Consider the following 53,845-nt stretch of genomic DNA (forward strand, 5'->3'; position numbering starts at 1 on the left):
GGGGGGGGCGGGGGGGGGGGGGGATGCGTCGCGGGGGGGGGGCGCGCGCCCCCCCCCCCCCCCCCCCCCCCCCCCCCCCCACCCCCCTGCCCCCTCCCAGGAAGGTTCTTCCGGCGATGTCCCCACGCTTGATCACAGTGCTGCTGGCCGGGCTGCTGGCCCTGCTCGGGCTGGCCACCCCCGCGGTGGCGGCGCCGGTCCAGACCCTGACCTGGACGGGCGGCAACAGCACCACCGAATACGCGTCCGCGCCCACCGGCGCGCTGCCCGGCGAGACCACGATCGTCTTCGAGAACAGCGAAGCCACCGGCAACACGACAGGGATGTCGCACACCCTGACGTTCGACACCTCGACGCCGGGCTACAACCACGACGTCTCGCTCAACATCCTGGCCAACCCCTTCGACCCGCAGAACGGCCGCCACGAGGCGACCGTGACGCTCACGCCGGGCAAGTACCGGTACTTCTGCACGATCCCCGGCCACACCGCGATGGTGGGCGAGTTCGTCGTCTCCGACGGCACCGGCGACACCACGGCGCCGACCGTGACCGCCGCGGTGGCGGGGGACAAGGACCCGGCCGGCAACTACATCGAGTCGGCGACGGTGTCCCTGACCGCGACGGACGCGGGTTCCGGCGTCGCCTCGGTCGAGTACCAGCTGGACGGCGGCACCTGGACCGCGTACTCGGCGCCGGTGGTGGTGTCCGCCGTGGGCATGCACATGCTCCACTACCGCGCCACCGACGTCGCCGGGAACACCTCCGAGGAAGGCATGGAGCACTTCACGATCGTCGAAGGGCAGGGGGACACGACCCCGCCCACGGTGACCGCGGCGATCACCGGACAGCAGGACTCCTCGGGCAACTACGTCGACGTCGCCACGGTCAAGCTGACCGCGACCGACGCCGACTCGACGGTGGCTTCGGTGGAGTACCAGCTGGACGGCGGGGCGTGGACCGCCTACACCGCACCGGTCGCGGTGACCGGCGCGGGTGAGCACATGGTCCACTTCCGGGCGACCGACGCCGCCGGGAACACCTCACCGGAAGGCATGTCCCACTTCACCGTCGTGAAGAGCGACACCACCCCGCCGATCGTGACGGCGTCCGTGGCCGGCACGCGCGACGACGCCGGGAACTACGTCGGCAAGGCGACCGTGACGGTGGTGGCTTCGGACACCGGGTCCGGGGTCGGCGCGGTGGAGTACCGGGTGGACGGTGGCGCGTGGACCGCTTATGCCGCACCGGTCCCGGTTTCCGCGCCGGGCGCGCACACCTTCGACTTCCGGGCCCGTGACGTCGCCGGCAACACTTCCACGGTCGGGACGGTGTCCTTCACGGTGGTCGCCGGGGGTGACACGACCGCGCCTTCGGTGTCGATCGCTTTGAGCGGCAAGCAGAACGGTGACTGGTCGTACGTCGGCCAGGCGTCGGTGACGCTGACCGCGACCGACACCGGGTCCGGTGTGGACCTCGTCGAGTACAAAGTGGACAGTGGAGGGTGGACGCGGTACACGACGCCGGTCGTGGTGTCCGCGCTCGGCGCGCACACGGTCCGGTCGCGGGCCACGGACGTCGCCGGGAACGTCTCGGACGAGGTGAGCGGCACGTTCACAGTGGTCGCGGCGGTGCCGCCGCCGGACGCCTGCCCGAACTCGGACGTCCGCGACACCGTGGTGATCGGCGGGATCGACAGCCAGGTCGAGAACACCGACATCGGCAACGGCTGCACGCTCAACGACGTCATCGACGAAAACGCGGAGTACGCGTCGCACGACCGGTTCGTGAAGCACGTGAAAGCGGTGACCCAGGAACTGGTGACCAGCGGCGTGCTGTCGTCAGGCGACCGCAACCGCATCGTGACGGCGGCGATCGAGTCCGCGGTCGGCGGCCCGCCGGCGACCGCCCGCACGCCGGAGGTGAAGAAGCGGGTGTAGCGGTTCAGGAGAAGGTCTTCCGGAGCAGGGCGACGTCCTCGCTCAGGACGGCGAGCTCCAGGCGGTGGCCGTCGGCGTCGAGCACGGCCACCGTCATCGCCGTCGCGAGGGGCAGGCCCCGGCCCGGTTCGGCGGGATGGGTGTCCAGCAGGGAGACGGTCCGCGAGGCCAGGGTGACGGGCTCGCCGCGGTTCAGGCGGGCCTGCCAGGTCGCGCCCTCCGGCGTCAGGCGCAGGGTGCCGTGGGTCCAGCTGCCGGGCGGCCGGCGCAGCGAGCAGGGCAGCTTGTCCGCCGTCCCCGTCACGACGTCGGTCGGCCGCCGGTCGGCCTTCATCCGGGCTCTTCGGCGCAGGGTCACGCTGTCGACCAGCCCGCCGAGCAGGCCGTCGATGAGGAGATCCAGCATGATCGCAGGATAGTGCGGTTCAGCTCACCAGGCCGGTGCGATAGGCGTAGACGACCGCCTGCACGCGGTCGCGCAGGTCCAGCTTGGTCAGGATGCGGGACACGTAGGTCTTCACCGTCTCCTGGCTGAGCACCAGCGTCGCGGCGATCTCGCTGTTGGACAGCCCGTTCGCGATCAGCCGCAGCACCTCGAGCTCCCGGGGCGCCAGCGCGACGCCGGCGGGCGCGCCGGCCGCCGGGCGGATGCGGGCGGCGTACCGGCCGACCAGCTGGCGCGTCACCTCGGGGTCCAGCAGCGCGGCGCCCGCCGCGACCGTGCGGATGCCCTGCAGCAGCTGCGCCGGGGGCGCGTCCTTCAGCAGGAACCCGCTCGCCCCGGCGCGCAGGGCCTCGTAGACGTACTCGTCGAGGTTGAACGTCGTCACCACGAGCACCTTGACCGGGTGCGCCACCCCGGCGCCGGCGAGCCGCCGGGTGGCTTCGATGCCGTCGAGGACCGGCATCCGGACGTCCATCACCACGACGTCCGGCCGCAGCCGGGCGGCCAGTTCGACGGCGGCCTGCCCGTCGCCGCACTCGCCGGCCACCTCGAGGTCGGGCTGGGCGTCGATGATCGTCGCGAACCCCGTGCGGATCAGCGCCTGGTCGTCGCAGACCAGGACCCGGACCGGCGCCGTCACGACGGGATCCTCGCCCGCACGACAAAACCGGCACCTTCCGGACCCGCGGTCAGCGAGCCGCCGAGAACGCCGACGCGGTCGCGCAGCCCGGCCAGGCCGCGCCCGCTGTCGCCGGGGGACGCGGCGGCCGGCCCCGCGCCTTCGGTGCTGACCTCCACCGTGATCTCCTTCTCGCCGTGGCGCACCCGGACGTCGGTGCGACGGCCGTGGGCGTGCTTGAGCGCGTTCGTCAGGGCTTCCTGCACCACGCGGTAGGCCGCGGCCTCGGCGCTCCCCTTTTCCCCGGCCGGCCCGCCCACTTCGGTGAACTCGACCGGCTGGCCGGCTTGCCGGGTCTGGTCGACGAGCGCGCGGATCTCGCCGTGGGGCGGCGGTTCGGCGTTGTGGCCGGGGTTGAGCAGGCCGAGCAGGTGCCGCAGGTCGGTGATGGCCCGCCGCCCGGTGTCGGTGATCGTGGTGAGAGTCCGGTCGAGGCGCTCGGGGGCGGCGGTGAGGTAACGCGCCGCCTCGGCCTGCACGACCATCGCCGTCACGTGGTGGGTGACGACGTCGTGGAGCTCGCGGGCGATGCGCGTGCGTTCGGCGGTGAGGGTGGTCTCGGCGACGTGGCGACGGCGTTCCGCTTCGGCGGCGCGGGACTGGCGCACCCAGCTCCCGACCCCCCAGGCGAGGGCGAGCGCGAGGTAGAACGTGACGAACCCGGTGACCCCCTCGGCCGACCCGTGCCGCGCGAGGCCGAGGGCCAGCGGCACGTACGCCAGGGAAGCCACGATGGCAGTGGCCCACCGGCGCCGGTCCAGGTGCGTGCCCGTGCTGATCAGCGCGAGAGGCAGCGCGGTGCCCGAAAGCGTGTGATAACCCCGAAGCTGGTCGACGGCGAAACCGAGCACCACGAGCGCGAGGCAGACGGCGGGCCACCGCCGGCGGACGGTCAGCGGGAGGCACTCGGCGGCGACCACCACGAAGGCGAGCGCGTCCATCGGCCGGGTCGCTACGTCGCCGACCCGCGTCCCGTACCCGTGCAGCGCCGGCACCAGCGCGAGGGCGGCGAGCAGCAGCGCGAACGGGAGGTCCCGGACCGTGACGTCGAGCCGCCGCCACCGGTCCGGGAGGGAGCCGGGCTCGATCACGGCACGACAGTAGCGGCCGGCGTCGGCGTGGCGCGCCGCCGCCGGGGCACGATGTGGCCGCGCCGCCGGGCGAGCGTCATGAACACGGCCGTGGTGATGACACCGGCGGCCACGGAGTACACACTCGCCTCGGGTCCGAACTCACCGCCGGTCAGCGCGGCCGGGCCGGAGGTGACGCCGTCCAGGAGTCCCCGGGGCGCGTCCGTGCCGGAGACCCCGGTGCCGAAGAGGCCGCCCTCGGCGAAGTTCCAGGCGAAGTGCAGGCCGATCGGCACCCAGAGGGTGCGGGTGGCGGCGTAGGCGGCGGCGAGCATCCCACCGGCCTCGACGGCGATGGCGAGCGCGCCCCAGACGGTCGCGTGGGCGTTGAACAGGTGCGAGAGCCCGAAGAGCAGGCCGGTCAGCGCCAGCGCGGTCCAGGTGCCGGTCCACCGTTCGACGAACCGGAAGAGGATGCCCCGGAAGACGAGCTCTTCGGTCACGGCCGCGGCGGCCGAGAACCCGAGCAGGGCCACCGCACCGCCGACCGAGCCCCACCCGAGCACGTCGTACCCGCCGACGAGGGCGATGTTCGCGATGACACAGCCGAACAACCCGAGCCCGACGAGCATCCCCCGCCCGAGCGCGCGCCCGTCCCAGGTGATCTCGTCCGGCGTCCGGCGTTCGGTCCGCCGCACGACCCAGGCGTAGGTGAGCACCGCGAGGACCGCGCTGAGCAGCCCGAGAACCAGGGTGAGCGGCGCGTTCCAGCGCACGGCGCCGACCACGAGGCTGCCACCGAGCGCAACCACCGCGACGGCCACGAACTGCGTCAACAGTCGCATGGGGGACTCCTTCGTGAGATTCCGCGACGGGCGCCGCGGCCAGGAGGAACGCTAGGGATTTGCCGGGCCGGGGACGTCACCGTGGGGTGGACAGTCCCGGGTAGCTCGCACGGGGGACAAGGCTCAGACGTGATCCGGGTCATGCGGTGTCACAGGATCGGGGAGCGCGGTGTCTTGAGGCCGAACCTGGGACAAAGGGAGAACCTGATGAACCTCGCACTGTGGATCGCCGCCGGACTGCTTGCCGTGGTCGCGCTGACCGGCGGGGTCAGCAAAGCCTTCGTGCCGAAGGAGAAACTGGCCGCGGCGCCGGGAGGGGAGTGGACCGCGAGCGCCGGCGCGGGGTTCGTCCGGAGCCTCGGGGTGCTCGAGCTGCTCGCCGCGGTGGGGCTGGTGCTGCCCGCCATCCTCGGGATCGTGCCGGTGCTCGTGCCGGTGACCGCCGCCTGCTGGGTTCTGCTGATGGTCGGTGCGATGATCACCCACGTCCGGCACGGCGGGTACCGGTTCGTGGCGCTGAACCTGGCCTACCTCGCGGTCGCGGTGTTCGTCGCCTGGGGGCGGTTCGGGCCCGCGTCCTTCACCGCCTGACCGGCGAACACAGGGAAGGGAAGACCATGAGCGACCCCACCGGCGCCTTCGTCGCCCACCGCAACCTGCTCTTCACGGTCGCCTACGAGATGCTCGGCTCGGCGGCCGACGCCGAGGACGTGCTGCAGGAAACCTGGCTGCGGTGGGTGAAGGTCGACCCGGAGCAGGTGCGCGACGAGCGCGCCTACCTGGTCCGGATCACGACCCGGATGGCGCTGAACCGGCTGCGCACGATGAAGCGCCGCAAGGAGTCCTACGTCGGGCCCTGGCTGCCGGAACCGCTGCTCACCGCGCCGGACGTCGCCGAAGACGTCGAGCTCGCCGAGAGCGTGTCGATGGCCCTGATGCTCGTGCTGGAGACGCTGTCGCCGACCGAACGCGCCGTCTTCGTGCTGCGCGAGGTCTTCGAGGTCGGCTACGACGAGATCGCGGACGCCGTCGGCAAGACCCCCGCCGCCGTCCGGCAGATCGCGCACCGCGCGCGCCGCCACGTCGACGCCCGGCGGCCCCGCGAAGCGGTGTCCGCGAGCGAGACGCGGGCGGTGCTCGCGTCGTTCCAGCGGGCGCTGGAAGGGCGTGACCTGCAGGGCCTGCTCGACGTCCTCGCGCCCGACGTCGTCCTGCTCAGCGACGGCGGCGGGGTCAAGCAGGCCGCGCTGCGCCCGGTCGCCGGCGCGGACAAGCTGGTCCGGTTCGTCCTCGGCGGCATCGGCCGGGCCGGCGCCGTGCTCACCACCGAGCCGGCCGTCGTCAACGGCAACCCGGCCCTCGTCCTGCGCCTGGACGGCGAGATCGACGGGGTGATGGCCATCCGGCTCGAGGATGCGCGCATCACCGGCGTCTACTACGTCCGCAACCCGGAGAAGCTGACCCGCGTCGGTTCGGAGACGCGGCTGACCTTGCGCTGAGCGCGCACAGTGCGCACTCCGGCGCGCCGCGTGAACGAGGACAGGTATGGAGTCGGGTACTTGTACGGGTGCGGTGGCGGGCGGCCCGGGTCAGGCTTGACCGGCCGTCGTTGACCGTGGGAGGTCGGAGAACACATGGTGCAAGGCCGGTCGCGTCCCCTCCTCCGGGTCGTCTCCCCCGCGGACGTCCCGGAGCCGCGACCGGCCCCCTCGGGGGGCCGCGATCGTTACGCCGACCTCGAAGACCGCCGGCTGGCCGCCATCCTGGCCGCCGAGGACACCGCCGAAGAGCACGGCCTGAGCCCGCACGTCCGCAGCACCTGCCACGTCCACCGCAGCTGGGTCCACCGGTGCGTCGCCGACGTGCTGCACGTCCTCGTCGTCACCGGGCACCGCTGGTGCCGCCGCTGCGAGTGCCCGGTCGACGTCGCCGTCGACGAGACGCCGCCGGGCGCGGTGCACCTGTTCTGCCCGCGGTGCGGCCAGGCGGATTCGGCGGCGAACCGGCAGGTCCGCAAGGCCTGCCGCGCCAGCCTCGCCGCGATGCACGGCGGGGTCACCCCGACGTTGTACCGGCTCCCGGACGCGTGAGGGCCATCCGAGGGACGCCCGCGCGGTCGCATTGACCCGTCCGCCCGGACGTCCCTACGGTTCACCCGTGGGCAAGGCGGGGGCGACGTGCGGGAAGGGCAACCTGCCCGCGGACACGACGAGCTTCGTGGGCCGCAAGCCCGACGTCGCCGAGGTGAAGCACCTGCTGACGCGGGCGCGGCTGGTCACCCTCACCGGGGTCGGCGGCGTCGGCAAGACCCGGCTGGCCGTGCAGACCGCCGCCGGGCTGTCGCGGGCGTTCCCGGACGGCGTCTGGCTGGTCGAGCTCGCCGGGCTCCAGGACCCGGCGCTGGTCGCCCACACCGCGCTGGAGGCGCTGGGGGTCCACGACGAAACCGGCCGGCGTCCCGCGGCCGTGCTGGCCGAGCACCTGCGCGACCGCCGGCTGCTGGTCATCCTGGACAACTGCGAGCACCTCATGGACGCCTGCGCCGCGCTCGCGCACGACCTGCTGCGCGCCGCGCCCGGGCTGCGGCTGCTCGCGACCAGCCGGGAGCGGCTGGCGCTGGCCGGGGAGCACCTCTGGCCGGTTTCCCCGCTGCCGCTGCCTGAAGCCGGCCGTCCGCTGCCCGAAGGCGCGTGGCTGCAGTACCCGGCGTTGACGCTGTTCGCCGAGCGCGCGGCCGCGGTCGACCCGGGGTTCGCGATCACGCCGGGGAACCAGGAGCGCGTCGCGCAGGTGTGCCGCCTGCTGGCCGGCATCCCGCTGGCGATCGAGCTCGCCGCCGTCCGGCTGCGGGTGCTGACGCTGGCCGAGCTGGAGGCGGGGCTGGCCGACTGCTTCCGGTTGCCCGGCACGGTGAAGCGCGGCGGCGAGCCCCGCCACCAGACCCTGCTGGCGGCCGTCGACTGGAGCCACACCCTGTGCGGCCCGGCCGAGCGTCACCTGTGGGCGCGGGCGTCGGTGTTCCCCGGCGGGTTCGACGTGGCGGCGGCGCGCCGCGTCTGCGCCGGGGACGGGCTGCCGGCCGAGGAGCTGCCGGAGCGGCTCGCCGGGCTCGTCGAGAAGTCGGTGCTGCTCCGGGAGTCCGACGGCGACGGGCAGCGGTTCCGGCTGCTCGAGCCGCTGCGGCAGTTCGGCCGGGACAAGCTGGCCGGGTCCGGGGAGGCCGAGGAGGTCCGGCGCCGGATGCGCGACCACTTCCTCGACGTCGTCGTGCGCAGCGAAAGCGCGTGGTTCGGCCCGGAGCAGGCGGAGATCTTCCGGCGCACCCGCCTGGAGCACGCCAACCTGCGGGCCGCGCTGGACTACAGCCTGACCGTGCCGGGCGAGCTCGAAACGGGCCTGCGGCTCGCGTCGACGTTGTGGTTCTACTGGGCGGGCTGCGGGGTGTTCGGCGAAGGCCGGCACTGGCTCGACCGCGCGCTCGCGCTCGCCCCCGAGCCGGGCGAGGAACGCGCAAAAGCGTTGTGGGTCAACGGTTACGTCGCGACGCTGCAGGGAGACCACGCCGGCGCGGTCACGATGCTGGAGGAGTGCCGCGCCTACGCGACGCGCGCCGGCGACGAGGTCGCGCTGGCGTACGCGACGCACCGGCTCGGCTGCAACCTGCTCGTCGGGGACGACGTCGGCGACGCGAAGACGCTCTTCGAGGAAGCCCAGGCCCGCTACCGGCGGCTGGGGGAGCTCAACAGCAACGTGATGCTGGCGGGCATCGAACTGGCCGTCGCCTCGATCTTCCTCGGTGACCTCGACCGGGCGGCGGAGCTGTGCGAAGAGGCGTGCGAGACCGGGGTCGCCCACGGTGAGCAGTGGGCGAGCGCGTACGCGATCTACGTCCAGGCGCTGGTCGCGCTGAGCCGCGGCGACCTCGACCGCGCGGCCGAGCACGGGCGGCACTGCCTGCGGGTCAAGAGCACGTTCCACGACCTGCTGGGCATCGTGCTGGCGATCGAGGTGCTGGCGTGGAACGAAGCCGCTCGCGGCCGGTTCGAAGCGGCGGCCACAATGCTCGGGTCGGCCCAGCCGATCTGGCAGGCGGTCGGCTTCCCGATGTTCGGCTCCCGCTACTTCGGCGCCCCGCACGGCGACTGCGAAGCCGCGGTGCGCCAGGCCCTCGGCGACGGCCCGTTCGAAGCGGCGTTCCGCCGGGGCGGCGAGTTCGGCCTGCCGGAGGCGATCGCCTACGCCCTCGGCGACACCACCCCGTCGGCCGCGGCCGAGCCGAGCCGGCCGACACTGCTGAGCGACCGCGAAAACGAGGTGGCCGCGCTCATCGCGGACGGCCGCTCCAACCAGGAGATCGCGGACCGCCTGGTGATCTCCCGCCGGACGGCGGAAGGCCACGTCAACCGGATTCTGCGGAAGCTGGGGTTCGATTCGCGGTCGCAGGTGGCCGCCTGGGCCGCGCGGGCGTCGCAGGTGCCGGCGCCTTAACGCTCACTCGTCCGGCTCGATGGCGACGCGCCAGACCGCCTCGAAGCCGGTGCCCTTCGTCTCGAACGTCCAGCCGCGCTCGGAACTCTGCGCGCGCCAGACCTCGTCGACACCCGGGTCCGTGGCGGCCTCCTCGGCCTTTCCCGGCGCGCTTTCGCCGCGCGGACCGAGGTACTTCTCGCCCGTGTGGATCAGCAGCTCGCCCGGGAGCGCCTGCACGTAGTACTGCTTGCGGAACACGACGTTGTCGGAGAACCCGATGCCGTAGGAGTCGCGCTCGGCGACGTAGATGTCGAGGCGGAAGACCAGGTCACGCTGGTCGCTGTCCGGTTTGGCGCGCGTGTCGACCCAGCCTTCCCAGACGAGCCGGCCGGGCCCGGCCCACACCGTCGCCGGGCCCTTCTCCTCGGCCAGCGAATCGCTGAGCAGCTCCGCCAGCGGCGTCACGTCGTCCGTGAGGTCGGCCTTGCGGAACGGGCCGTAGCAGTTCTCGGCTTCGGCGCTCTGGTGGAACAGCTCGAAGTCGACGTAGCGAGGTTTGATCGAGACGCCGAGGTAGAACTCGCTGTGGCTGAACAGGTCCTGGCCGCGCAGCACCTCGGCCGTGTCGAGCCACAGGCGCACCCGGTGCGTGCCGTGGAAGAAGCGCATCGCGATTTCGTAGGCCTCGCGCGAAGTCACCAGGGAGTCGCTGCCGCCGTGGCACTTGTGGACGAACGTGCGCGGCGCGCCCGGCAGCTGCGCGGAAGTCTGCTTGACCAGGCCGTCACTGTGGTTGTAGCTCAGCGTTCCCTCGGCGAAGAGCGTCGAAAGCCGGTTGCCCGCCGAAGCGATCTTGACGCCGTAGCTGCGGTAGTCGGTGCCGACGACGGTCAGGATCCGCCGCGGGTCGAAGTACGACGGGACGTCGAGGAACTTCTTCTGCGCCGGGTCGAACGCGGCGACCTCGTCGGCGGCGTTCGCCACCCCGGGGAGCCCGTCGACGAGCCAGCGCGGCAGCACCTGGAAGGCGATGCCGCGGTGGGGCGTGCCGAGCGTGACGATCCGGTGGACGAGCTCTTCGGGGTCGCGCCCCTCGGATTTCATGAACCGGAGCGCTTCGCGGACGACGAGCCCGCCCATGCTGTGCGCCACGATGTCGACGCCGCCGGTGTGGCCGAGCTCGTGCAGGATGTCGATCAGCCGGGCGAGCCCTTGGCCGTAGCGGCTCACGGCCCGGGGCTTGAGGTCGTAGTAGCGGTACACCCACAGCGTGCCGTCCGCGTTCTTCGTGGCGAGCACCCGCCGCGCCACCGACGGGTCGAGCACCACGCTCCCCTGGATGAGGTCGGCGGGGTAGTCCATCGGGTCCGGCGGCGCGTCGACGTCTTCGGCGTAGTACCCGACGACGTTGGTGGCGTCGCGGTAGGAGTACAGCGAGGACTTCATCGCCCGCAGCACAAAACCTTCGTAGATGTAGTTCTCCCCGCGCCGGCCGGGGTAGACGGTGCCCTCGTTGAACCCCTGGTAGCCGCTGGCCTGCTCGTCCGCGACGTCGGGCCCGCCGAACCCGCGCACGAGCACGAGCGGCCGGAGTGTTCCTGGAGTGGACATGGCGGCCTCCCGGCTCCTCGCTCCCGAGGCGACGGGAGTGCTTGAGGAGTCGGAGTCGCGCGCCGGGCGTTACGTCAGCCGAGTCGCTTGTTCCAGTCTTCGAAGGCCGCGATGAGGTCTTCCGGCGCGCCGGTGTCCCGAAGCCGCTGGGACTCGGCTTCGATGTACCGCCGGTACAACGGGACCAGCCCCGCCGCCAGCTCCGGCCCCGCTTCGGCCGGGTCGAGCGGATGTCCACCCCGGACCCGCTCCGCCAGCCGCACCAGCGACACCGACGGCGCGCCCGGCTGGGACGCGTACCACTCGATCGCTTCGTCGTTGTTCGCCGCGCGGCCGGTGTCCGTCGTGCCCGAGTACAGGAAGCGGACCGGGAACAACACGGCCTTCGTGAACCACACCTTGTCCGCCAGCAGCCGGCGGGGCTCGTGGAACTCCGCCGTCACCGGCTCGGCCGCCAGGACCGCGATCGCGAAGGCCGCGCTCTCCAGCAGCAGCTCCGACGCCGCCGGGCGCGCCACCTCCGCCAGGACGTCCGAGCCGAGCAGGACACGGCCGTGGTCGGCCAGCTGCAGGCGGTCCAGCGCCGGGAAGCGGCCGTCGTCACGGCTTTCGCGCAACGCCGGGAGCGACGCCCAGAACACGGAAAGCTTGCCGTGCAACGGGCTTCGCTCCTGCAGCGCCTCCGTCGTCGCCGCGACGGCCTCGCGGTCACCCTCGGCGACGCCCGTCAGCACCAGGGCCAGGTCGATGTCGCTCGCCGCCGGGGAGTAGCCGCCGTAGGACAGGCTGCCCAGCAGGTACGCGCCGACCAGCCGGTCGCCCAAGGCATCCTGGTACGCCTCCGCGGCTTCGGCGGCGACGGCACGGGCGGCGGTGGCGGGGTCGGTGGAGTCGGTCATGCGGTCACCGTAGCGCGGCGCGCGCATTCGGCGATGCGGTCGGAAACCACGGTGATCACCTGCCACGCCCGGTCCAGCACCGCGGTCACCGCGTCGACGGTCCAGTCCTTGCGCCGCCGCAATAGCTCGTACCCCATCTCGAGGTGCTCGACGTCGGCTTCGTCGTGCAGCTCGAAGTATTCGTCGTCCGGGAACGCCCGGGTGCCCGCCTGGCTGAACACGAGGCTGCCGGCTTCGAGGGCCAGGTGGGCCAGCACCGCCCGCTGCACCCCCGGCAGGGTCGAGAACTGGTCGACGAACCACGACGCGCCCGACTCGATGACCGGGTCCCACACCAGCTGCCGGTCGTCCGCGCGGCTGCGGGCCAGGATCTTGTCGTGGCCGATCTCCTCCTGCTGGTGCTCCAGCGCGAGCGCCCGCAGCTCCGGGTCGCTCTCGGACACGACCCGCGCGCTGATCATCCGCTGGAACGCGTTCGACCACGGCTGCAGGTACGTGAGCACCGCCTTCTTCGTCTCGGCGGAGGTGTCCCGGTCGGTCAGCAGCCGGATCAGGTCCGACGACTCGTACTCCCGTTGCCGCTGCTCGTTGTGACGGGCGATGCGCTCGACGTCCTGCTGGGTCACGATCGGCTCCTTACCGTGGTGCTGCCCGAGATCATCTTTCCGCTGCCGCTAACCAAGATCAACCGGCGAAAGGGGGGCCGGCGCCGGCCGGCCGAAGACGGGGAACCGGAAGTACGTGGTCACGTCGCCGCGCCGGCCCGCTGTGCGGTAGCTCACCAGCTCCAGGAACCCGCGGTGCCCGGCCAGCGGCCCGGGCGCCAGCGCGGCGGCCAGCGTGCGGAACCCGCCGGGGTCCACGCCTTCGGTGTGCAGCAGGGCGGCGGTGCGCTCGACGGCTTCCTCGTCGTCGGCCGTCAGGCCGGGCAGCCGCAGGTACGTGGTGGACTCGGCGGCCCGGTCCAGTCCGGACCGGAACGCCAGGCAGCTCAAGGCCGCTTCCCCGGCGTCGGCGCGTTCACCGGTCAGGACGCGGTAAGCCGGCTCCGCGCGGTCACCGTCGTGACTGACGGCCACCGAAGCGACGCGGTTCATCTCGCCGAGTGCCGCGCCGTGGTTGCGGTAGTAGATCTTGACCCGGGCGTCCGCCTCGCCGGCCAGGTCCACCGCGAAGAACTCGATTTCCCGTTCGCCTTCGACGGTTTCGATGCGACGGCGGGCGTCGTCCCACGCAGTGGTCATGCCGAGCCGGTCCATGGCCTCCGCGACGGCCGCCTCGCGTTGCTGGTGCGGCCACGGGTACAGCCCGAAGTACGTCTTGTGGACGATCCCCGACGGCGGGCGCCAGGCGATCGAATGCCACACCGGCGCGGGCGACGGACGCCCCCCGCGGGGGGTGAACGTCTCCCGCACCTTCGTGTCGAAAGCGCTGTCACCAGGGGAAACCACGTCGTGGCCGAGGCTGTCGAACAGCACCCGCAGCTCCGGGTGCCGTCCCGACCAGTTCACCGACATCTCGGCGGGGAACCCGTCGTCCGCCACATAGGACGGCTGGGCGGGCACGGCGCCGATCCGCTCGTGGGCCCACGCGGGCAGCAGCCCGCGCAGCAGCAGGGTGGCCCGGACGGACTGCTCCACCGGAACCGCGAGCGCGTCACACGCCGTGGCCCAGAGCCCGCACAGAAAGTCACCGAAGAGCCGGCCCTGTGCCGGATAGTTTTCCCTTATATATTCAGGAAATTCCGGCGCGCGACTGGTCACGAGCGGATGTTATCAAACGGATGCGTGCTCAACTAAAACTCAGCACCCGGGTGGTCCAACCAATTGCGCCATGTGGGTTTGCCGCAGTCCGAGGTGGACACGCTGGGACACTCGGACTCCGGCGTGTCCCGACCGGACACCGAACGGACAAAGCGCAGGTCTCAGACCCGCGCCGGCACCACCGTCATCGCGTGCTTCACCAACCGGATCAACGCGAGCTTGCTGGAGTCCCTGTCACGCGCGTCACACATGACGATCGGCACCCGGTCCGGGACGACGAGGGCTTCGCGGATCTCGTCGGGGGTGTAGCGCGGCGCGTTGTCGAAGCAGTTCACCGCGACGACGAACGGGATCTTCCGGCGTTCGAAGAAGTCGATCGCGGCGAAGCTGGTCTCCAGCCGCCGGGTGTCGACCAGCACGATCGTCCCGATCGCGCCGCGCGCCAGGTCGTCCCACATGAACCAGAAGCGCGCCTGGCCCGGCGTCCCGAACAGGTACAGCACGTGCCGCGGCGAGATGGTGATCCGGCCGAAGTCGAGCGCGACGGTGGTCGTCGTCTTCCGCTCGACGCCGGAGAGGTCGTCGATCCCCGCGCTCGCCTCGGTGAGCACCTCTTCGGTGGTCAGCGGCGGGATCTCGCTGACCGAACCGACCATGGTGGTCTTCCCGGCACCGAACCCGCCCGCGACGATGATCTTGACGGGCGTCGGGACCAGCTCGGTCCCCGCGCCGTCAGTACTTGATGAGGCCATCGAGAACCGCCTGGAGTGTTTCGAGGTCCGGCGACTGCGCCGGGTTCTGGGTGGGGGAGCGCGTGATGACGAGGCCGCGTTCGATGAGGTCGCCGACGAGCACCCGCACGACCCCCAGCGGGATCTTCACGTAGACGGCGATCTCGGCGACCGACACCGGGTGCCGGCACAGCTGCACGATCGCCTGGTGCTCCGGGCCGAGCCCGGCCGGCTCCTGCTCCGAGCGCAGGGTCATGACCTGCGTGGACAGGTCGAGCCGCGCGTTGTCGGCCGGGGTGCGGCCGCTGGTGATCGTGTACGGGCGGACCAGCGGCCCGGCGGCCTCGTCGTACCAGCCTTCGTCGGTGCTCATGTGGCCTCCCGCAGGATCTGCGCCGCCTCGCGCGGCGCCGACACCATGTAGTCCCCGACCCGCTTCACCAGCCGGCTCATTTCGTAGGCGATCATCTCGACGTCGACGTTGTCCGCGGCGAGCACGGCGAGGCAGGCGCCCAGGCCCGCCGCCGAGACGAACAGGTAGCCGCGCTCCATCTCGATCATGTTCTGCAGCACCGGGCCGCGGTTGAACTGCTTGCTGACCCCCTTGGCGAGGCTCTGCAGGCTGGAGGCGATGGCGGACAGCTGGTCCGAGTCGTCCTTGCTCATCCCGGCCGACTTGCCGATGAGCAGACCGTCGGCGGACAGCACGATGGCGTTCTGCGCGCCGACCACGCGGCTCACCACGTCGTCGAGCAGCCAGTTGAGATCGGGTTTGGGGTTCCCGTACTCGTTCATGCGTCAGAAACCTTGACTTTCCTCTGTGGACTTTCCCTGTGTGCTGTCGCGGACTAGGACTACGCGTCTTCCGGCCCGACGCGTCCCCGGCGGGTGCCCTTGTGGAACGCGGCGAGGGTGCGCGCGGTGCCTTCACCCGGCGCCACGACGTCGTCCTGGCTGTCGTCGGGTTCGTGTTCGAGCTGGGCGACGAGGTTCTGCTGGGGCTCCCGGCGGGGCAGCCGGGGCCGGTCGTCGGCCGGTCGCCCCGCGGCCGGCTCGGCCGGGGGCGCCACCGCGGCGGGCGGGGGCGCGGGGGGGGGGGGGGGGGGGGAGGGGGGGGGGGGGGGGGGGGGAGGGGGGGGGGGGGGGGGGGGGGGGGGGGGGGGGGGATGGGTGGGGACGTANNNNCACACTCCCCCCCCCCCCCCCCCCCCCCCCCCCCCCCCCCCTCCCCCCCCCCCCCCCCCCCCCCCCCCCCCCCCCCCCCCCCCCCGCGACCGCCGGCGCCACGGCGGGGGCGGCGGTCGCGGGGTCGGGCGGGGTGAGCGCGCGAGCCGGGTACGGCCTCGGCTTGGCGTCTCGCTTCATCGGGATCTGGCCGGTGAACGAGCTGGGCGTGTCCATCGAACGGAGCGGGCTTTCTGCTGCCTGCGGCGCGGGGCCGCCCACCGGGGCGAGGACCGCGGTGGTCTCCGCCGGGGTGGATCCGGGTTCGTCGGCCGGGCTCGCCTGCTGGCCGGCCAGGTGGTGGGTGGGGACGAGCACGGTGGCGCGCAGGCCGCCGTACCGGGACGGGTCGAACGTGACGGTCATGCCGAGCTTCGCCGCCAGGCGCGCGACCACGAACAGGCCGAGGCTGGAGTCGGCCCGCAGCGCCATCGCGTCGAACTCGGGCGCCTCGGCCATCATCGAGTTGGCCCACTCGCGGACGCCGTCCTTCATGCCGAGGCCCTGGTCCGAGACGTCGACGACCACGCCGCGCGCGACCAGGCGGCTGGTCACCTCGACCGGCGAGCCGGGCGGGGAGAACGACGTCGCGTTGTCGACCAGCTCGGCGACGAGGTGGATCGTGTCGGCCACCGCGGCGCCGACGATCGAGACGTCGGCGACCTGCTCGACCTGGACCCGCGCGTACTGCTCGGTCTCCGACACGGCCGCGCGCAGCACCTCCATCAGCGGGACCGGCTTGCGCCACCGGCGGCCGGGCTGCTTGCCGCCGAGGATGATCAGGTTCTCGGTGGTGCGGCGGGCGCGCGCGGCGAGGTGGTCGAGCTGGAACAGCGCCGCCAGCTGGGTCGAGTTGTCCTCGCGGGCTTCCATCTCGTCGAGGATCTGCAGCTGCTGGTGGACCAGGACCTGGTTGCGGTGCGCGATGCCGAGGAACACGTTGTGCACACCGCTGCGGGCCTTCGCCTCGCTCGCCGCCGCGTTGACGGCGGTCAGCTGGGCGGTGTTGAACGCCTCGGCCACCTGGCCGATCTCGTCGCGGCCGTGGTCGAGCTGCGGGAGCTCTTCGGCCAGGTCGACGGATTCGCCGTTCTTCAGCCGCTCCACGATGTCCGGCAGTCGGTTGCGGGCGAGGTCGAGGGAGTCGTTGCGCAGCCGGGCGAGACGCGTCATCAGGGCGCGGTCGACGAGCGAGCGGGAGACCCGCACCGCGACGATGATCGCCGCCAGCGACGCGAGCAGCGCCAGGATGGAGCCGATGATGACGTTGCGCAGCTGGGCGTCACCGGAGTCGATCGCGGCCGCGGAAACCTTGTCCGCCTGGGTGATCGCGAGGTCGTTGAGGTTCTGGGCGACCTGGTTCGTCGCGTTCTGCCAGTCCGTTTCGGACACCGGCACGGAGTTCTGCTCGCTGGGCGACCACGGGCCGTGCTTGACGATCGCCACCTCGGCGGTCGCCAGCTGCTGCCAGGCGGCGCTCTTGACCAGCGTCTGGTACTTGGTGCGGACGGCCGGGTCGAGGAACGGCTCGATCTGCGCCAGCTGCGTCCGGTAGGTGCCGGACAGCTGCGCGAACTGGGCGAAGTCGTCGGGCGCGAAGGTGCCGGCCGAGAAGGCCGTCGACACCAGCGACGTCTCGCGCGACATCGCGTCACCGGCGCGGAAGACCGACGTCGCGGTGATGCCGCCGGTGGCCGCTTCGGCGTCGGGGACCACGCGGGCCTGGGTGTCGAACAGGTTCGACGCCGTGTCCATCACGCCGTTGTAGTAGGTGTTGACCTGCGCGCGGTCGATGCTGCGGAAGCTGATCTGCGAGCGCAGCACCGGAAGCTGGTCGAACTGGGCCTTCAGCGCGTTGACCTTCGTCGCGATTTCGTCCGGCGCATTGGAGATCGTCGCGGCGAAGGCGTCCTTCAGGACACCGAGCTTGTCGTCGGTGGCTTTCTGCTGCTCCTGCAGCCGGCCCGGGCCGAGCGCCGGGTCGTCCAGGTACTGCAGCGCGGTCTGGCGTTCCTTCTGGAACTCGGCGAGCGCGGTGGCGGCGGGGATGGACACCTCGCGCACGGACGCCGCGACCAGCCGGACGTAAACGCCGTTGAAGAGGAAGTAGGAGGAGACCGCGATCCACAGCACCAGCAGCGTCACGCTGGGGATGAGCACGGTCCGGGTCAGCCTTTTGCGGATCGACTTGTCGTACGGCTTGTCCGACTCGTCCTTGTCGTCTTTGTTCAGCACGGCGGTTCACGAACTCCTGAGTGACGGTCGGCGAAGATGGGGGACCCGGACGAGGAAGCGGACACGACGAAGGGACGCAGCTGCCGCCGTCACCCGTCTTCGCCTCACCCTCCGTGTTGCCGCAGGATCGATCAGGGTCCGTTTTTTACCACGAACCGGTGAGCCGCGGTGGTGCTGACCCGGTGAGCCGACGGCCTTCCCGCGATGCGCGAACGGTGTTTACTGTGTGCTCCGGGGTGACTACCGGCGTTTGCTCTGGTAACGGCGTCGGCGGCGTGTTCGGGCCCCGGCGGGCTGGGCCGAACGGGTGAAAGGCAAATCGCATTCGCCCGCCACGCCCGACGCCGCAAGGCCGAGGACGGACGGGCACGGGTTCTGCCCCGGAAGCCGCCGCCGACGCCGGTTTTCCGGGGTGACGAGGCCCTTCGTCGAAGATTTCGAAAGTCCGGGCGGGGATCCGTTGCGGCGCCGGTCTGCCCGAGTGCTTTGACAAACGAGCAAGTCTTGTCAATCCAGCTGTACATCATCTATCGTTCTGTAAACCAGCCAACGGAGGAGGGTGTGATGAGCGAGGTGACCGGGACCGTGCCCGCCGGCTCGACCGAGCGGTGGCACGACCGCAAGCGCTACCTGTGGCTGATCGGCCTGGTGGTGCCGTCGCTGGCGTTCCTCGCCATCGGGCTGCACGCGGCCACCGGCTGGGGCGGGTGGTTCTGGATCGGGCCGGTCGTGATCCTCGTGGTCGTGCCGCTCGTCGACCTGCTCACCGGGCTGGATCGCAGCAACCCGCCGGACGACGTCATCGAGCGGCTGGAGAAGGACCGCTACTACCGCTGGATCACCTTCGCGTTCCTGCCGATCCAGTACCTCGGCTTCGCCGCCGCGTTTTGGCTGATCGCCCGCGGCGACCTCGGCGTGGCGGACAAGATCGGCCTCGCCGTGTCGATCGGGTGCATCGGCGGCATCGGCATCAACACCGCGCACGAGCTGGGGCACAAGAAGGAGAGCCACGAGCGCTGGCTGTCCAAGATCGCGCTGGCGCAAAGCTTCTACGGGCACTTCTACATCGAGCACAACCGCGGCCACCACGTCCGCGTCGCGACCCCGGAGGACCCGGCGAGCAGCCGCGTCGGCGAAAGCTTCTACCGCTTCTGGCCGCGCACGGTCTTCGGCTCGCTGAAGTCGGCGTGGCGGCTGGAGCGCAAGCGCTACGCACGGCGCGACCGGCACCCGTACCGGCTCGGCAACGACGTCGTCAACGCCTGGCTGATGTCGGCGGTGCTGTGGGCCGCGATGGTCGTCTGGCTCGGCGTGGGGGTGCTGCCATACTTGGTGATCCAGGCCGTCATCGGGTTTTCGCTGCTGGAGGTGGTCAACTACATGGAGCACTACGGGATGCTGCGCCGGCGGGTCGGCGGCCCCGGCAAGCGGCGCTACGAGCGGGTGGCGCCCCACCACAGCTGGAACTCCAACAACATCGCCACGAACGTCCTGCTCTACCACCTGCAGCGGCACAGCGACCACCACGCGAACCCGACCCGGCGCTACCAGACGCTGCGCGACTTCGAGGAGTCGCCGGTGCTGCCCACCGGGTACGCCGGGATGATCGTGCTGGCGCTCGTCCCGCCGGTGTGGCGCAAGGTGATGGACCCGCGGGTGCTCGCGCACTTCGACGGCGACATCTCGCGCGCCAACATCCAACCGTCCAAACGGGACAAGATCCTGGCCCGTTACGGAACCCGCGTCACGGCGGCCGCCCCGGAGCTCACCGACACCCGTGGTGACGCCACGGAAGGCGGGATGTGCCCGGGCTGCGGGTACGTCTACGACGAGCGTCGCGGCGACCCGCGCGAAGGCTTCCCGGCCGGCACGCCGTGGTCGGCGATCCCGGACTCCTGGTGCTGCCCGGACTGCGGGGTGCGCGAGAAGGTCGACTTCGTCGCGCCGGGCCGGGTGGGTGCGTGATGCGGATCGAAGCGGACCTCGACCACTGCATCGGCGCGGGCATGTGCGAGTCGCTGTCCCCGGACTTCTTCGAGGTGGGCGACGAAGGCCTCGTCGTGCTGCTCGACGAACAGCCCGGGGAGGACCGCCGCCAGGAGGTCTCCTCCGCCGTCAGCTCCTGCCCGGTGCTGGCCCTGAAACTGCGGGACTGACAGACGACGATGAGTACGGGATTCGCGCCCGAGGGCGGACAGCACCGGCAGCCGATCATCACCGCGGCGATCGAGCTGACCGCGCGGTCGGGCTGGCCGGCGGTCACGATGGCCCGGCTGGCGGAGCTGGTCGGCGTCAGCCGCCAGACCGTCTACAACGAGATCGGCTCCAAGGCCGCGCTCGCCGAAGCGATGGTCTCGCACGAGCTCGGGCGCTTCCTCTCGGTGGTCGACGCGGCCTTCGACCGCCACGAGACCGACCTCGTCGAGGCGATGTACGACGCCGTCCGCGCGGTCCTGGAGCTGGCCGAGGACAACGTCCTGCTGCGCGCGATCGCCTCCGCGTCACACGGCGCGGCCAGCGAGCTCCTGCCGCTGCTGACCACCCAGGCCGGCACGCTGCTCGCGCGGGCGAAGGCGATGCTGACCGTGCGCGTGCTGGCCTACCGGCCGGCGCTCACCGACGAGCAGGTCGCCGTGGTGATCGACCTGGTCGTCCGCGCGGTGCTCAGCCACGTCGTGCAGCCGTCGGACACACCGGCGCGCACGGCGGACGGGCTGGCGTGGGTGGCGGCCCGCGTCCTCGGCGCCGACGTCGTCCCGCCGCTGCGCCACACCTGACGGCTCAGCGGAGTCCGTGGCGGTCCAGCCACGCGGAGATCTCGGTGCCGATCTCCTTCGGCCGGTCCTCCTGCGCGTGGTGCCCGGCTTCCCCGCACGCGACGACGTCCAGCGCGGCGATGTTCGCTTCGCACCACCGGGTCATCGCCTCGCCGATGAGCAGCGTCGGGGATCCTTCGAACGTCATGAGCAGCTTCGGGACGTCGGTGCTGGTGGCGAGCCACTCGTCGTAGGCCTCGATGCGCGAGACGAGCCCGGCCGGCTCACCGCCGAGCGGCAGCTGCCGGGCCCAGGCGAGCACCGGCCGGCGGCTCTCGGGAGTGGGGAACGGCGCGAGGTAGGCGGCCAGGTCGTCCTCGCCGACGGGTGTGCGGACGCCGCCGGTGAACGCCTGCCGGACGAAAAGATCCTGCGTCAGCACCATGTCCTCGCCGACCCCCGGCGTGCGGATCTTCCGCGACCGCTCCGCCGCCTGCGGGGTCAGGTCTTCCCAGGCCATCGGCTTCACGATGGTTTCGAAGAAGGCGATCCCGCGCACCCGGCCGGGATGCCGCGCGGCGTGGTCGAAGGCGAGCGCGCCGCCCCAGTCGTGCCCGACGAGGACGACGTCGTCCAGGCCGAGCTCGTCGAACCAGGCGTCGAGGTGCCGGGCGTGGTCGTCGAAGCTGTAGCCGAGGTCGGGCTTCGGGGAGCGGCCCATGCCGATGAGGTCGGGCGCGAGCAGCCGGCCGCCGCCGACGTGCGGGCGGACGTGGCGCCAGCCGTGTGACGAACCGGGGTTGCCGTGCAGGAAGACGATCGGCGTGCCGGCGCCGGATTCTTCGTGGTAGAGGGTCATGGCTTGTCCCTTCAGGGTTCCAGTGGGGTGTCGAGGAGGACGGTGAGCTCGCGGGTCAGCGCGGCGGTGCGGTCGCCGTCCCGGCCGCCGAGCGGCGCGAGGAGCCGGTCGAGCAGCTCGGCCACGGTCGTGATCGCCGGCTCGACGACCTCGCGGCCGCGCGCGGTGAGGGCCAGCCGGATGGTGCGGGTGTCGGCGGGGTCGCGGGTGCGGTCGACCAGGCCGTCGGTGTCGAGGGTGCGCGCGAGCTTCGAGACGTAGAGCGCTTCCAGTCCGGTGTGGTCGGCCAGTTCCCGTTGGCTCGGGCTGGTTCCGGCGCGCTCCAGCCCGGAGAGCGAGGCCAGGAAGACGTACTGGGCGTGCGTCAGGCCGATCGGGGCGAGGGCGCGGTCGACGGCCGCCCGCCACTTCATCGACAGCCGCCAGACGAGGTGTCCCGGAGTGCTCATGCCAGATACAGTACATGGCTACTAAGTACATGGCTACTATCTGGCCGCCGAGAACGCTCCGCTGGTGCCGAGCCGGATCAGGCGGCGAGCTCCCGGATGCGCGCCATCGCCTGGCGGACCTCGGTGAACCCGGTGGTCAGCGGGCTGAGCCCGACGCGGATGCCGTCCGGACGGCGGAAGTCGATCAGGACGCCGTTCTCGATGAGGACCTGGGAAAGCTGTTCGGCGTCCGGGTGCCGCAAGGTGACGTGCCCGCCGCGGCGGGCGTCCTCGCGCGGCGAGGCCACCGTGAAGCCGAGGGGGACGAGCCACGCGTCGGCGAGGTCGAGCACCCAGCGGCCGAGCGCGACGGCCTTGGCCCGCACCCGGTCGATGCCGGCTTCGGCCAGCAGTGCGACCCCTTCCCGGACGCCGATCATGCCGAGCACCGGCGGGGTGCCGGACAGCGCGCGGCGGATGCCGGGCGCGGGCACGTAGCGCTCGGCCATGCCGAAGGTGTCCGCCGCGCCCATCCAGCCGGTGATCGGCTGCCCGAACTCCTGGTGGTGGCGGGAGTTCACGTAGAGGAACGCGGGCGCGCCGGGGCCGGCGTTGAGGAACTTGTACGTGCAGCCGACGGCGAAGTCGGCGCCGTCGGCGTCGAGCGCGACGGGGATCGAGCCGACGCTGTGGCAGAGGTCCCAGACGGTGAGGGCGCCGCGGTCGTGCGCCAGCCGCGTGATGCCCGCGAGGTCGGCGATCGCCGCCGACCGGTAGTCCACATGGGACAGCACGACGGCGGCGGTCCGCGGCCCGGTGACCGCCGCGACGTCTTCGGGGCGGACGTCGGCGGTGTCGATCCACCGCACCGCGGCGCCCAATTCGGCGGCGACACTCTCGACGAGGAACCGGTCGGTCGGGAAGTTCGCGGTGTCGGTGACGATCTCGTCGCGGTCCGGCCGCAGCGCGACCGCCGCGCGGAGCACCTTGTAAAGGCACACCGACGTCGAGTCGGCGACGATCGTCTGCCCGGGTGCGGCGCCGAGCGCGACGCGGCCCAGCTCGTCACCGAGCTGCTCGGGCAGCGCGAGCCACCGTTCTTCCCACGACCGGATGAGCCGCGCGCCCCACTCCTGCCCGACGACCTCCTGCAGCCGCTCGGCGGTGGCGCGCAGTGGGCGGCCCAGCGAGTTGCCGTCGAGGTAGGCGACCACCCCGGGATCGGTGATCGGCACGAACCGCTCCCGGAACCCGGCGAGCCCGTCTTCGGCGTCGAGGCGCGCGGCCCGCTCGGCCGAGGTGTCCACGCTCAGTGCTTTTCTTCCTTGACCCGCGCGGCTTCCTTGCGCACCTCGGCCTGGGTGGCGCGCTCGCGCACCAGCCACTCGGGGCTTTCGGTCTTCAGCGCTTCGATCTGCTCGGTGGTGAGCGGGTCGGTGATGCCACCGCGGGTGAGGCCGCCGATGGAGACGCCCAGCTTCGCCGCGACCACCTGCCGCGGGTGCGGGCCGGTGCGGCGCAGCTCGCGCAGCCACTCGGGCGGGTCGGTCTGCAACGTGTTCAGCTCGTCGCGCGAGACGACGCCCTCCTGGAACTCGGCGGGCGTGGCTTCGAGGTACACACCCAGTTTCTTCGCCGCCGTCGCGGCCTTCATGGTCTGGGTGGTCTTGTGCGACGTCATGCCGTCCAGGGTAGCCAGCGTCACCCCCGGTAACCTGACCCGGTGACCGACCCCGTCTCCTTCAAGCTCGGCTACGTCCCGGGAGCGACCCCCGCCAAGTGGGTGCGGACCTGGGGCGAGCGGATGCCGGCGGTCCCGCTGGTCCTCGTCCCGGTCGCCGCGGCGGACGCGACGGGGCTGCTGCGCGAGCGCGGCGCGGACGCGGCGCTGCTGCGGTCGCCGATCGACCGCGACGGCCTGCACGCCATCCCGCTCTACACCGAGACGACGGTCGTCGTGGTGCCCAAGGACCACCTGGCCGCCGCGGCCGACGAAGTGTCCATCGTGGACCTGGCGGACGACGTCGTGCTGCACCCGCTGGACGACACGCTGGAGTGGCCGGAGCTGCCGGGCCGCCCGGCGCTCGAGCGCCCGGCGACGACGGCGGACGCGATCGAGCTGGTGGCGGCCGGCGTCGGGGTGCTGTTCGTCCCGCAGTCGCTCGCCCGGCTGCACCACCGCCGTGACCTCACCTACCGGCCGGTCGGGGACGCGCCGCAGTCGAGCGTCGCGTTGTCGTGGCTCGAGGAGGAGACGTCGGACCTGATGGAGGAGTTCATCGGCGTCGTCCGCGGCCGCACGGTCAACAGCACGCGCGGCCGCTCGCAGGCGCCGGCGGAACGCAAGCGCCCGGAGCGGAAGCCCGTCGCGAAGAAGCCTGTCCGGCGAAGCGGCGGCGGTCCGGCGAAGCGCGGGAAGCCCCGCCGCCGCTCCTGAGCGCGGTCAGTTCGTCGAGCAGACGCAGTTGCCGTCGGCGCGGTCAGGCAGATCGGGGTCGTCGAACCAGAAGCCGTTCTCGCCGAGGTAGCGGAACTGCAGCACGGTGCCCGGCACGACGTCGACCGACGCCGAGCGGCGGCCGTTGGAGCGCGGGGTGAGGTGGTGGCGCCCGGGCGTCCAGTCGTTGAACGACCCGACGACGCTCACCCGTCCGGGCGGGGCTCCGGCGGGCAGGCTGAAGGTGACGCGCTGCGTGCCGGCCCGGCTCTTGCTGATCTTGATCACTGCGGTGACGGCCTTTCACGGGTGACGGTCGGGCGGACGTGCTCGGCACTGAGCGCCGACATGATGGCACAGTGGTGACGGTTCGGTCACCCGCAGTGCCCGAAGGAATGACGACGCCGCTCATCGGTTCGCCACCGACCGGGTGGTCCTGCCGCGAACCATGATCATCTTGCTGCCGGAGCTGTGTTCAGGTGCGAGACTGGCTGCCGTGACCGTCACCGTTGATCGTCATGTCAAGGACCCGTGTGCCTGGCTCGGCGCCGTCACCCACGACCTCGCCGGGCTGCCCCCGGCCGATACGCGGGCGGTGCTCCGTGCGGTGTGGGACGGCCTGGTCGCCGCCCGGCTGGCCGGGTTGCACGCCGCCGCGGTCTCCCCGCGCTGGCAGGTCCGGCAGCGCCACGCCGAAGCCGTCGAGTTCGACCTCGCGGTGCAGCTGGCGCGCGACTGGACCGTCGGCACCGGCCTGGCCATCCCGGCCCGGCTGCCCGGAGCCGCGGTCGCCTGGCCTGCCGCCCGGGCCGACGCCGCGGTCGCCGCGATCGTGGTGTTCTGCGGCACCGCCGAATCGGTGCTGCGCAAGGCGGGCGAGCTGACCCCGGTGTGGGAGGACAGCCTCCTGGGCCCGGTCGCGCTGACCCACTGGCTCGCCGACTGCTGGCGGGGCGGCCACACCGGGTGCCCGCTGCGGCTGCCGGCGCCGCCACCGCCGTGGTGGCGCTGAGCGTGTCCGTCAGGAGATGGCTGGGCCGGGCGAAGCCGGCGTAGGCGAGAGGAGGCCGGGGTGACCGAACCACCGGCCCCGCTCGCGAGACTCACGGACGGCGCCCGGACGGCGCTGGGTGCGTTGCTGCACAAGGAGTTGACGGCGGCGTGGACCCGCGCGCGGCTCGCGGGCTGTCCCGCTGCGGTGCTGGCGGAGGTGTTCGAGGCACGTCGCCGCGCGGTGGCGGACGAGGGCTCCGGCGAGCCGTCACTTTCGCCGTGAAAGCTGCGCCCGCGCGCCTCTCAGCGGTCGAGCACCGCCAGGACCGTCGCCACGATCTGCTCGAGCCGCGCCGGGTCCGCCAGTGCCGCGCTCACCCAGTCGTCCCGTGCCGATCCTCGCTGCGCCACCACGTCCGGCCGGTCGCCGAACAGCAGGCGGACCACCGAGGTGACCGCGAGCGCCGGGTCGTCGCCGCGGTCGAGGCGGGTCTCGATCGCCTGCAGGGCCTGCTCCGCCAGTCCCGCCAGCCGGGCGTCTTCGACCTCGTGCGGGCGGACCAGCTCCAGCGCGGGCAGGTCCACCGGGCTGTCCGCCGGGGCCGGGGCGACCGGGGCCTGCTTGTGCCCGAGCGGCTGCTCGACGTGCGCCGCGTACCACTTCGGGCGCGTCCGCATCGCCGCCAGCACCCGCCGGACCTCGCGGTCGAGCGTGTCGCGTGTGTCCCGGCCGGCCGGCGACGTCCCGGTGAGCTCCGCGCGCCGGGCCGCCCAGCCGTCCAGGGGCCACAGCTCCGCGCCCGCCGTCGCCGGCACGCCGACCCACGTCAGGATCTGGACGGCCAGGTCGCACAGCCAGCGGTCGCCGCCGAGGGCTTCGCCCAGCCAGCCCGGGAGCCGAGGTCGTTGCAGCGCCCCGATTTCGCCGCGCCGCCGCCGGTGGGCGTCGACCGCGGCCGGGCTCAAGCGGGTGGCCAGCCAGCCTTCGAGGTTCTCGATCGGGTCGACCGCCCGCCGCAGCGCGTGCTCCACCACCGCTTCGACGTCGTCGTGGAAGCGGTCGAGGCAGTCCGGCCGCAGCCAGCGGAGCCCGCGGGCGCAGTCCGGGTGCCGGCGCTGCCGCTCCAGCGGCTTGGTGATCCGCGTGAAGACCAGTGGCCAGGCCAGGGTGTAGACGGCGCCGCGCAGCCGCGCCAGGTCGCCGGGCGGGGCGGCCGAAGCGGAGCCCGCGAGCCGGCCGTCGCGGGCCAGCCGGCGCAGCCCCGCGACGTCGGCCGGCCCGATCGCCGGGTGGGTACTGTCGAGCAACGGTCCTCCCCGATGTCGTCGACCGGAAAATGGTCGGTCAGCGGGAGAACCGGAAAAGGCCCGCGGCAGGCCGAATGCACGCCGGACTGGCCAACCACTGGCCACCCGCGAATCACCTGATCAGCGCAGCCGGCACCGCCGATCGCGCCGCGGTCCGCGTGCCACAATCGGGTTCCCATGGCACACGAGGACGGTCTGCTCCGGGAGCTCACCAGGCTGCGCCGGGGCTGGGGGCTGGAAGCCGAACGGCTGCGCACGAGGCTCGGGCCGCTCGTCTCCGGCTGGTGTGAGGTCCACCGGACGGCGAACGACCGCGAGGCGCGACGCGTCGTGCGGGAGGCGATCGCGGCCGCGATCGCCGAGTTCCCGGCCGACGACCGGCTCGCGGTCAACGTCGCGCTCGGCATCGCCCCCGGCGCGCAGCACGCCCTGCTCAGCGCCCGGGTCGGCGTCCTGGCCGACCGGCTGCGGGTCTCCGAACGCACGGCCCGGCGCCGGATCGACCGCGCGTTCGCCCGGCTCGCCGCCGAGATCGAGGCCGGCGCCCACCCCGGCGAGGGTGCGCCCGACCCGGACCGGGGCTGGTTCGTCAAGCAGCTCAAGGCCCTCGTGCGGCTGGACACCGACGAGCCGGAGCTGATCGAGGAACGGCTGATCGTCGCGACCCGCGACGGCCTGAGCCGGATCTCCGCGCAGTTCACCGTGCCGCGCATCGAAGACGGCCGGGACGGCGAGCGCCGGGTCGACGCCGACGCCCAGCACGGCGTCCGGATCAGCGAGGCGAACCGGGAGGGGCGGCGCCACTTCCGCCTGCTGCTCGACCTGCCGCGGCCGCTGTCCCGCGGCGACAGCCACACGTATTCGCTGGTGTACCGGATCCGGGACGGCCGCCCGATCCGGCCGTCCTACACGTTCGTGCCGCTGGTGACGTGCGAGTCGTTCACCGTGCGCGTCCGCTTCGACCCGCATCGGCCGCCGCGCGCGGTCTGGCGGCTGGACCGGGTGCCGCCTTCGGTGCTCACCGACCCGCCCGAGCCGGGCGAGACGCTGCTGCTCGACGGCGCCCACGAGGTGGCGCAGGACTTCGCCGCGCCCCAGCTCGGGTACGCGTACGGGCTGCGGTGGCTGAACGAAGATATTCCTTGACTTGAATATTCTGTTCGATGAATACTTCGGTGCGTGGATCAGATCGCGGCAGCCTTGGGGGACGCAGCTCGGTGGCGCATCGTCGAGCTCCTCGCCGAACGTCCCCGGTCGGTGGGGGAGCTGGCCGAGCTGACCGGGCTGCGACAGCCGCAGACCACCAAGCACCTCCAGACCCTGGCCCGCGCCGGGCTCGTCGCCGTCTTCCCGCTCGGGCAGCGCCGGGTCTACGCGCTCGAAGCGCTACCGCTGGCTGCGCTCGCGGGCCGGCTGCGGGAGCTGGCCGAAACCACCGAGGCGCACGAGGGTGAGCGGGACGTCGTCGCGCGGTACCGCGCCGCGATCGAGCGGGAGACCGCGGATCGCGACGGGTGGGCGGACGGGCGCACGTTCGCTTTCGAGCGGCTGCTGGCCGCGCCCCGCGACGTCGTCTGGCGGCACTGGACCGACGCGGACCTGCTGGCGTCCTGGTGGGCGCCGTCGTCCATGACGATCACCGCGTGCGCGCTCGAACCGCGAGCGGGCGGGCGGGCCGTGCTCGACTACCGGGACGCCGACGGCGTCTACCGCTCCGAAGGCCGGGTCAGCCTCGCCGAACCGCCGGGGCGGCTCGTGTTCACCCTCGCGGTGGCCGGCGAAGCGTCGTTCACCGGCCACTACGACCTCGAGCTCGCCGCGGCGCCGGAGGGCACGCGGTTGCGGCTCGGCCTGCGCGTCACCGCGACGACCGTCGAAGCCGTCCCCGCCATCGCCGGCATCAAGACCGGCTGGGGTCAGGTGCTCGACCGCCTCACCGATGTGCTCACCCCGGGAAAGGACTGATCACCGTGACCGACCGCAGAGTGACCGCGAACCTGAGCATCACCCTCGACGGCCGCTACACCGGCCCCGGCGGGCCGGGCGACCTGGGCGCGATCGTCCCGTACGCGACCACGGAGGTCGCGCGAGGCCAGCTCACGCGTATCTGGGAAAACGCGACGACCGCGGTGCTCGGCCGGCGCAACGCCGAGGGTTTCCTGGGTTTCTGGCCCACGGTCGCCGCGGACGAGACCGCCGACCCGCGCGACCGCGGGTACGCGAAGTGGCTGGTGGACACGGAGAAGGTCGTCTTCTCGACGACGTTGACCGAGGCGCCGTGGGAGCGCACGCGCCTGGTGAACGCCCCGGCCGCGGACGTCGTCACCGAGCTCAAGGCGTCGGGATCGGGCGACATTCTGGTGAACAGCAGCGTGAGCGTGATCAAGGCGCTGCTCGCGGCGGACCTGCTCGACCGGCTGTACCTGCTGGTCTGCCCGGAGATCACCGGCGGCGGGCCACGGCTGTTCGATGACGGCCTGCCTGCGTCCAAGTGGGGGCTCGCCCACTACGAGACCGGCGAGCTGGGGGAGACGGCCGTGGTGTACGACCGGGTCCTTTGAGGACAAGGGGCGCTCGGCTCGAGCAGGAGTGGGTGGGGCGGGCGGGGCTCGAACCCGCGGCCAAGGGATTATGAGTCCCCTGCTCTAACCAACTGAGCTACCGCCCCCTGGCCCCGGCGCGCAGGCGGCACGGGGATTTGCATGCGCAAAGAAGACTCAGTTCGCTTCAAGTTATCACAGCGGCCATCCGGGGAGATCCGGTAGGCCAAACAGGTTGAAACGGCTGCCGACCGGGGGAGGCTCGTCTAGGTTGCAAGGGCGTCACCGCTGACCGGAACGGCGGGAGGGCTGACCTTTGGCCAGTGCACACCGGGCCGTGCTGCCCGACCACCGGATGATCCGGCTCGCGCTGCTCGACGCGCTCACCGCGGGGGCGGGCCTGGGGTACCTCGCGCACCAGTACCGGGAGGCGCTCGTGGCGAACTCCGCGGTGATCGGCTTGGCGCTGCTCTTCGCGGTCGCGGCCGGGTACCTGGTCCGCGCCGCCGCGCGAGTGCTGTCCCGGGCGAACTCGCGCGTCGACGCCATTTTTGCCGATGAGCTGCGGGACAAGCCGTCGCCCAGGCCGCGCGGAAAGCGTTGGTAGGCAAGGCGAAGACGGCGGATTCCGCGGCTCACGGAGCAGTGGTCGGTGTTGTTGTAGGCGTAGGCGTGGTGGTCGGTGCCTTGGTGGTCGTCTGAGGTGTCGTGGTGGGCGGTGCCGCCGCCGCGCCGTAAGCCGCGTAGGTGAACCAGATCTGGCCGAAGGTCTTCGGCGTGGTCTGGGTGAACATCGCCCGCACCTGGAACGTGCTCGCGGTGTAGGAGCCCTGCGCCGTGTTGAGCACGAACGCGTTGAACGGGCTCGGCGTGTTCGCCGAGACGACCACCGCCTCCGGCGCCTTGCCGAGGCTGTGCGTGACGGTGCAGAAGCCGCCACCGTCGGTCGTGCAGGTGGCCTGCGCCGCTTGGACGATCGGCGCGGGCGCCGGCCCCACGGCGGCCGACGCGCCGGTGAAGACCACCGCGCCCGCCGTCACCACCAGAGCGCCGGCCAAGGCCGCGATCACGGTTCGTGTCATGACGATCCCTCCCTAGGCCCCCGGAGTCGCCCCGCCGCCGCGCGCTGTTACGCCGTCCACAGTGGACCGTTCAGGTCAGGCGGGCACGAGCTCCTCCACCGCGGCATCGGCGTACCGCCGGGCCAGCGTCGCGCAGACGATCAGCTGGATCTGGTGGAACAGCATCAACGGCAGCACGATCAGGCCCACCTGCGCGTGCCCGAACAGCACCGTCGCCATCGGGAGGCCGCTGGCCAGGCTCTTCTTCGACCCGCAGAACACGATCGTGATCCGGTCGGCGCGGGCGAAGCCCAGCAGGCGGGCGCCCCAGCCGGTCGTGGCGAGCACCGCCGCCAGGAGCACGCCGCAGACCAGCACGAGCACCAGCAGGTGGCCGACGTCGAGGCGGTGCCAGATGCCCTCGGTCATGCCCGCGCTGAACGCCGTGTAGACGACCAGGAGGATCGAGCCGCGGTCGAACAGCTTGAGCGGGCCCGAGTTGCGGGTGATCCAGCCGCCGATCCAGCGGCGCGCCAGCTGCCCGGCCACGAACGGCGCCAGCAGCTGCAGCACGATCCCGAGCACGGCCGAGCCGTCGACCCCGGCGCCGTCGCCGGAGAGCAGCAGCGCCACCAGCAGCGGTGTCAGCACGACCCCGGCCAGGTTGGACAGCGACGCGCTGCAGATGGCGGCCGCGACGTTGCCGCGCGCGATCGAGGTGAACGCGATCGACGACTGCACGGTCGAGGGCAGCACCGTCAGGAACAGGACCCCGGCGGCCAGTGCGGGCGGCAGCACCGACGACGGCAGCAGGAACAGCGCCAGGCCGAGCAGCGGGAACAGCACGAAGGTCGCGGCGAGCACCACCGCGTGCAGCCGCCAGTGCCGCAGCCCCTCCACGGCTTCCTGCGTCGACAACCGGGCGCCGTACAGGAAGAACAGCAGCCCGACGGCGATCGTGGTGGCGGTGCCGAAGCCGTCGGCCACTACTCCCGACGCGGGCAGGAGGGTCGCGACGCCGACGGTGGCGAGGATGGCGACGATGAACGGGTCGAGACGTAACCGGGGCATGGATCTCCTCTCACGGCTATTCTCGGCAACCCGGTGCTCATTGTGAACCCCGATGACCGGACTGACTGTTATCGGCGATCGCGATAGAGTGGCCGGGTGCTGGACCCCCGGCTGTGCCGTTCGTTCCTCGCCGTCGCCGAGACGCGCAGCTTCACCGCGGCCGCGCGGCGGCTGGGGGTCGGGCAGCCGACCGTCAGCCAGCACGTCCGCCGGCTCGAACGCGACTCGGGCGGGCTGCTCTTCGCCCGCGACACCCACACCGTCGAGCTCACCGCGCGCGGGCAGGCGATGCTGGGGTTCGCGCAGACGATCGTCGACACCGAAGAGCGCGCGGAGCGGCACTTCCGCGGCGCCGAGCTGCGCGGCCGGGTGCGTTTCGGCGTTTCGGAAGACTTCGCGCTCGGCGAGCTGCCGGAGATCCTGCACCGGCTGCGCCGCAGTCACCCGCTGGTCGACGTCGAGCTGACCGTCGAGCTTTCGGACGTCCTCGCGCAGCGGCTGCGGGCCGGGCAGCTGGACCTGGTGCTGGGCAAGCGCCGTCCGGGCGCGCACCACGGCCGGCTGCTGTGGCGGGAGCCGCTGGTCTGGATCGGGTCGGCGGCGACCTTGCTCGAGCCCGGCCAGCCCGTGCCGCTGGTGCAGTACCCGATGCCGTCGATCACGCGGCAGCTCGCCGTTGAGTGCCTCGAACGCGCCGGGCTGGAATGGCGGGCCGCGTGCCAGACGTCGAGCCTCACCGGCTTGCGGGCCGCGGCGGCCGCCGGGCTGGGGGTCACGCTGCACGCGCGCAGCCTCGTCCCGGCCGACCTCGTCGAGCTCGACGGCCTGCCCGAGCCCGGCGAGATCGAGTTCATGCTGCTGTCCCGCGAATCCCGCGAGGGACCGGCGGCCGCGCTGGAGGAGTTCGTCCTGGACAGCGTCCGCCGCTAGGCCACGACGCGGAACCGCTCGCGGTACTCGCCCGGCGTGGTGTTCACCGTCCGGCGGAAGGCCCGGGTCAGCGTGGAAACCGTGCCGAAACCGCAGGTGGCGGCGACGCGCGAGAGCGAGTCGTCGGTGGTTTCCAGCCGCTGCCGGGCCGCCTCGACCCGCGCGTGCTCCACGTAGGCGGCCGGCGTCATGCCCAGCTCGGCCTTGAACACCCGGGTGAGCTGCCGGTCGGTCAGGTGCGCCCGGGCGGCCAGGTCGGTCACGGTCAGCGCGTCGGCGAGGTGGGCGGCGATGTGCTGGCGCAGGTCGTCGACGCGCCGGGTCGCGGACGCCGGCTCGACGCCGACGCTGAACTGGCTCTGCCCGCCCGGCCGCCGGAGGAACATGACGAGCTGGCGGGCCACCCGGGCCGCCGGCCCGGCGCCGAAGTCGTCCGCGACCAGGGCCAGGGCGAGGTCCAGGCAGGCGCTCAACCCGGCCCCGGTCCACACGCTGCCGTCGCGGATGAAGATCGGGTCGGCGTCGACAGTGACGCCGGGGTGCTCCGCGGCGAGCTGGCGGGCGGTGGACCAGTGCGTGGTGGCGCGCTTGCCGTCGAGCAGCCCGGCCGCCGCCAGCAGGTGCGCCCCGACGCACACCGACGCCACCCGGCGGGCCTGGCCGGCCAGCCGGCGCACGGTCTCGACCACGGCCGGGTCGCACCGGGCGACGATCTCCCGGTTCTCCCCGACGGTCACCGCGCCCGGCACGACCAGGCTGTCGATCGGCGTGCCGGCCAGCTCGCCGAAGGTGACGTCCGGCAGGACGCGCACCCCGGCGGAGGTCGTCACCGGGTCCGGCGTCTCGGCGGCGAGGAGCACGCGGTAGCCCGACGGCCGGTCGAGCTCCCGTTGCAGCAGCGAGAAGACCTCGGCCGGGCCGGTCACGTCGAGGAGGTCGACCCGGTCGAAGAGGACGACCACGACCAGCCGCTCGGGGTGCTCCATCGGGGTCCGTTCCGTCGATGTCGGTTTCTGCGTCAAGCGTGTCATTGCCGACACGCACCGCCGAGCTTAGCGTCGGATGCGTCCGGAGAAACCGGGCAGTGCCAAGGAAAGGACACCGAACATGGCGAGGACGACGTTGCGCGAGCTCTCCGGGCTCGACGGGACCCCGGCCGCACTGGCCGGCTCGACGCTGATCCTGGTCGACTACCAGAACACCTACACGCGCGGCGTGATGGAGCTCGACGGGTGGCGGCCCGCGCTGGCCGCGGCCCAGGAGCTGCTCGCCGCGGCCAGAGCCGCCGGGACGACGGTGGTCCACGTCGTCAACGACGGCGGCGAAGGCACGCCGTACGACGTGCGGGCCGAGATCGGCGCCATCCACCCGGACGTCGCCCCGGTCGACGGCGAGGCCGTCGTGGTCAAGAAGGCGCCGAACGGCTTCGTCGGCACCGAGCTCGGCGAGCGGGTCGACGCCGCCGGGCACGAGGACGTGGTCATCGCCGGGTTCATGACGAACATGTGCGTCACGTTCACCGCCGAGGGCGCGTTCCTGCGCGGCAACCGCCCGACCGTCGTCGCGGCCGCCTGCGCGACCCGGCCGCTGGCGACGCCGGTCGCGGCGGTGACGGCCACGGAGCTGCACCACAGCGCGCTGGCGACCATCGGCGACCTGTACGGCGTGGTCGTTCCGGGCGTCGCGGATTTGCGGTGAGTCAGTCCTCTTCGCCGGTCAGGAGTCTTCGCAGCCGGGCCAGCGCGCGGTGCTGGGCGACCCGCACGGCGCCGGGTGTCGAGCCGACCGCCCCGGCCGTCTCCTCCGCCGACAGCCCGACGACCACCCGGAGCACGACGATCTCCCGCTGCTTCGGCGGCAGCACGTCCAGCAGCCGGGCGAGCCGCTCGTTCAGCTCGAACCGCAGCGCCTGCTGCTCCGGGCCGGCGCTTTCGCTGACGCCGTCGGGGACCTCGGGCACCGGGTCGGTGCGGTTGCGGGCCGCGGCGCGGTGCGCGTCGGCGACCTTGTGCTGGGCGATGCCGTAGACGAAGGCGAGGAACGGGCGGCCCTGGTCGCGGTAGGACGGCAGCGCGGTGAGCACGGCGAGGCACACCTCCTGGGCGACGTCGTCCGCCGAGGCGAAGGACCGCTCGTTCCGGCCGACACGGGCCCGGCAGTAGCGCACGACCAGCGGCCGGATGGTGGCGAGCAGCCGGGCGGTCGCGGCGTCGTCCCCGGCGATCGCGTCGGCCACCGGCTCGTCGTGGCGGCGCCAGTGGCTGGGGAACGCCTCGGGCGGCGGCGCCGCGGCGATCTCCCGGACGAGGGCCCGGCCGCGCACCCGCAGCAAGGTGCCTTCGACGTCGAGGCCGACGCGCAGCGAGTCGTGCAGCGCGGTGTTGGACTCCCGCAGCAGCTCGGTGATCGCCCGATCCCCGTACTCGGTTGCCGGCATGGTGCTCACCTTTCCCTGTCCCGCTTCTCGTCGGGTGCCGCGGCCCGCTGGCGCCGGAGGCGTTCGCGCACGTGGCGGAGGTTGGAGCGGACGGTCGCGGGCGCGATGCGCAGCGCCTCGGCGATCTGGGTCGGCGTGAACCCGTCGAGCGACCAGGCCAGCACCGTCCGCTGCTGACCGGGGAGGGAGGCGAGCAGGTCGATGAGACCGGCGTGCTGCTCGACCAGCGCGCCCAGCTTCTCGTCGTCCCGCGGGTCGCCGGCGAGCGTCCAGTCCGCGCGCAGGTCGCCCGCCGCGTCGAGCAGCCGCCCGGCGACCCGGCGCACCCAGGCGCGCGGGTCCTCGAGGGTCGGCCACGCCTCCAGCGCGTGCAGCATCGCCTCGGCGGCGACGTCACGCGCGTTCTCGGCCTCGAAACCGGCCTTGCACAGGAACGCCACCAGCGGCGGGAAGTCGGCGCGGAAGAACGCGTCGAACTCGTCGTGACCGCACACGGACCCCTCACCGCCCCTCGCCTCCACAGGAACAGGAGCGGTGAGGTGACCGCTACGTGTAACGATCCGGTCAAGACTGCCCGAGAGGAGTAATGCACTGCTCCGGATCGGTGACGCGATGTGACGAATGGGCGCGGTGGATCTTGGGTACCCCCACGGACGCGAGGCCGCGAACGGTGAGTTCCGGTCACCGCCGCGGCCCGGACGGAGGTGCCGCGGCGCGGGCCCGCCGGGTGGAGATCTCCGCCGGGGCCTGGTGCGGGTTCGGTCCGCGCCCGGACCGGAAAGCCTTGCCGGGTGCGGGAAGCCGGGCCCGCCGTCCGCACGGGCGGAAGCGGTCGGCGGGGACGGGCCGGTGGTGCTCGGCCGGGTGCCGCCGGCGCGAGATCTCGCCGATCGAGTGACGTGATCAACATCGAGATCCGGGGAAGAAAGGCGTACTCTCATGTGTTGCAGTCTTGGTTGCCCGGAGGGTGAGCCGGGGACCGAAGCCAAAACCCCCTTGACCCAGGCGGATTCGCTCGCGCGCCCGCCGCGGTCAAGTCGGTTGACGCGCCCTGACAATGGAAAACAGTAAGAGCTGAGGGAGGTGAACGAAGGAAATGGAAGCCACGATGACGGGCTGGGCGGAACTCGCGGCCTGCAAGGACGAGGACCCGGAACTGTTCTTCCCGATCTCCGAGGTCGGCCCCGGTGGTCGCCAGACGGCGCAGGCGAAGGCCGTGTGCGCGCGCTGCCCGGTGCGCGCCGAGTGCCTCGGCTACGCGCTCGACAACGGCCTCGACCACGGCGTCTTCGGCGGCACCACCGCGGAGGACCGCCGCCGGCTGGTGCGCAGCGCGCCGCAACGGCATCGAGCTGCTTGACCGCCGCCCGGTGACCTCTTCCCGGCGGCCTGGAGCAAAAAACACGAATCCGGAGAAAATCGATTCCGGGACGTCGTGTGCCCGGGTGGGTGATTCCGAGTGAGTCACCCACTCGGGCTTTTTCACGCCGTTCGCACTCGCGTATTGACCGCGCCCATTCCGCGTTCGTGCCCGGGCTCCCCGGCGATCGTGCTCAGTCCACCCAGGTTTCCGGCAGCCCCCACGCCGCCGCCCGGACCGACTCGAACGCGGCCATCGCGGTGATCAGCCCGTCCTCGACCGTGAGCAGGCTGACCCCGAACCACCGGAAGTCGTCCTCGCCGGGCCGCCGCAGGTAGGTCGCCACCGCCGGCTGGCGGTTGGCGCGGGTCGGGCGCATCCGGAACCGCCCGACGCAGTGCGGTGACGCCGGGTCCAAGGACAGCGACAGCGCGCGGACGATCGAGTCGCGGCTGCCGAACCACAGCGTGTACGGCGGCATGATCGCTTCGGCGTCTTCGTGCAGCAGCCGGGCCACCGCGCCGGGGTCGCCCTGTTCGTAGGCGGCGATGAACTTCTTGAGCAGTGCGCTTTCCGCGGCCGTCGGGGTGCCCGCGGTCCAGTCGGCACGGCGCGCGGGCAGCCGTTCACGCAGGGTCGCGCGGGCCCGCTGGAGCGCGCTGTTCGCCGACGCGACGCTCGTCTTCAGCAGCTCCGCCGTCTCCTTCGCCGACCAGCCCAGCACGTCCCGCAGGACCAGCGCCGCCCGCTGCCGCGGCGGCAGGTGCTGCAGCGCCGCGAGGTAGGCCAGCTCGACGGTCTCCCGCTCGACGACGACGGCGTCCGGGCCCGGCTCGTCCAGGAGCCGGTCGGGGTAGGGCTCGAGCCACGGCAGGTCGGCGGCGGCGATCGGCCCGGCCGGCTCACCGGGCGGCCCCAGCTGGTCGGGCAGCACCCGCCGCGGCCGCTTGGCGAGCACGTCGAGGCAGGCGTTCGTCGCGATCCGGTACAGCCAGGTGCGCACGCTCGCCCGGCCCTCGAAGCCGGCACGGGCCTTCCACGCCCGCAGGAACGTCTCCTGCGCCAGGTCCTCGGCGTCACCCAGCGAGCCGAGCATCCGGTAGCAGTGCACCTGGATCTCCCGCCGGTGCCGCTCGACGACGGTCTCGAAGTCCGCTGCGTGACCCACCCCGGCACGCTAGCGCAGTCCCGGCTGGAAGACTGCTCCCGTGAGCGGAACGGTGCTGGTGCTCGGCGGACGCAGTGAGATCGGGCTGGCCGTGGCGGTGCGCCTGGCCGGCGACGCGCGGCGGGTCGTGCTGGCCGCGCGGCCGGGCACGGACCTGGCCGGGCCGGTCGCCACCCTGCGCGAAGCCGGTGCGGCCGAGGTCGAGACCACCGAGTTCGACGCCGACGACCTCACCGCGCACGGTCCGTTCCTGGAGCGGGTCGCCGCCGAGCACGGGCCGCTTGACGTCGTGGTCCTCGCCTTCGGGATCCTCGGCGACCAGGAGCGGGCCGAAAAGGACGCCGCGCACGCCGCCGCAATCGTGCACACGGACTACGTCGCCCAGGTCGGGATCCTGACGCACGCGGCGAACCTGTTGCGCGCCCAGGGGCGCGGCAGCCTCGTCGTGTTCTCCTCCGTCGCCGGGGTGCGCGTGCGCCGCGCCAACTACGTCTACGGCTCGGCGAAGGCCGGTTTGGACGGCTTCGCGAGCGGCCTCTCCGACGCCCTCCATGGTTCAGGTGTCCACTTGCTCCTCGTCCGTCCCGGCTTCGTGATCGGCCGGATGACCGAGGGCATGGCCCCGGCGCCGTTCTCGAGCACCCCGGACCAGGTCGCCGACGCGACGGTCGCCGCGCTGCGCCGTGGCCGCGGGGTCGTCTGGGTGCCCGGTGTACTCCGTCCGGTTTTCTTCGGGATGCGCTTGCTGCCGCGCGCGATCTGGCGCCGGATGCCGCGCTAGGGTGCGGCTGTGGCCACGGCCACAGTACGGATCCGTGTGCGTGCCGGTACTTTCCGTCGCGAAAGCGGCCGATCGGCTCGATCTCGCTCGGCCGATCGGGCAGCGTCACAAGTTTTCGACAACTTTCTCAGGGTATTCCCAGCTAACGCGGTGATCCTCGAACGAGGGGCCGGAGGTTCACCAGAGGGAAGCAAGGGGAAGTGTCGTGCTGTTGTCGTCGCGGGGGCGCCGTATCGGGGTGCGGGTCGCGCTCGGCGTCGTGTCGACGCTGGTGCTCGCCGCCACCGGCTACGCGTGGACGCAGCTGAGCAAGCTGGACAACGGCATCGTCACCGCCGACGTCATCCCGCCCGCCGCGCAGATCGACGGCAGTGAGACGGTTCCGGGGGAGCCGCTCAAGGTCGCCCAGAACATCCTGCTCGTCGGGATCGACGCGCGGACCGACGCGTACGGCAACCCGTTGCCGCAGAACGTGCTCGACGCGTTGCACGCCGGAAGCGGGGACGACGGCGGCGACACCACCGACACGATGATCGTGGTGCACATCCCGGCCGGCGGCGCCGCGGCCACCGCCGTCTCGATCCCGCGTGACTCCTATGTGGACATCGCGGGCGGCTACGGCAAGCACAAGATCAACTCGGCGTACAGCCGCGGCAAGAACGCCGCGATGTCCGGGTTGCGCGCGCAAGGGCTGAGCGGCCCGCAGCTGGAGGTCGCGGCGAACGCGGCCGGCGCGAAGACCACCATCCAGACCATCGAGAAGTTCACCGGCCTGACGATCAACCACTACGCGGCCATCAACCTGGCGGGGTTCGACGCGCTGTCCCAAGCCGTCGGCGGGGTCGAGGTCTGCCTCAAGGAACCGGTGCACGACACCTACTCCGGCGCGGACTTCGCGGCCGGCCCGCAGACGCTGTCCGGGGCGCAGGCGCTCGCCTTCGTCCGGCAGCGCCACGGCCTGCTCAACGGTGACCTCGACCGGATCGCGCGGCAGCAGGCGTTCCTGTCCGGGATGGCCAAGAAGGTGCTGAACGCGGGCACGTTCACCGACGTGTCGAAGCTGAACTCGCTGGTCAGCGCGGTGCAGGGTGCGGTGGTCCTGGACAAGGGCTGGGACGTGCTGAGCTTCGCGCAGCAGCTGCGCGGGATGACCTCGGGCGCCATCGGGTTCGTCACGATCCCGGTGCAGAGCCTGTCGCTGCAGACGCCGTCCGACGGCGACGCGGTGAAGGTCGACCCGGCGCAGGTCCAGCAGTTCGTGCGCACGGCGATCAGCACCCCGGCGGTGCAGGCTTCGGGCGACGACACCCCTGGCGGGGTCAAGCCGGTCGCGGCGACCACCACGAAGACACCGTCCGCGGGCACTTCGAACACTTCGGACACCCCGGGCAGCAAGCAGCCGGCGACCTCGACGGCCGCCGGCTGCGTGAACTGACTGCTTACACGAACGCGCTCTGCCCGGTGATCGCCTTGCCGACGATCAGGGTGTTCATCTCGCGCGTGCCCTCGAAGGAGTAGATCGCTTCGGCGTCGGCGAAGAACCGCGCGACGTCGTACCCGAGCACGATCCCGTTGCCCCCGAAGATCTCCCGGCTCCAGGCGACGACCTCACGCATCCGCGAGGTGACGAACGCCTTGGCCAGCGACGAGTGCTCGTCCTTGAAGATCCCGGCGTCCTGCAGGCGGGCGAGCTGCACGAGCATGCCCCACGACGCCGTGATGTTGCCGAGGCTCTTCACGAGCAGGTCCTGCACCAGCTGGAACCGCGCGATCGGGCGGCCGAACTGCCGGCGCTCCTGGGCGTAAGCGAGCGCGGCTTCGTAGGCGCCGATCATCACGCCGAGCGCCTGCCACGCGACGCCACCGCGGGTGGCGCGCAGGATCTCCGCGACGTCGCGGAAGCCGTTGATGCCCTGCAGGCGGTTCGCCTCCGGCACCCGGACGTCGGTCAGGGTGATCTCGGCGTTCTCGACGATCCGGAACGCGGTCTTGCCCTGGATCTTCTCGGGGACGAAGCCCGGCATGTCCTTCTCGACGACAAAACCCTTGACGTGGTTGTCGTCGACGTCGCGCGCCCACACCACGACGTAGTCGGCGAAGGTCGCGTTGCCGATCCACTTCTTGGCGCCGTTGAGGATCCAGCTGTCGCCGTCCTTCTTGGCCGTGGTGCGCATGCCACCGGCCACGTCGGACCCGCCGAGCGGTTCGGTCATCGCGAACGCGCCGATCTTGTCCATGGCCGCCATCTCCGGGAGCCAGCGGTCACGCTGCTCCTGGCTCCCGCCACTGTAGATGGAGTACATCGCGAGTCCGTTGTGGACACCGAAGAACGTCGCGACGGACGCGTCGGTGCGGCTCATCTCCATGGCCATCATGCCGGTGAGCAGGTGGCTGACCGCGGGCTTGTGCTCGCCGTAACCCTCGTAGGGCAGGCCGGCGAGGCCGCTTTCGCGGAACATCCCGATCAGTTCCTTCGGGAAGGTCCCGGCTTCCCAGTTCTCGTTCACCAGCGGCTTGACCTCGTGGGTCATGAACTCGCGCGCCTGGACGAGCAGCTTGCGCTCGTCGTCCGGCAGCAGCGCCTCGAAGTCGTAGAAGTCGGCGGTGAGCTTGTCCTTCAGCGGTTCCATGTCAGTTCTCCTCCACTGCGTTCAGTACTGCGAGCTGCTTGCGGTCGCGCGTCTCGGCGAGTTCCGAGTACGTGGAGGAGCCGTAAGCCTTTTCGACGGCTTCGATCAGCCGTTCCTGCTCTTCCGAGCTCTGGCTGGGGGTGCCCAGCCCGGCCCACATCTTCTTCATGGACTTGCCGATGTGCTCGGCCATGTGCCGGTAGCCGCCGGGGCCACCCCCGAGGTGCGAACCGAGGAACGGCCCGACCGTCGCCCAGCGGATGCCGAGCGAGCTGGTGATCACCTTGTCCAGGTCTTCCGGCGTCACGACACCCTGCTCGACGAGGTAGATCGCCTCGCGGCTCAGCGCGTTCTGCAGGCGGTTGCCGACGAACCCGGGGATCTCCTTGCGCTCCACGACCGGCGTCCGGCCGAGCGCGGTGTAGAACTCGACCGCCCTTGCCACCGACTCCTCGCTCGTGCGCTCGCCGGGGACGACCTCGACCAGCGGGATCAGGTGCGGCGGGTTGAACGGGTGTCCGATGAGGACCCGGCTCGCGTCCGCCAGCTCGGCGGTGAACGCCGTGGACGGGATCGCGCTCGACGAGCTCAGCAGCAACGCGTGCCGCGGCGCTTCCTTCTCCAGCTTCGCGAACAAGTCCTTTTTGAACTCGACGCTCTCGGGTCCGTTCTCCTGCACGACATCCGCGTCTCGCACGGCTTCGGTGACGTCGGCGGCGAGGTGGACCCGGCTCGCCAGGTCCTCGGCCGTGGCGCCGAGGTGCGGGGCGAACTTCGCCAGCGCGTCGGCGACGGCGTCGGCGAGGTCGGGGCGGGGGTCGGTGACCCGGACGGTCAGGCCGTGGTGGGCGAACAGCGCCGTCCAGGACAGGCCGATGGTGCCCGCGCCGATGACTGCCGCATTCTTCATGACCGGACTCCCTTCAGGTAGTCGAAGACCGGCTTGACGGGAGCGAGTGTCAGGTCGGTGAGGATGTGGCTGGCGGAGACGACCTCCAGCACCGGCAGGTCGGCCAGCGGGGCCAGGACGTGCTGGAACAGCTGCAGCCGCGCGGGGCCGGTGTAGGCCTCCTTGACCACGACGTCGGTGATCTCGGTGCGGACCAGTTCCTGCACCCGCGGCGCGCCGTCGTACCCCGGTATGGTCTTGAGCATGAACGTCGGGACGGTGATCTGGCGTTCGGCCTCGCGGGCGTCCAGCTCGTGGTGCTTGTAGCCCATGGTCGCGGTCGCCACCCGGAGCGTCCCGTAGTCGAGCGTGCCCACCAGGACACCGTTGTCGACATACAGACTCGGGCTGCCGACGGTCTTCGGGTAGGCGCTGACCTCACGCCCGGACGCCGTCGCCGGGAAGTTGTCGAGGTACATCGCGTGCAGGTATTCACCGCGTTCGCCGTCGAGGCTGACCTCGATCGCCTGGCCGGACTCGGTGTACGGGCCGTAGCCGGAGACGTCGCCCATCTTCATGACCTCGAAGCGCACCAACGGTTCTTCGACCCGCAGCGGCTCCGGGACGACGGCGCGCAGGGCGTCGGCGTCGGTGCGGTAGACGATGTTCAGGTACTCGCGGTTGGTGAACCTCGGGACCACGGGCGCGAACGCCGGTGCGGTCAGGGGAGTGGTCACGTGCTGCCGGACTTCTTCGATCTTCATTCGCCTGTCCACTTCGGAGCGCGGCGCTCGGCGAAGGCGGTCATGCCCTCGCGGACGTCGTGGGACTGCATCAGTTTCTTGACTTCTTCGCGTTGGGTGGTCGCGGGATCCGCGGCCCGCACGATCTTCTTGACGGCGGCGAGCGCCAGGGGCGCGTTCTCCGCCAGCTTCTCGGCCAGCTGCAGCGCGACGGCGGCGGCGTCGCCGTTCGGCGTCACGCGGTTGACCAGGCCCAGCTCACCCGCGCGGCGGCCGGTGACCGGCTCGCCGGTGAGCAGGAACTCCATGGCCAGGTGGTGCGGGATCCGCTTCGGCAGCCGGATCACACCGCCACCCGCGGCGATCAGGCCGCGCTTCACTTCGGGGAGGCCGAACTTCGCGTCTTCACCGGCCACGATCAGGTCGCAGCCGAGAGCGAGCTCGAACCCGCCGCCCATCGCGAACCCTTCGACCGCGGCGATCAGCGGCTTGGCCAGCTCGGCCTCGGTCAGGCCGCCGAACCCGCGTCCCGGGATCTCCGGGGACTCGCCCTTCAGCGCGGCTTTGAGGTCCATGCCGGCGCTGAAGGTGTTTTCGGCGCCGGTCAGGACGCCCGCCCGGAGTGCCGGGTCGGCTTCCAGCTCGTCCAGGGCGGCGGCCAGCTGCGTCGCGACGGCGGCGTTGACCGCGTTGCGGGCCTGCGGCCGGTCGATCGTGATCAGCAGGGTGCTGCCGATCCGCTCGGTGCGCACTTCACTCATGACTTCCACTTCCCAAGACGGAGCTTTCACGTGAAAGCTCCGGTGGTTCAGACCAATTCGGCGAGGACTTCGGCGGTGTCCTGCCCGGCCAGCGGGGCCAGGCGGCGGATCGAGCCGGGCGTCGCGGAGAACTTCACCGGGATGCCGACCGTGCGGATGGTGCCCTCGCTCGGGTGCTCGACGGTGTCGAGCAGGTGGCCGTCGCGGACGTAGGCGTCCTCGTGCGCCCGGTCCAGCTCCAGCACCGGCGCCATCGGGATGCTGTGCTTCGCGCAGACCTCGGCCCACTCGGCGGTGGTCAGCGCCGGGGCGCACGCCGCGATCTCGCCGGTCAGCCACTCGTTGTCGGCGCGGTCGATGGCTTCGCCGTTCACCCGCGGGTCGTCGGCGAGGTCCGGGCGGCCGGCCGCGGCGAAGAAGTCGCGGAAGTTCTTCGGGTTGTAGGGGATGACGCAGGCGAGGCCGTCCTTGGTGCGGACCGCGGCGTGGCCCTTCGTCATCGACAGCGCGAAGCCGGTGGGGCCCTCGGCCGGTTCGTAGGTGTGCCCGGCGAGGTGCTCGACCAGGTTGAACGCGAGCAGCGTGTCGGTCATCGGGATCTCGATCTGCTGGCCCTGGCCGGTCCGGTCGCGGTGCACCAGCGCGGCGAGCACGCTGTAGGTGATGGTCAGCGACGACACCTTGTCGCCGATGATCGTCGGCAGGTAGACCGGCTCGCCGAGCGCGCGGTTGGCGACGTCGACCAGGCCGGAGGAGGCCTGCACGGTCTCGTCGTAGGCGGCGTTGCCGGCCTGTGGGGAGTCGCCGCGGAAGCCCTGCGCGTGGGCGTAGACCAGGCGCGGGTTGCGTTCGGCGACGTCGGCGTAGTTCAGGCCGAGCCGGCTCAGCGCGCCGGGGCGCATGTTGGTGATCAGCACGTCGGCCGTGTCGATCAGCTTGAGCGCCTGCTCGCGCTCGGTCTCGTCCTTGAGGTTGAGGGCGACGCTGCGCTTGTTGCGGTTGACGTTGAGGTTCAGCGGGGTCATGCCCGGCGTGGTGCGGTACTGGCCGACCCGCACGGTGTCCGCGGGCGACTCGATCTTGATCACGTCGGCGCCGAGGTCGCCCAGGATCTGGGCCGCGTACGGGCCCATGACCACGGTCGAGAGGTCGATCACACGCACGCCGTCCAGCGGGCCGGTGGTGATGTCCGTCATCATTCGTCCTTTCGCGCCTTGCTTCGTTGCTCTACTTACGAACGTAGGCGCGGGCGGCGCGAAAGGGAATGATCATGATACGCACAATGGTATGACCGCGGTGGTCATACCATTTGCCTAGGTGGTGATGAGGTCTTTGAAGATGTCTTTCGCGGCTTCGACGAGCTCGTGGAGGTCGCGGTCCCGGCGCCACAGCAGACCGGTGTCCAGCTGGGGCCGGAAGTCGCTGAACGGCAACACGATCACGTTGTCCAGGCGGTAGCCGTGCATCGGGCTCCGGTCGTCCAGCATGGAAATGGAAAAGGCCTCGCCGCTGGAAATGATTTCGGACGTCCCGCCGTAGCCGGTGTTCGTCAGGCGAATGCGTTTCTTGACGCCCAGTTCGCTCAACTGGTGGTCGAGCTGGTCGAAATAGGCGGGGGTGATTTCCCCAGGTGAGGCCACGTACGGGAATTCGGTGAGCTCGGCCAGGCTGACCGAGTCGCGCCCGGCGAAGAGATCCGCGGGGACGACGGCGCCGAGCCGTTCCGACATCACCGGCAGCTGCTCCAGCGCCGGGTCGGTGACCGGCAGCCGGGCCAGGGTGAGCGCGAGCTTGCCGTCGTGGACGCCTTGGACGAGGTCGGCGGTGGTGCCGGGCCAGCGTTTGAGCTCGTACCGGGCTTTGACCCGCTCGGCGAGGGCGTTGACCCGCTCCCGCAGATCGGGGTGCACCCCGGCGGGCATGCCGAGGAAAACGGTGCTGCGCTGCGGTTTGGTCGCCTCGGCGAGTTTCCAGGGAATGGCGCCGACCTGCTCGAGGACGTCCCGAGCCAGCGGCAGCAGAGCGGCCCCGGCGGCGGTGAGCGTGACGTGGTGGGTGCTGCGGTCGAAGAGCTGCTGCCCCAGTTCGTGCTCGAGGTCCTTGATCCGCTGGCTGAGCGGAGAGGCGGCCATGTGCAGCTTCCGGGCCGCGGCGGAAAAGTTCAGCTCCTCGGCGACCGCGACGAAGTAACGCAGGTGCAGCATCTCCATGCCCCGACCCTACGGCCCCCACCGTGTCGTCCACCCAGGTACGCGTGTCGTCCCTTCAATCACGCGTGATGCCCCTTCAGTCACGCGAGATGCCCCGCCAATCACGTGAGTTACGCGCCCAATCACGCGAGTTCCGCCCCTGATCACGCGAGTCCCGTGTACCGGAACGGACGACTCGCGTGCCTGGATGGACGACACGCGTGCCTGGAGGGACGACACGCGTGATCAGGGGGTCGACACGCCGCGGCGGACCAGGGTGAGCAACCGGCCGGGCTCGCCGCCGGACAACGCGATCCCCGTGGCGAGCAGGAGCAGATCCAGCTCGGTCACGTCGGACGCCACCGCACCGGCGGCCCGGGCGCGGCCGAGCAACGCGGCGGCGGTCGTGTTCATCGCCGCGTGCCAACCGGCGAACAGGCTCTCGTGCTCACCCGCCGGACCGGCCAGCGAGAGCGCAAGATCACGCTTGGTCCGCACATGCTCGACGAACAACCCGAGCCACGCGAAGAGCGCTTCGTCGGGGTTGTCGGCTTCGAGGTCCGCGCGGCTTCGCAGCTCCGCGACTTCGTCGGCGTACACGGCGACGACCAGCTCACGCCGGTTCGGGAAGTGCCGGTACAGCGTGGCGTTGCCGACGCCGGCGCGGCGGGCGATGCGGTCGAGCGGCGCGTCCGGCCCGTCCTCGGCGAAGACCTCCCGCGCCGCGGCGAGCACGAGCGCCTGGTTGTCCCGCGCGTCCGACCTGCGGGCTCGTGCGGTCATGCTGCTCCCTTGCCAAGTGGGGACATCCCCGTTTAGCGTAGCCGGACCGTAACCGGGGATGTCCCCACTTAAGGAGTGAGCATGGACGCCGCCGAGGTCCACCGCCGGCTGATCGCGTTGACGCCGTTCACCGCGGAGAGCGTCGCCGAAGGCCTGCGCTACATCGACCCCCACGTGATCGACCACCGCGGCGGCGCGGGCGGCGACCACCACGGCATCGACGCCTGGCGCGCGAAGTGGGAGGCCATGCTCGGCGGCGAGTTCTTCGCCGGCTTCCGCGACGTCGGCGTGCGGGTCGAGCAGAACGTCGCCGACGGCGAGTTCTCGGTCAACCGCTACACGAGCACCGGCACGCAGCTCTCGACCGGCCGCAGTTACGCCGTGACCAGCATGGACATGATCCGCGTCCGCGACGGCCGGGTGGTCGAGCACTGGGCCGTGATGGATGTGACGGATCGCGCGGCCCAGCTCAGCCCGGAGGGAGAGACGCCGACAGCGGGAAGGTGATCGTGAACGCCGCCCCGCCCTCCGGCGCCGGGCCCGCGGTCAGATTCCCACCCATCCGGGTGACCAGGCCGTGGACCAGGGCGAGCCCGATGCCCGACCCGACCGGACGGCGGTCGCGGTAGCGCGCGTTCAGCACCCCGCGCTCGAACGCCACCGGGTAGTCCTCCGGCGCCAGGCCGGGACCGCCGTCGCGAACCGACAGCAACGCCGAAGAACCGGACACCGTCAGCGAAAACACCATCGGCGCCCCGGCCGGCGTGACGCGCAGCGCGTTCTCCGCCAGCCCGTCGACCACCTGACGCAGCCGCCGCGCGTCCGCCGGCACCGGCACCGGGCCCGGAACCGCCGACACCGACAGCCGCACGTTCTCCCTCGCGCACCGCAGCTGCCAGACCTCGGCGCAGTCGCGCACCAGCGCGCTCAGGTCCAGCGACGCGACGTCCAGCCGGAACTCGTCGGCCCCCAGCCGCGCCAGCTCCAGCAGGTCCGAGACCAGCCGCTCCAGCCGCGCGGCCTCCCGCTGGATCGTCTGCCCGGCCCGGACGGCGTCGTCGCCCGACGCGACGCCGTCCGCGATCGCCTCCGCGAACCCCGTCACGGCGGTCAGCGGCGTCCGCAGCTCGTGCGACACCGACAGCAGGAAATCCCGCTGCCGCGCTTCACTCACCGCCAGTGCGTCGGCGAGCGAGTTCAGCGACCCGGCGACCTCGGCCACCTCGCGCGGCCCTTCCACCGGCACCCGGACGTCACGCCGTCCGGCCCGCAGCGAGCCCGCGGCCAGCGCGGCCCGGCGCAGCGGACGCCCCAGCAGCCGACCCGAGACGAAGCCGGCCAGCGCCGCGACCAGCAGCCCGATGCCCAGCGCCAGGGCGATGCTGCGCACCAAAGCGCGTTGCGTCGCTTCGGCGTTGCGCGCGGGCAGGACCAGCGCGAACGCCGCCCCGCGCGTGCCGACCACCCGCGTCTCGACGAGGTACTGCGAACCCGCGACCGTGACGCGCCCCGAGTGGTTCGCGCCGAGCCCGAGCTTCCCCGCGGCCTGCACGGCGGTGCCCTCGCCTGCAGCCTGCCCGCCCGCGCGGCGCACGACCACCGAAATCCCTTGCCCGCGCACGACGTCGGCCACCTTGCCGACGCCCAGCCGGTTCCCGATGCCGGTCTCGTCGAGCTGCGTCGCGACGACGTCGGCCTGCGCGGAAAGCGACGACTGCAGCACGTTGTCCGCCGTCGTCCGGATCAGCCGGGCCGCGACGAGCCCGGCCACGATCACCGCCACCCCGGCGACGGCGAGGCACACCAGCGTGATCCGCCCGGCGAGCGTTCCCCTCATGCCGGGTCCGCCGCGTAACCGATGCCGCGCACCGTCCGAATCGGACTCGACGCGCCCAGTTTCGCCCGCAGCTGCGCGACATGGACGTCGACCGTCCGTGTGCCCGCGGCCGCGGCGTACCCCCAGACGGCGCTCAGCAGCTGGTCACGCGAAAGCACCTGCCCGGGGTGCCGGAGCAGGTGCGTGAGGAGGTCGAACTCGGTGGACGTCAGCGAGACTTCGACGTCGCCCGCCCAGGCCCGGCGGCTGGTGAGGTCGACCCGCGCGCCTCCGACGGTCAACGTCGAGGCGGCCGGAGTCGCCCCCGAAGCGCGGCGCAGCACGGTCCGGACACGGGCCGCCAGTTCTCGCGGGCTGAACGGCTTGGTGAGGTAGTCGTCCGCGCCGATCTCCAGGCCCAGCAGGCGGTCCAGCTCGTCGTCGCGGGCGGTGACGAACAGCACCGGCGTCCAGTCCCCGGCCGCACGCAGGGTTTTGCAGATCTCGATACCGTCCATTCCGGACAGTCCGATGTCGAGCACGATCGCCACCGGCTTGAGCCGTCGGACGGCGTCGAGTGCCCGCCCGCCGTCCGCCTCGACGTGCACGCCGAAGCCGTCGCGCTTGAGGTACAGCGCCGCCAGCTCGGCGATCGCGGCCTCGTCCTCGACCACGAGGACGAGGCCACGCCCCGGTGACCCCATGCCTGCTCCCGTCTCCGCCGTCACTTCCGGGGAGACGCTAGCCGGTCAGGGGGAGCCATCGCTGTTCATGTCGGACTCGACGCCGTTGAGTGTCGACTCGATGCCGCTCAGTTCCGACGACGCCGGGGACGACCCGGAGTCCGTCGGGCCCATCAGGTTGTCGCGGCAGGCCGAGCAGCCGAGCGTGATGAGCGCGGCGGCCCCGACCGCTGCCGCGATCCTCGCCGCCCTCACTTGCTCGGCGCCGGCGCCGCCGGCTTGCAGTGCGCGGTCGCGAAGGCGTCGAGCTTCTGCTTCGCCGTGTTCAGCTCGCCGACCTTGCCCTGGCGCTTGGCGGCGCGGTCGTCGAGCTTCTTGGCGCGGTCCTCGTGGCCCGCGGTGCGCTGGTCCTGCGCCCGGGCCTTGAGGTTGGCGACCGAGCCGGTGACCTCGGCGCCGCCGTTGATCCGCTTCTGCAGGTTCTCGGCCCTCTTCTGCAGCTTCGGCACCCAGTCGCCACAGACCTGCTGCGACTCCTCGGGGCTGAGCGTGATCGGCGCGACCGGCACCGGCGACGTGGTCTGGGCGGAGGCCAGCGGCGCCGCCACCAGCAGGCAGGCCGCACTCCCGCAGCCCGCGAGCGCCAGCCGCGTCCAGGTGGTTCCTCGCATCGTGTCTCCTCGTGTTCGGTTACGAGGAGAACTCTGGCCGGATGGTGTTCGGAGGGCGTCCGCCTAGTGTTCGGGCTTTGTAAGGCCGAGGGTGACCGACGTCCGCGCGAGGTCGAACGTCAGCGTGTCGCCCAACGCGGGCAGCGCCGGGTCGAACAGCTGGCCGTCCGTGCCGCCGAGCAGCAGGCCGAGCCGGTGCCCGGCCGGCACGACGTGGTCGAGCGCGGTCAGCGTGAACGTCATCGGGTACGCCCGGCCCGGCACGAGCGGCTCGCCGTGCCGCAGCGACGCGTGGTGCCCGAGGTCCGCCCAGCCCGCGGCGACGATCTGATGGTCGACGGGGACGAGGTCGGTGGTGGTGTCCAGGAAGCACGCGCTGTCGCCCGGGAAACTCACGCCCCAGCACGACTTCGTGGTCAGGTTCTTGATCCCGCTGCCGTAGTTGGCGGTGTTCCGGACGGTGGCCGGGCCGTAGTCGACGAGCGCGACCCCGAGCCGCGCGGCGGTCTTGTCCGACGACGCGGTGATGGTCACCGACGGCGAGCCGGCGATCCGCACCGGCGCCGTCAGGGGAGCGCCGGTGAACACCGCGGCCGACACACCGGCCGCCCACTGCTCCCGGCCGGTCGCCGGGTCGTCGACGACGGTCGCGGTGCCGGAGCCGCGGCGGCCCAGCGTCCCGTCGCTCGAGGGCCGGAAGGTCGCCGACGCGGTCGCGGGCGGCCAGCTCCGGACGTCGGTCCACCGGTCGGGCGCGGTTTCGAGGTGCACGGCGGGCTCGTGCTCGACGCCGTTGCGGACCCCGAGCAGCCAGCGGTCGAACCAGCGGCCCAGGGTCTCGACCCACTGCGCGCGCTGCAGGTCGAACGGGTCGACGTGCCCGGCCTGGCTCAGCCACGCCTTGCGCGGGACGCCGGCGCGGCCGAGCGCGTCCCACCAGTCCGCGAACTGGTTCGGCGCGACCGCGCCGTCGCCGAACCCCTGTGCCAGGAAGACACTCGCGCGCACCTGGGTGGCCTTCGGGACGTAGTTCACGCTCTGCCAGTAGGCGTTGTAGTCGCCGTTCGTGCCCGCGCGCGCCTTGATGTCCGCCTCGAACGGCTTGCACAGCTCGGCCGCGCGGTCGTTGTAGGTGAACGCCGAGCCGGTGTTCTCCGGCGTGGCCAGGGGTGCGCCGTTCGCGACGAGCTGGGCGTAGTTGTTCGCAACACCCTCGATCGGCACGACGGTCTTGAGCCCCGCGATGCCGGACGCGGCCATGCCGATCGCGGTGGCGCCGTCCTGGGACTTGCCGATCGCGCCGACGGCGCCGGTGGCCCAGTCCGCCTTCACCGGGTGCCCGCCCTCGGGCGCGTCGAAGGCCTTCGCCCGGCCGTTGAGCCAGTTCACGACGGCGTTGCCGTTCTCGACGTCGTCGAAGCAGCCCGAGGAGCGGTTCGTGCCACCGACGTCGGCGAGCACCACCGCGTACCCGCGCGGCACGAAGTAGTTGTCGAGGAACAGCGGGAACTGCTGCGGTGTGCCGTCCGGCGCGTAGGTCTTCTTCTGCGACTCGTTGCCGCGGCCGCAGCACGCGTAGTACGGGCTGACGTCGAGGATCACCGGGACGCGCCCGCGCGCGGCGGGCCGGATGACGTCGGCGGCGACGCGGTCGGGCCGGCCGTCGTGGTCGTGGTCGGTGCCGGTTTCGACCCACGCCGTCTCGCGGACGGGCTCGCCTCCGGCGGCGGACGCGACCGGGGTCAGCCCGGTCGTGAGGAGAAGTGCGGCCAAGAACCCCAGTGTCAGACGCATGCCGCCAGTATCACTTCTCGTACGTCGCCAGGAAACGCGCCATGGCGGCGTCGACGGCCTCGCGGTCGCCGGTCGTGACGAGGTCGAGCAGCAGCCCGCGCGCAACGGCGAGGCCGAGCCGGGCGTGGGCGGCGCGGTCGGCTTCGGGGACGCCGTACCGCGCGAGCAGGGCTTCGATCGGGCCCAGCCAGTCCTCGACGACGCCGTCGAGGAACTCGGTCGTGCCGGGGGTGCCGCCCAGGGCCTGGCCGTAGAGCTGGAAGAACAGCTTTTCGTTGGCGCGCAGGTCGTCGGCGGTCAGGCGCCGCCAGAACTCACGGCCGTCACCGGCGTCGGCGAGCGCCGCCCGCTGCCGGGCCTCGACCTCGCGCGCGACCGCCGTGAGCAGGCCTTCCTTCGAGCCGAAGTGGTAGATGAGCATGCGGTGGCTGGTGCCGAGGTCCGCCGCGAGCGCGCGCAGGCTCTTGCCCGCGCCGCCGTGGTGGGCGATGTGGTCGATCGCCGCGTCGAGCAGCTTCGCGCGCGGGCTTGTGTCGATCATGTACCAGATGGTACACGTACCAAATGGTACAACGCATTTCCGTGCGCGGCCGGACGTCCGCGCCCGCCGACACCGTGTACGCCCTGCTCCGGGACGGCGCGAGCTGGCCCGAGTGGTCACCGCTCGGGTCGTTCGAGCTGGTCGGCGAGGGGGAGGACGAGCCGGAAGGCCTCGGCGCGGTCCGGCTGTTCCGCACCGGGCGCACCCGCTCGTACGAGAAGATCGTCGCGCTGGACCCCGGCCGGCGGTTCGGGTACTCGCTCGAGCACGGCCTGCCGCTGCGGGACTACGTCGCCTATGTGGACCTCTCACCGGCCGACGGCGGCACCGAGATCCACTGGCACTCGACGTTCACCGCGAAGATCCCCGGCACCGGCTGGTTCTACCGGCGGTTCCTGGGGGTGTTCATCAAGCGGGTGGTGGCCGGGCTGGTCGCCGCGACGGACGCGCGCGTCGCCCCATAAAGTAGGTCCATGTCAGCGCCACGACGAGGATCGACCGGCCGCACGCAGGAGGAACGCAGCGCGGCGATGCGCGTCCGGCTGCTCGACGCGACGATCGACTGCCTCGTCGAGTACGGCTACGCGGGCACGACGACCACCCGCGTCGCGGACCGCGCCGGCGTCACGCGCGGCGCGCAGGTGCACCACTTCCCGACGAAGGCCGACCTCGTGACGTCGGCGATCCGGCACCTGGCGGAGAAGCGCACCGAGGTCGCGATGGCCGAGCTCGACCGGCTGCGCGCGTCCAGCGACCCGGTCGGCGACGCGTTGCAGCTGATGTGGGAGATGCACCAGGGGCCGGTGTTCTCGGCGACGGTCGAGCTGTGGGTCGCCTCGCGCACGGACCCGGAGCTGCGCCGTCAGATGGCCGAGGTCGAGCCGATCGCGACGTCGAGCCTCGTGGAGTTCGGCAAGGCTCTGCTGCCGGAGCACGCGGCGCACCACGAGTTCCTGCACGCGGTGTACACGGCGATGGACGTGGTGCGCGGCATCCTCATCGCGAGCTGGGCCACCCGCGACCAGGAGGAGCTGGAGGCCCGCTGGGAGCGCGGCCGCCGTCACCTGCGGATCCTGTTCACGACGTTGATGGCCGCCACCGCCTGAACGGCGTGTTACTCTCTCCGGGAGAGTGAGGAGGCTCGCCGTGTGGCCGGACCCGTACGACCGCAACTGCCCGACCCGCCAGCTGCTCGACCGCATCGGCGACCAGTGGACGGTCCTGATCGTCGGAGCCCTGAAGGACGGCCCCCTGCGGTTCACGGAGATCGGGCGGCGGGTGGACGGCATCTCGCAGAAGGTGCTCACCCAGACGCTGCGGAGCCTGGTGCGCGACGGGATCTTGACGCGGACGGCGTACCCGACGATCCCGCCGAAGGTCGAGTACGAGCTGACTTCCCTGGGGCGCAACCTTTCGGAGCCGCTCGAGGTGCTGGACCAGTGGGCGAGGCAGCACATGACGGCGGTGCAGGAGTCGCGTGAGGCCTACGACGCGGAGCACACTCCCGCATCGGCCTGACTTTGGACAGCTCAAGGACAGTTCACGACTGAAGTTCCCTCCGGAACCCGCTCCGGAGACACTGTGGAGAACGGCTCCACGGCTCCGGGGAGGGAATCCATGGCGTCCGCTTTCGCTGTGCTCAACGAGACCGTGCCCGCGCCGGGCTGGGCGCTCGTCGGCGGCACCGCGCTGCTCGCGGCCGCGGTGTCGGCCACCTCGTTCATCCTCCTGGTCAACGGCAGCAGATTCCTGCTGAATCGCGCGAACGTCCTCGGCACCCTCTTCCACGAAGGCGGCCACGCGCTGGTGAGCATCCTGACCGGCGGCGGCGTCTTCCGCATCGAGATCACCGGTGCGGAGTCCGGCCTCACCTGGCACTGGCAGCCGTCGCCGCTCGCGGGCGTGCTGGCCACGGTGTCCGGCTACGCGATGCCGCCGCTGGCGGGTCTCGGGGCGGCGGCGCTCCTGCACCGCGGCCTCGCTCCGGCCGTGCTGACCCTGACCACCGTCGTGATGCTGTTCATCCTGCTGTTCACCCGGGACGTGCTCAGCGCCGGTGCGGCCGTCGTGGTCGGCGCGATCACTTTCTGCGCGCTGCGCTGGGCGCCGGACCTGCTCAAGAACGGCATCGCGTACGCCGAGGCATGGCTGTTGCTGACCAGTGAGATCGGCGGGCTGGCCGCCATCGTCTCCAACCGATGGCGCGGTGTGTTCGGTGAGCACGCCGACGACGCTGCCTCACTCGCCGAGCGCACCGGAATCCCGGCCCAGGTGTGGATCGCCGCGTGGCTCGCGCTCATCGGCTGG

General features: G+C 72.0%; 61 protein-coding genes, 1 tRNA gene and 1 pseudogene (1 of these 63 cut by a window edge). 25 read left to right on the plus strand and 38 right to left on the minus strand.

Going from position 1 to position 53,845, the window contains the following annotated elements:
- Positions 1-116 precede the first annotated feature (116 nt).
- Positions 117-1,937, plus strand: a complete 1,821-nt coding sequence (locus ACZ63E_RS06945; RefSeq protein WP_465334996.1) for a cupredoxin domain-containing protein — start codon at positions 117-119, stop codon at positions 1,935-1,937.
- Between the two features lie 4 nt (positions 1,938-1,941).
- Here ACZ63E_RS06945 and ACZ63E_RS06950 read toward each other — a convergent pair whose 3' ends face one another.
- The 4 genes from ACZ63E_RS06950 to ACZ63E_RS06965 are packed head-to-tail and all read right to left on the minus strand — an operon-like array spanning position 1,942 to position 4,976.
- Complete coding sequence (locus ACZ63E_RS06950) at positions 1,942-2,343, minus strand: hypothetical protein (protein WP_465334998.1); 402 nt, start codon at positions 2,341-2,343, stop codon at positions 1,942-1,944.
- Positions 2,344-2,362: 19 nt separating this feature from the next.
- The gene (locus ACZ63E_RS06955) at positions 2,363-3,022 is read right to left on the minus strand and encodes a response regulator (RefSeq protein WP_465335000.1); all 660 of its coding nucleotides are present in this window, start codon (positions 3,020-3,022) and stop codon (positions 2,363-2,365) included.
- A complete protein-coding gene (locus ACZ63E_RS06960) occupies positions 3,019-4,152 on the minus strand; it encodes a sensor histidine kinase (protein ID WP_465335002.1) in 1,134 nt (377 codons plus the stop codon). The genes ACZ63E_RS06955 and ACZ63E_RS06960 overlap by 4 nt, the downstream gene beginning before the upstream one ends.
- On the minus strand, positions 4,149-4,976 hold the full coding sequence (locus tag ACZ63E_RS06965) for a lysostaphin resistance A-like protein (protein WP_465335003.1): 828 nt from the start codon (positions 4,974-4,976) through the stop codon (positions 4,149-4,151). Before ACZ63E_RS06965 ends, ACZ63E_RS06960 begins: the two co-directional genes overlap by 4 nt.
- Before the next feature lie 207 nt (positions 4,977-5,183).
- Between ACZ63E_RS06965 and ACZ63E_RS06970 the strand changes: the two genes are divergently transcribed.
- From ACZ63E_RS06970 to ACZ63E_RS06985, 4 genes are all read left to right on the plus strand, one after another.
- Positions 5,184-5,567 carry a DoxX family protein gene (locus ACZ63E_RS06970; protein WP_465335005.1) on the plus strand — a complete coding sequence of 128 codons (384 nt, stop codon included), beginning with the start codon at positions 5,184-5,186 and terminating at the stop codon, positions 5,565-5,567.
- A gap of 26 nt (positions 5,568-5,593) precedes the next feature.
- Complete coding sequence (locus ACZ63E_RS06975; RefSeq protein ID WP_465335007.1) at positions 5,594-6,475, plus strand: RNA polymerase sigma-70 factor; 882 nt, start codon at positions 5,594-5,596, stop codon at positions 6,473-6,475.
- 135 nt (positions 6,476-6,610) lie between these two features.
- Positions 6,611-7,066 (plus strand): hypothetical protein, encoded by a 456-nt coding sequence (locus tag ACZ63E_RS06980; RefSeq protein ID WP_465335009.1) that lies wholly within the window; start codon positions 6,611-6,613, stop codon positions 7,064-7,066.
- 67 nt (positions 7,067-7,133) lie between these two features.
- Entirely contained in the window at positions 7,134-9,464 is a 2,331-nt protein-coding gene (locus ACZ63E_RS06985; RefSeq protein ID WP_465335010.1) for an ATP-binding protein, read from the plus strand.
- A 3-nt stretch (positions 9,465-9,467) separates the two neighbouring features.
- Here ACZ63E_RS06985 and ACZ63E_RS06990 read toward each other — a convergent pair whose 3' ends face one another.
- From ACZ63E_RS06990 to ACZ63E_RS07025, 8 genes and pseudogenes are all read right to left on the minus strand, one after another.
- Positions 9,468-11,057 (minus strand): lipase/acyltransferase domain-containing protein, encoded by a 1,590-nt coding sequence (locus tag ACZ63E_RS06990; protein ID WP_465335011.1) that lies wholly within the window; start codon positions 11,055-11,057, stop codon positions 9,468-9,470.
- A 74-nt stretch (positions 11,058-11,131) separates the two neighbouring features.
- Positions 11,132-11,956, minus strand: a complete 825-nt coding sequence (locus ACZ63E_RS06995; RefSeq protein ID WP_465335013.1) for a hypothetical protein — start codon at positions 11,954-11,956, stop codon at positions 11,132-11,134.
- Positions 11,953-12,582: a hypothetical protein gene (locus tag ACZ63E_RS07000; RefSeq protein ID WP_465335015.1), complete on the minus strand. Its 630-nt coding sequence runs from the start codon at positions 12,580-12,582 to the stop codon at positions 11,953-11,955. Before ACZ63E_RS07000 ends, ACZ63E_RS06995 begins: the two co-directional genes overlap by 4 nt.
- 48 nt (positions 12,583-12,630) lie before the next feature.
- The gene (locus ACZ63E_RS07005; protein ID WP_465335017.1) at positions 12,631-13,596 is read right to left on the minus strand and encodes a hypothetical protein; all 966 of its coding nucleotides are present in this window, start codon (positions 13,594-13,596) and stop codon (positions 12,631-12,633) included.
- Positions 13,597-13,880: 284 nt separating this feature from the next.
- On the minus strand, positions 13,881-14,471 hold the full coding sequence (locus tag ACZ63E_RS07010; protein WP_465309673.1) for a GTP-binding protein: 591 nt from the start codon (positions 14,469-14,471) through the stop codon (positions 13,881-13,883).
- Positions 14,452-14,823: a DUF742 domain-containing protein gene (locus ACZ63E_RS07015; RefSeq protein WP_465309675.1), complete on the minus strand. Its 372-nt coding sequence runs from the start codon at positions 14,821-14,823 to the stop codon at positions 14,452-14,454. The genes ACZ63E_RS07010 and ACZ63E_RS07015 overlap by 20 nt, the downstream gene beginning before the upstream one ends.
- The gene (locus tag ACZ63E_RS07020; RefSeq protein WP_465309677.1) at positions 14,820-15,245 is read right to left on the minus strand and encodes a roadblock/LC7 domain-containing protein; all 426 of its coding nucleotides are present in this window, start codon (positions 15,243-15,245) and stop codon (positions 14,820-14,822) included. Before ACZ63E_RS07020 ends, ACZ63E_RS07015 begins: the two co-directional genes overlap by 4 nt.
- A 474-nt stretch (positions 15,246-15,719) precedes the next feature.
- Positions 15,720-17,909, minus strand: a pseudogene (locus tag ACZ63E_RS07025) (sensor histidine kinase); the annotation flags it as partial.
- A 564-nt stretch (positions 17,910-18,473) separates the two neighbouring features.
- On the opposite strand from ACZ63E_RS07025, the gene ACZ63E_RS07030 reads away from it, so the two are divergent.
- The 3 genes from ACZ63E_RS07030 to ACZ63E_RS07040 are packed head-to-tail and all read left to right on the plus strand — an operon-like array spanning position 18,474 to position 20,686.
- Positions 18,474-19,874, plus strand: a complete 1,401-nt coding sequence (locus tag ACZ63E_RS07030) for a fatty acid desaturase (protein WP_465335019.1) — start codon at positions 18,474-18,476, stop codon at positions 19,872-19,874.
- A complete protein-coding gene (locus ACZ63E_RS07035; RefSeq protein ID WP_465309683.1) occupies positions 19,874-20,065 on the plus strand; it encodes a ferredoxin in 192 nt (63 codons plus the stop codon). The genes ACZ63E_RS07030 and ACZ63E_RS07035 overlap by 1 nt, the downstream gene beginning before the upstream one ends.
- Before the next feature lie 9 nt (positions 20,066-20,074).
- Positions 20,075-20,686, plus strand: coding sequence for a TetR/AcrR family transcriptional regulator (locus ACZ63E_RS07040; RefSeq protein ID WP_465335020.1), 612 nt, complete (start codon positions 20,075-20,077; stop codon positions 20,684-20,686).
- 4 nt (positions 20,687-20,690) lie between these two features.
- Here ACZ63E_RS07040 and ACZ63E_RS07045 read toward each other — a convergent pair whose 3' ends face one another.
- From ACZ63E_RS07045 to ACZ63E_RS07060, 4 genes are all read right to left on the minus strand, one after another.
- Entirely contained in the window at positions 20,691-21,524 is an 834-nt protein-coding gene (locus ACZ63E_RS07045; RefSeq protein WP_465335022.1) for a haloalkane dehalogenase, read from the minus strand.
- Between the two features lie 11 nt (positions 21,525-21,535).
- A complete protein-coding gene (locus ACZ63E_RS07050; RefSeq protein WP_465335024.1) occupies positions 21,536-21,973 on the minus strand; it encodes a MarR family winged helix-turn-helix transcriptional regulator in 438 nt (145 codons plus the stop codon).
- A 77-nt stretch (positions 21,974-22,050) separates the two neighbouring features.
- The gene (locus ACZ63E_RS07055; protein WP_465335025.1) at positions 22,051-23,259 is read right to left on the minus strand and encodes a kynureninase; all 1,209 of its coding nucleotides are present in this window, start codon (positions 23,257-23,259) and stop codon (positions 22,051-22,053) included.
- 2 nt (positions 23,260-23,261) lie between these two features.
- Complete coding sequence (locus ACZ63E_RS07060; RefSeq protein ID WP_465335027.1) at positions 23,262-23,633, minus strand: DUF5997 family protein; 372 nt, start codon at positions 23,631-23,633, stop codon at positions 23,262-23,264.
- Positions 23,634-23,675: 42 nt separating this feature from the next.
- Here ACZ63E_RS07060 and ACZ63E_RS07065 point away from each other — a divergent pair, with 42 nt between their 5' ends.
- Positions 23,676-24,389, plus strand: coding sequence for a LysR family substrate-binding domain-containing protein (locus ACZ63E_RS07065; protein WP_465335029.1), 714 nt, complete (start codon positions 23,676-23,678; stop codon positions 24,387-24,389).
- A 6-nt stretch (positions 24,390-24,395) separates the two neighbouring features.
- Here ACZ63E_RS07065 and ACZ63E_RS07070 read toward each other — a convergent pair whose 3' ends face one another.
- Complete coding sequence (locus ACZ63E_RS07070; RefSeq protein WP_465335031.1) at positions 24,396-24,677, minus strand: early set domain-containing protein; 282 nt, start codon at positions 24,675-24,677, stop codon at positions 24,396-24,398.
- A 208-nt stretch (positions 24,678-24,885) separates the two neighbouring features.
- On the opposite strand from ACZ63E_RS07070, the gene ACZ63E_RS07075 reads away from it, so the two are divergent.
- Positions 24,886-25,401, plus strand: coding sequence for a hypothetical protein (locus ACZ63E_RS07075; protein ID WP_465335033.1), 516 nt, complete (start codon positions 24,886-24,888; stop codon positions 25,399-25,401).
- 60 nt (positions 25,402-25,461) lie between these two features.
- Entirely contained in the window at positions 25,462-25,665 is a 204-nt protein-coding gene (locus tag ACZ63E_RS07080; protein WP_465335035.1) for a hypothetical protein, read from the plus strand.
- A 20-nt stretch (positions 25,666-25,685) separates the two neighbouring features.
- On the opposite strand, the gene ACZ63E_RS07085 is transcribed toward ACZ63E_RS07080, so the two are convergent.
- Complete coding sequence (locus tag ACZ63E_RS07085; RefSeq protein ID WP_465335037.1) at positions 25,686-26,690, minus strand: hypothetical protein; 1,005 nt, start codon at positions 26,688-26,690, stop codon at positions 25,686-25,688.
- A 177-nt stretch (positions 26,691-26,867) separates the two neighbouring features.
- Here ACZ63E_RS07085 and ACZ63E_RS07090 point away from each other — a divergent pair, with 177 nt between their 5' ends.
- Genes ACZ63E_RS07090 through ACZ63E_RS07100 form a run of 3 tightly spaced genes read left to right on the plus strand, consistent with a single transcriptional unit; the run spans position 26,868 to position 29,251 of the window.
- Positions 26,868-27,836 (plus strand): hypothetical protein, encoded by a 969-nt coding sequence (locus ACZ63E_RS07090; RefSeq protein ID WP_465335039.1) that lies wholly within the window; start codon positions 26,868-26,870, stop codon positions 27,834-27,836.
- 33 nt (positions 27,837-27,869) lie between these two features.
- Positions 27,870-28,655 carry a metalloregulator ArsR/SmtB family transcription factor gene (locus ACZ63E_RS07095; protein ID WP_465335041.1) on the plus strand — a complete coding sequence of 262 codons (786 nt, stop codon included), beginning with the start codon at positions 27,870-27,872 and terminating at the stop codon, positions 28,653-28,655.
- Positions 28,656-28,660: 5 nt separating this feature from the next.
- Complete coding sequence (locus tag ACZ63E_RS07100) at positions 28,661-29,251, plus strand: dihydrofolate reductase family protein (RefSeq protein ID WP_465335043.1); 591 nt, start codon at positions 28,661-28,663, stop codon at positions 29,249-29,251.
- Positions 29,252-29,284: 33 nt separating this feature from the next.
- Here the strand turns inward: ACZ63E_RS07100 and ACZ63E_RS07105 are convergent.
- A tRNA-Ile gene (locus ACZ63E_RS07105) sits at positions 29,285-29,358 on the minus strand.
- A gap of 188 nt (positions 29,359-29,546) precedes the next feature.
- On the opposite strand from ACZ63E_RS07105, the gene ACZ63E_RS07110 reads away from it, so the two are divergent.
- Positions 29,547-29,837 (plus strand): hypothetical protein, encoded by a 291-nt coding sequence (locus ACZ63E_RS07110; protein WP_465335045.1) that lies wholly within the window; start codon positions 29,547-29,549, stop codon positions 29,835-29,837.
- Between the two features lie 28 nt (positions 29,838-29,865).
- On the opposite strand, the gene ACZ63E_RS07115 is transcribed toward ACZ63E_RS07110, so the two are convergent.
- The gene (locus tag ACZ63E_RS07115) at positions 29,866-30,312 is read right to left on the minus strand and encodes a hypothetical protein (RefSeq protein ID WP_465335047.1); all 447 of its coding nucleotides are present in this window, start codon (positions 30,310-30,312) and stop codon (positions 29,866-29,868) included.
- Between the two features lie 75 nt (positions 30,313-30,387).
- The gene (locus ACZ63E_RS07120; RefSeq protein WP_465335049.1) at positions 30,388-31,362 is read right to left on the minus strand and encodes a bile acid:sodium symporter family protein; all 975 of its coding nucleotides are present in this window, start codon (positions 31,360-31,362) and stop codon (positions 30,388-30,390) included.
- A 96-nt stretch (positions 31,363-31,458) separates the two neighbouring features.
- On the opposite strand from ACZ63E_RS07120, the gene ACZ63E_RS07125 reads away from it, so the two are divergent.
- Positions 31,459-32,292, plus strand: coding sequence for a LysR family transcriptional regulator (locus tag ACZ63E_RS07125; protein ID WP_465335051.1), 834 nt, complete (start codon positions 31,459-31,461; stop codon positions 32,290-32,292).
- Here the strand turns inward: ACZ63E_RS07125 and ACZ63E_RS07130 are convergent.
- Positions 32,289-33,278: a GlxA family transcriptional regulator gene (locus ACZ63E_RS07130; protein ID WP_465335053.1), complete on the minus strand. Its 990-nt coding sequence runs from the start codon at positions 33,276-33,278 to the stop codon at positions 32,289-32,291. The genes ACZ63E_RS07125 and ACZ63E_RS07130 overlap by 4 nt on opposite strands.
- A gap of 121 nt (positions 33,279-33,399) precedes the next feature.
- Here ACZ63E_RS07130 and ACZ63E_RS07135 point away from each other — a divergent pair, with 121 nt between their 5' ends.
- Complete coding sequence (locus ACZ63E_RS07135) at positions 33,400-33,990, plus strand: isochorismatase family protein (protein WP_465335055.1); 591 nt, start codon at positions 33,400-33,402, stop codon at positions 33,988-33,990.
- Position 33,991: 1 nt separating this feature from the next.
- On the opposite strand, the gene ACZ63E_RS07140 is transcribed toward ACZ63E_RS07135, so the two are convergent.
- Positions 33,992-34,729: a sigma-70 family RNA polymerase sigma factor gene (locus ACZ63E_RS07140; RefSeq protein WP_465309721.1), complete on the minus strand. Its 738-nt coding sequence runs from the start codon at positions 34,727-34,729 to the stop codon at positions 33,992-33,994.
- A gap of 5 nt (positions 34,730-34,734) precedes the next feature.
- Complete coding sequence (locus ACZ63E_RS07145) at positions 34,735-35,223, minus strand: RNA polymerase sigma factor (RefSeq protein WP_465335057.1); 489 nt, start codon at positions 35,221-35,223, stop codon at positions 34,735-34,737.
- Positions 35,224-35,825: 602 nt separating this feature from the next.
- Here ACZ63E_RS07145 and ACZ63E_RS07150 point away from each other — a divergent pair.
- Positions 35,826-36,089, plus strand: a complete 264-nt coding sequence (locus ACZ63E_RS07150) for a WhiB family transcriptional regulator (RefSeq protein ID WP_465309725.1) — start codon at positions 35,826-35,828, stop codon at positions 36,087-36,089.
- 193 nt (positions 36,090-36,282) lie between these two features.
- On the opposite strand, the gene ACZ63E_RS07155 is transcribed toward ACZ63E_RS07150, so the two are convergent.
- Positions 36,283-37,257, minus strand: coding sequence for an RNA polymerase subunit sigma-70 (locus tag ACZ63E_RS07155; protein ID WP_465335059.1), 975 nt, complete (start codon positions 37,255-37,257; stop codon positions 36,283-36,285).
- Between the two features lie 40 nt (positions 37,258-37,297).
- Between ACZ63E_RS07155 and ACZ63E_RS07160 the strand changes: the two genes are divergently transcribed.
- Together ACZ63E_RS07160 and ACZ63E_RS07165 are read left to right on the plus strand one after the other, a co-directional pair.
- Entirely contained in the window at positions 37,298-38,038 is a 741-nt protein-coding gene (locus ACZ63E_RS07160; protein WP_465335061.1) for an SDR family NAD(P)-dependent oxidoreductase, read from the plus strand.
- Between the two features lie 205 nt (positions 38,039-38,243).
- Complete coding sequence (locus ACZ63E_RS07165; RefSeq protein ID WP_465335063.1) at positions 38,244-39,473, plus strand: LCP family protein; 1,230 nt, start codon at positions 38,244-38,246, stop codon at positions 39,471-39,473.
- 4 nt (positions 39,474-39,477) lie between these two features.
- On the opposite strand, the gene ACZ63E_RS07170 is transcribed toward ACZ63E_RS07165, so the two are convergent.
- The 7 genes from ACZ63E_RS07170 to ACZ63E_RS07200 form a co-directional block, all read right to left on the minus strand.
- Positions 39,478-40,668 (minus strand): acyl-CoA dehydrogenase family protein, encoded by a 1,191-nt coding sequence (locus ACZ63E_RS07170; protein ID WP_465335064.1) that lies wholly within the window; start codon positions 40,666-40,668, stop codon positions 39,478-39,480.
- A 1-nt stretch (position 40,669) separates the two neighbouring features.
- A complete protein-coding gene (locus tag ACZ63E_RS07175; RefSeq protein ID WP_465335066.1) occupies positions 40,670-41,578 on the minus strand; it encodes a 3-hydroxyacyl-CoA dehydrogenase NAD-binding domain-containing protein in 909 nt (302 codons plus the stop codon).
- Positions 41,575-42,321, minus strand: coding sequence for an acetoacetate decarboxylase (locus tag ACZ63E_RS07180; protein WP_465335068.1), 747 nt, complete (start codon positions 42,319-42,321; stop codon positions 41,575-41,577). The genes ACZ63E_RS07175 and ACZ63E_RS07180 overlap by 4 nt, the downstream gene beginning before the upstream one ends.
- Entirely contained in the window at positions 42,318-43,061 is a 744-nt protein-coding gene (locus ACZ63E_RS07185) for a crotonase/enoyl-CoA hydratase family protein (RefSeq protein ID WP_465335070.1), read from the minus strand. Before ACZ63E_RS07185 ends, ACZ63E_RS07180 begins: the two co-directional genes overlap by 4 nt.
- A gap of 47 nt (positions 43,062-43,108) precedes the next feature.
- The gene (locus tag ACZ63E_RS07190) at positions 43,109-44,257 is read right to left on the minus strand and encodes a CaiB/BaiF CoA transferase family protein (RefSeq protein WP_465335072.1); all 1,149 of its coding nucleotides are present in this window, start codon (positions 44,255-44,257) and stop codon (positions 43,109-43,111) included.
- A gap of 117 nt (positions 44,258-44,374) precedes the next feature.
- The gene (locus tag ACZ63E_RS07195) at positions 44,375-45,271 is read right to left on the minus strand and encodes a LysR family transcriptional regulator (protein WP_465309743.1); all 897 of its coding nucleotides are present in this window, start codon (positions 45,269-45,271) and stop codon (positions 44,375-44,377) included.
- Positions 45,272-45,496: 225 nt separating this feature from the next.
- The gene (locus tag ACZ63E_RS07200) at positions 45,497-46,033 is read right to left on the minus strand and encodes a TetR/AcrR family transcriptional regulator (protein ID WP_465335074.1); all 537 of its coding nucleotides are present in this window, start codon (positions 46,031-46,033) and stop codon (positions 45,497-45,499) included.
- A gap of 81 nt (positions 46,034-46,114) precedes the next feature.
- Here ACZ63E_RS07200 and ACZ63E_RS07205 point away from each other — a divergent pair, with 81 nt between their 5' ends.
- Positions 46,115-46,540 (plus strand): ester cyclase, encoded by a 426-nt coding sequence (locus ACZ63E_RS07205; RefSeq protein ID WP_465335076.1) that lies wholly within the window; start codon positions 46,115-46,117, stop codon positions 46,538-46,540.
- On the opposite strand, the gene ACZ63E_RS07210 is transcribed toward ACZ63E_RS07205, so the two are convergent.
- From ACZ63E_RS07210 to ACZ63E_RS07235, 6 genes are all read right to left on the minus strand, one after another.
- Complete coding sequence (locus tag ACZ63E_RS07210; RefSeq protein WP_465335078.1) at positions 46,503-47,870, minus strand: sensor histidine kinase; 1,368 nt, start codon at positions 47,868-47,870, stop codon at positions 46,503-46,505. The genes ACZ63E_RS07205 and ACZ63E_RS07210 overlap by 38 nt on opposite strands.
- A complete protein-coding gene (locus ACZ63E_RS07215; RefSeq protein WP_465335080.1) occupies positions 47,867-48,553 on the minus strand; it encodes a response regulator in 687 nt (228 codons plus the stop codon). Before ACZ63E_RS07215 ends, ACZ63E_RS07210 begins: the two co-directional genes overlap by 4 nt.
- Before the next feature lie 45 nt (positions 48,554-48,598).
- Positions 48,599-48,787: a hypothetical protein gene (locus ACZ63E_RS07220; protein ID WP_465335082.1), complete on the minus strand. Its 189-nt coding sequence runs from the start codon at positions 48,785-48,787 to the stop codon at positions 48,599-48,601.
- On the minus strand, positions 48,784-49,203 hold the full coding sequence (locus ACZ63E_RS07225; RefSeq protein ID WP_465335084.1) for a hypothetical protein: 420 nt from the start codon (positions 49,201-49,203) through the stop codon (positions 48,784-48,786). Before ACZ63E_RS07225 ends, ACZ63E_RS07220 begins: the two co-directional genes overlap by 4 nt.
- 63 nt (positions 49,204-49,266) lie before the next feature.
- Complete coding sequence (locus tag ACZ63E_RS07230) at positions 49,267-50,997, minus strand: CocE/NonD family hydrolase (protein WP_465335086.1); 1,731 nt, start codon at positions 50,995-50,997, stop codon at positions 49,267-49,269.
- A 10-nt stretch (positions 50,998-51,007) separates the two neighbouring features.
- Positions 51,008-51,538: a TetR/AcrR family transcriptional regulator gene (locus ACZ63E_RS07235; RefSeq protein ID WP_465335088.1), complete on the minus strand. Its 531-nt coding sequence runs from the start codon at positions 51,536-51,538 to the stop codon at positions 51,008-51,010.
- Between the two features lie 23 nt (positions 51,539-51,561).
- Between ACZ63E_RS07235 and ACZ63E_RS07240 the strand changes: the two genes are divergently transcribed.
- From ACZ63E_RS07240 to ACZ63E_RS07255, 4 genes are all read left to right on the plus strand, one after another.
- Positions 51,562-52,002 (plus strand): SRPBCC family protein, encoded by a 441-nt coding sequence (locus ACZ63E_RS07240; RefSeq protein ID WP_465335090.1) that lies wholly within the window; start codon positions 51,562-51,564, stop codon positions 52,000-52,002.
- A gap of 66 nt (positions 52,003-52,068) precedes the next feature.
- Positions 52,069-52,644, plus strand: coding sequence for a TetR/AcrR family transcriptional regulator (locus tag ACZ63E_RS07245; protein WP_465335510.1), 576 nt, complete (start codon positions 52,069-52,071; stop codon positions 52,642-52,644).
- A gap of 40 nt (positions 52,645-52,684) precedes the next feature.
- Complete coding sequence (locus ACZ63E_RS07250; protein ID WP_465335511.1) at positions 52,685-53,056, plus strand: winged helix-turn-helix transcriptional regulator; 372 nt, start codon at positions 52,685-52,687, stop codon at positions 53,054-53,056.
- 99 nt (positions 53,057-53,155) lie between these two features.
- On the plus strand, positions 53,156-53,845 hold the 5' portion of the coding sequence (locus ACZ63E_RS07255; protein ID WP_465335092.1) for a M50 family metallopeptidase. It continues 36 nt past the right edge of the window; the window shows 690 of its 726 coding nt (coding positions 1-690); its start codon is at positions 53,156-53,158; its stop codon lies beyond the right edge, outside the window.

It is taken from the genome of Amycolatopsis sp. NPDC104819, assembly GCF_055583145.1.

Coding starts and splice junctions, on each gene's coding strand:
- ACZ63E_RS07120 (WP_465335049.1), bottom strand. CDS start 31,362: ATGCCCCGGTTACGTCTCGACCCGTTCATCGTCGCCATCCTCGCCACC.
- ACZ63E_RS07175 (WP_465335066.1), bottom strand. CDS start 41,578: ATGAAGAATGCGGCAGTCATCGGCGCGGGCACCATCGGCCTGTCCTGG.
- ACZ63E_RS07130 (WP_465335053.1), bottom strand. CDS start 33,278: ATGGAGCACCCCGAGCGGCTGGTCGTGGTCGTCCTCTTCGACCGGGTC.
- ACZ63E_RS07010 (WP_465309673.1), bottom strand. CDS start 14,471: ATGGCCTCATCAAGTACTGACGGCGCGGGGACCGAGCTGGTCCCGACG.
- ACZ63E_RS07170 (WP_465335064.1), bottom strand. CDS start 40,668: ATGGAACCGCTGAAGGACAAGCTCACCGCCGACTTCTACGACTTCGAG.
- ACZ63E_RS07190 (WP_465335072.1), bottom strand. CDS start 44,257: ATGACGGACATCACCACCGGCCCGCTGGACGGCGTGCGTGTGATCGAC.
- ACZ63E_RS07050 (WP_465335024.1), bottom strand. CDS start 21,973: ATGAGCACTCCGGGACACCTCGTCTGGCGGCTGTCGATGAAGTGGCGG.
- ACZ63E_RS06975 (WP_465335007.1), top strand. CDS start 5,594: ATGAGCGACCCCACCGGCGCCTTCGTCGCCCACCGCAACCTGCTCTTC.
- ACZ63E_RS07230 (WP_465335086.1), bottom strand. CDS start 50,997: ATGCGTCTGACACTGGGGTTCTTGGCCGCACTTCTCCTCACGACCGGG.
- ACZ63E_RS07045 (WP_465335022.1), bottom strand. CDS start 21,524: ATGACCCTCTACCACGAAGAATCCGGCGCCGGCACGCCGATCGTCTTC.
- ACZ63E_RS07185 (WP_465335070.1), bottom strand. CDS start 43,061: ATGAGTGAAGTGCGCACCGAGCGGATCGGCAGCACCCTGCTGATCACG.
- ACZ63E_RS06945 (WP_465334996.1), top strand. CDS start 117: ATGTCCCCACGCTTGATCACAGTGCTGCTGGCCGGGCTGCTGGCCCTG.
- ACZ63E_RS06980 (WP_465335009.1), top strand. CDS start 6,611: ATGGTGCAAGGCCGGTCGCGTCCCCTCCTCCGGGTCGTCTCCCCCGCG.
- ACZ63E_RS07200 (WP_465335074.1), bottom strand. CDS start 46,033: ATGACCGCACGAGCCCGCAGGTCGGACGCGCGGGACAACCAGGCGCTC.
- ACZ63E_RS07090 (WP_465335039.1), top strand. CDS start 26,868: ATGGCACACGAGGACGGTCTGCTCCGGGAGCTCACCAGGCTGCGCCGG.
- ACZ63E_RS07245 (WP_465335510.1), top strand. CDS start 52,069: ATGCGCGTCCGGCTGCTCGACGCGACGATCGACTGCCTCGTCGAGTAC.
- ACZ63E_RS06995 (WP_465335013.1), bottom strand. CDS start 11,956: ATGACCGACTCCACCGACCCCGCCACCGCCGCCCGTGCCGTCGCCGCC.
- ACZ63E_RS07215 (WP_465335080.1), bottom strand. CDS start 48,553: ATGGGGTCACCGGGGCGTGGCCTCGTCCTCGTGGTCGAGGACGAGGCC.
- ACZ63E_RS07060 (WP_465335027.1), bottom strand. CDS start 23,633: ATGACGTCGCACAAGACCACCCAGACCATGAAGGCCGCGACGGCGGCG.
- ACZ63E_RS07140 (WP_465309721.1), bottom strand. CDS start 34,729: ATGCCGGCAACCGAGTACGGGGATCGGGCGATCACCGAGCTGCTGCGG.
- ACZ63E_RS07210 (WP_465335078.1), bottom strand. CDS start 47,870: ATGAGGGGAACGCTCGCCGGGCGGATCACGCTGGTGTGCCTCGCCGTC.
- ACZ63E_RS06950 (WP_465334998.1), bottom strand. CDS start 2,343: ATGCTGGATCTCCTCATCGACGGCCTGCTCGGCGGGCTGGTCGACAGC.
- ACZ63E_RS07240 (WP_465335090.1), top strand. CDS start 51,562: ATGGTACAACGCATTTCCGTGCGCGGCCGGACGTCCGCGCCCGCCGAC.
- ACZ63E_RS07035 (WP_465309683.1), top strand. CDS start 19,874: ATGCGGATCGAAGCGGACCTCGACCACTGCATCGGCGCGGGCATGTGC.
- ACZ63E_RS06965 (WP_465335003.1), bottom strand. CDS start 4,976: ATGCGACTGTTGACGCAGTTCGTGGCCGTCGCGGTGGTTGCGCTCGGT.
- ACZ63E_RS07180 (WP_465335068.1), bottom strand. CDS start 42,321: ATGAAGATCGAAGAAGTCCGGCAGCACGTGACCACTCCCCTGACCGCA.
- ACZ63E_RS07040 (WP_465335020.1), top strand. CDS start 20,075: ATGAGTACGGGATTCGCGCCCGAGGGCGGACAGCACCGGCAGCCGATC.
- ACZ63E_RS07115 (WP_465335047.1), bottom strand. CDS start 30,312: ATGACACGAACCGTGATCGCGGCCTTGGCCGGCGCTCTGGTGGTGACG.
- ACZ63E_RS07020 (WP_465309677.1), bottom strand. CDS start 15,245: ATGAACGAGTACGGGAACCCCAAACCCGATCTCAACTGGCTGCTCGAC.
- ACZ63E_RS07235 (WP_465335088.1), bottom strand. CDS start 51,538: ATGATCGACACAAGCCCGCGCGCGAAGCTGCTCGACGCGGCGATCGAC.
- ACZ63E_RS07150 (WP_465309725.1), top strand. CDS start 35,826: ATGGAAGCCACGATGACGGGCTGGGCGGAACTCGCGGCCTGCAAGGAC.
- ACZ63E_RS07195 (WP_465309743.1), bottom strand. CDS start 45,271: ATGGAGATGCTGCACCTGCGTTACTTCGTCGCGGTCGCCGAGGAGCTG.
- ACZ63E_RS07225 (WP_465335084.1), bottom strand. CDS start 49,203: ATGCGAGGAACCACCTGGACGCGGCTGGCGCTCGCGGGCTGCGGGAGT.
- ACZ63E_RS07030 (WP_465335019.1), top strand. CDS start 18,474: ATGAGCGAGGTGACCGGGACCGTGCCCGCCGGCTCGACCGAGCGGTGG.
- ACZ63E_RS06990 (WP_465335011.1), bottom strand. CDS start 11,057: ATGTCCACTCCAGGAACACTCCGGCCGCTCGTGCTCGTGCGCGGGTTC.
- ACZ63E_RS06970 (WP_465335005.1), top strand. CDS start 5,184: ATGAACCTCGCACTGTGGATCGCCGCCGGACTGCTTGCCGTGGTCGCG.
- ACZ63E_RS07135 (WP_465335055.1), top strand. CDS start 33,400: ATGGCGAGGACGACGTTGCGCGAGCTCTCCGGGCTCGACGGGACCCCG.
- ACZ63E_RS07015 (WP_465309675.1), bottom strand. CDS start 14,823: ATGAGCACCGACGAAGGCTGGTACGACGAGGCCGCCGGGCCGCTGGTC.
- ACZ63E_RS07205 (WP_465335076.1), top strand. CDS start 46,115: ATGGACGCCGCCGAGGTCCACCGCCGGCTGATCGCGTTGACGCCGTTC.